This is a genomic window from Verrucomicrobiia bacterium, assembly GCA_035577545.1.
Lineage (GTDB): Bacteria > Verrucomicrobiota > Verrucomicrobiia > Palsa-1439 > Palsa-1439 > Palsa-1439.
In genome coordinates this window covers 115,343-173,013 of record DATLVI010000044.1, presented here as the reverse complement: position 1 = coordinate 173,013, position 57,671 = coordinate 115,343, and the positions used below count along the sequence as shown (strand labels likewise).

The 57,671-nt window shown below is 58.1% G+C and carries 52 protein-coding genes, 1 tRNA gene and 1 pseudogene (2 of these 54 running past the window's edge); 38 read left to right on the top strand and 16 right to left on the bottom strand.

Annotated elements, in window-relative coordinates; translation table 11 throughout:
- From VNL17_16620 to VNL17_16540, 17 genes are all read left to right on the top strand, one after another.
- Positions 1-755 carry the 3' portion of a PfkB family carbohydrate kinase gene (locus VNL17_16620; GenBank protein HXI85704.1) on the top strand. It extends 361 nt beyond the left edge of the window, so only the last 755 of its 1,116 coding nucleotides appear in the window; its start codon lies beyond the left edge, outside the window; the stop codon is at positions 753-755.
- Positions 756-758: 3 nt separating this feature from the next.
- Entirely contained in the window at positions 759-1,076 is a 318-nt protein-coding gene (locus VNL17_16615) for a hypothetical protein (GenBank protein ID HXI85703.1), read from the top strand.
- A gap of 60 nt (positions 1,077-1,136) precedes the next feature.
- Positions 1,137-2,462, top strand: coding sequence for a glutamate--tRNA ligase family protein (locus VNL17_16610; protein ID HXI85702.1), 1,326 nt, complete (start codon positions 1,137-1,139; stop codon positions 2,460-2,462).
- 108 nt (positions 2,463-2,570) lie between these two features.
- Positions 2,571-2,957, top strand: coding sequence for an endonuclease domain-containing protein (locus tag VNL17_16605; protein ID HXI85701.1), 387 nt, complete (start codon positions 2,571-2,573; stop codon positions 2,955-2,957).
- 1 nt (position 2,958) lies between these two features.
- Positions 2,959-3,555, top strand: a complete 597-nt coding sequence (gene pgsA / locus VNL17_16600) for a CDP-diacylglycerol--glycerol-3-phosphate 3-phosphatidyltransferase (protein ID HXI85700.1) — start codon at positions 2,959-2,961, stop codon at positions 3,553-3,555.
- 63 nt (positions 3,556-3,618) lie between these two features.
- Entirely contained in the window at positions 3,619-4,629 is a 1,011-nt protein-coding gene (locus VNL17_16595) for a BMP family ABC transporter substrate-binding protein (GenBank protein HXI85699.1), read from the top strand.
- 51 nt (positions 4,630-4,680) lie between these two features.
- Entirely contained in the window at positions 4,681-5,064 is a 384-nt protein-coding gene (locus tag VNL17_16590; GenBank protein HXI85698.1) for a hypothetical protein, read from the top strand.
- A 171-nt stretch (positions 5,065-5,235) separates the two neighbouring features.
- The gene (locus VNL17_16585; protein ID HXI85697.1) at positions 5,236-6,771 is read left to right on the top strand and encodes an ABC transporter ATP-binding protein; all 1,536 of its coding nucleotides are present in this window, start codon (positions 5,236-5,238) and stop codon (positions 6,769-6,771) included.
- Positions 6,768-7,793, top strand: a complete 1,026-nt coding sequence (locus tag VNL17_16580; protein ID HXI85696.1) for an ABC transporter permease — start codon at positions 6,768-6,770, stop codon at positions 7,791-7,793. The genes VNL17_16585 and VNL17_16580 overlap by 4 nt, the downstream gene beginning before the upstream one ends.
- Positions 7,790-8,662, top strand: a complete 873-nt coding sequence (locus tag VNL17_16575) for an ABC transporter permease (GenBank protein ID HXI85695.1) — start codon at positions 7,790-7,792, stop codon at positions 8,660-8,662. The genes VNL17_16580 and VNL17_16575 overlap by 4 nt, the downstream gene beginning before the upstream one ends.
- Positions 8,663-8,674: 12 nt before the next feature.
- Positions 8,675-9,667 carry an adenosine deaminase gene (gene add, locus VNL17_16570; protein ID HXI85694.1) on the top strand — a complete coding sequence of 331 codons (993 nt, stop codon included), beginning with the start codon at positions 8,675-8,677 and terminating at the stop codon, positions 9,665-9,667.
- A gap of 141 nt (positions 9,668-9,808) precedes the next feature.
- On the top strand, positions 9,809-11,254 hold the full coding sequence (locus VNL17_16565; protein HXI85693.1) for a porin: 1,446 nt from the start codon (positions 9,809-9,811) through the stop codon (positions 11,252-11,254).
- A 62-nt stretch (positions 11,255-11,316) separates the two neighbouring features.
- Positions 11,317-11,793, top strand: a complete 477-nt coding sequence (locus VNL17_16560; protein HXI85692.1) for an Rrf2 family transcriptional regulator — start codon at positions 11,317-11,319, stop codon at positions 11,791-11,793.
- Positions 11,790-12,824 (top strand): ABC transporter substrate-binding protein, encoded by a 1,035-nt coding sequence (locus VNL17_16555; protein ID HXI85691.1) that lies wholly within the window; start codon positions 11,790-11,792, stop codon positions 12,822-12,824. The genes VNL17_16560 and VNL17_16555 overlap by 4 nt, the downstream gene beginning before the upstream one ends.
- Positions 12,821-13,636: an ABC transporter ATP-binding protein gene (locus VNL17_16550; GenBank protein HXI85690.1), complete on the top strand. Its 816-nt coding sequence runs from the start codon at positions 12,821-12,823 to the stop codon at positions 13,634-13,636. The genes VNL17_16555 and VNL17_16550 overlap by 4 nt, the downstream gene beginning before the upstream one ends.
- A complete protein-coding gene (locus VNL17_16545) occupies positions 13,633-14,400 on the top strand; it encodes an ABC transporter permease (GenBank protein HXI85689.1) in 768 nt (255 codons plus the stop codon). The genes VNL17_16550 and VNL17_16545 overlap by 4 nt, the downstream gene beginning before the upstream one ends.
- Positions 14,401-14,548: 148 nt before the next feature.
- Positions 14,549-17,992 (top strand): hypothetical protein, encoded by a 3,444-nt coding sequence (locus VNL17_16540; protein HXI85688.1) that lies wholly within the window; start codon positions 14,549-14,551, stop codon positions 17,990-17,992.
- A gap of 38 nt (positions 17,993-18,030) precedes the next feature.
- Here the strand turns inward: VNL17_16540 and VNL17_16535 are convergent, their stop codons facing one another.
- Entirely contained in the window at positions 18,031-19,896 is a 1,866-nt protein-coding gene (locus VNL17_16535) for a PKD domain-containing protein (protein HXI85687.1), read from the bottom strand.
- Positions 19,897-20,135: 239 nt separating this feature from the next.
- Between VNL17_16535 and VNL17_16530 the strand changes: the two genes are divergently transcribed.
- Complete coding sequence (locus VNL17_16530; protein HXI85686.1) at positions 20,136-20,567, top strand: hypothetical protein; 432 nt, start codon at positions 20,136-20,138, stop codon at positions 20,565-20,567.
- Between the two features lie 161 nt (positions 20,568-20,728).
- Here the strand turns inward: VNL17_16530 and VNL17_16525 are convergent.
- The 3 genes from VNL17_16525 to eno all read right to left on the bottom strand — a co-directional run bounded on the left by VNL17_16525 (position 20,729) and on the right by eno (position 22,460).
- Positions 20,729-20,805: transfer RNA gene (locus tag VNL17_16525), tRNA-Met, on the bottom strand.
- A gap of 53 nt (positions 20,806-20,858) precedes the next feature.
- Entirely contained in the window at positions 20,859-21,182 is a 324-nt protein-coding gene (locus VNL17_16520; protein ID HXI85685.1) for a septum formation initiator family protein, read from the bottom strand.
- A 3-nt stretch (positions 21,183-21,185) separates the two neighbouring features.
- A complete protein-coding gene (gene eno / locus VNL17_16515) occupies positions 21,186-22,460 on the bottom strand; it encodes a phosphopyruvate hydratase (GenBank protein HXI85684.1) in 1,275 nt (424 codons plus the stop codon).
- Positions 22,461-22,591: 131 nt separating this feature from the next.
- Between eno and VNL17_16510 the strand changes: the two are divergent.
- Positions 22,592-22,687: pseudogene (locus VNL17_16510) on the top strand (zinc ribbon domain-containing protein).
- A 3-nt stretch (positions 22,688-22,690) separates the two neighbouring features.
- Positions 22,691-23,086, top strand: coding sequence for a PH domain-containing protein (locus VNL17_16505; protein ID HXI85683.1), 396 nt, complete (start codon positions 22,691-22,693; stop codon positions 23,084-23,086).
- 8 nt (positions 23,087-23,094) lie between these two features.
- Here the strand turns inward: VNL17_16505 and VNL17_16500 are convergent, their stop codons facing one another.
- On the bottom strand, positions 23,095-24,129 hold the full coding sequence (locus VNL17_16500) for a Gfo/Idh/MocA family oxidoreductase (protein HXI85682.1): 1,035 nt from the start codon (positions 24,127-24,129) through the stop codon (positions 23,095-23,097).
- Between the two features lie 84 nt (positions 24,130-24,213).
- Between VNL17_16500 and VNL17_16495 the strand changes: the two genes are divergently transcribed.
- The 5 genes from VNL17_16495 to VNL17_16475 all read left to right on the top strand — a co-directional run bounded on the left by VNL17_16495 (position 24,214) and on the right by VNL17_16475 (position 30,983).
- On the top strand, positions 24,214-24,699 hold the full coding sequence (locus VNL17_16495; GenBank protein HXI85681.1) for a DUF4149 domain-containing protein: 486 nt from the start codon (positions 24,214-24,216) through the stop codon (positions 24,697-24,699).
- 4 nt (positions 24,700-24,703) lie between these two features.
- A complete protein-coding gene (locus VNL17_16490) occupies positions 24,704-26,215 on the top strand; it encodes an FAD-binding oxidoreductase (GenBank protein HXI85680.1) in 1,512 nt (503 codons plus the stop codon).
- Between the two features lie 40 nt (positions 26,216-26,255).
- Positions 26,256-29,264 (top strand): type I pullulanase, encoded by a 3,009-nt coding sequence (pulA, locus tag VNL17_16485; protein ID HXI85679.1) that lies wholly within the window; start codon positions 26,256-26,258, stop codon positions 29,262-29,264.
- A 9-nt stretch (positions 29,265-29,273) separates the two neighbouring features.
- Entirely contained in the window at positions 29,274-30,341 is a 1,068-nt protein-coding gene (locus VNL17_16480) for an RNA polymerase subunit sigma-24 (protein ID HXI85678.1), read from the top strand.
- Between the two features lie 87 nt (positions 30,342-30,428).
- Positions 30,429-30,983: a hypothetical protein gene (locus VNL17_16475; protein HXI85677.1), complete on the top strand. Its 555-nt coding sequence runs from the start codon at positions 30,429-30,431 to the stop codon at positions 30,981-30,983.
- A 91-nt stretch (positions 30,984-31,074) separates the two neighbouring features.
- Here VNL17_16475 and rdgC read toward each other — a convergent pair whose 3' ends face one another.
- On the bottom strand, positions 31,075-32,178 hold the full coding sequence (gene rdgC / locus VNL17_16470; GenBank protein ID HXI85676.1) for a recombination-associated protein RdgC: 1,104 nt from the start codon (positions 32,176-32,178) through the stop codon (positions 31,075-31,077).
- Between the two features lie 151 nt (positions 32,179-32,329).
- On the opposite strand from rdgC, the gene VNL17_16465 reads away from it, so the two are divergent.
- Positions 32,330-33,952: a sigma-70 family RNA polymerase sigma factor gene (locus VNL17_16465; protein HXI85675.1), complete on the top strand. Its 1,623-nt coding sequence runs from the start codon at positions 32,330-32,332 to the stop codon at positions 33,950-33,952.
- A gap of 13 nt (positions 33,953-33,965) precedes the next feature.
- Here VNL17_16465 and VNL17_16460 read toward each other — a convergent pair whose 3' ends face one another.
- Positions 33,966-34,190, bottom strand: a complete 225-nt coding sequence (locus tag VNL17_16460; GenBank protein HXI85674.1) for a hypothetical protein — start codon at positions 34,188-34,190, stop codon at positions 33,966-33,968.
- A gap of 725 nt (positions 34,191-34,915) precedes the next feature.
- On the opposite strand from VNL17_16460, the gene VNL17_16455 reads away from it, so the two are divergent.
- Both VNL17_16455 and VNL17_16450 read left to right on the top strand, forming a co-directional pair.
- A complete protein-coding gene (locus VNL17_16455; protein HXI85673.1) occupies positions 34,916-37,036 on the top strand; it encodes a PDZ domain-containing protein in 2,121 nt (706 codons plus the stop codon).
- 1 nt (position 37,037) lies between these two features.
- Positions 37,038-37,940 (top strand): serine protease, encoded by a 903-nt coding sequence (locus VNL17_16450; GenBank protein ID HXI85672.1) that lies wholly within the window; start codon positions 37,038-37,040, stop codon positions 37,938-37,940.
- Here the strand turns inward: VNL17_16450 and VNL17_16445 are convergent, their stop codons facing one another.
- The 3 genes from VNL17_16445 to coaE are packed head-to-tail and all read right to left on the bottom strand — an operon-like array spanning position 37,941 to position 41,066.
- Positions 37,941-38,999 carry a DUF362 domain-containing protein gene (locus VNL17_16445; protein ID HXI85671.1) on the bottom strand — a complete coding sequence of 353 codons (1,059 nt, stop codon included), beginning with the start codon at positions 38,997-38,999 and terminating at the stop codon, positions 37,941-37,943.
- A gap of 20 nt (positions 39,000-39,019) precedes the next feature.
- Positions 39,020-40,459, bottom strand: coding sequence for a transcription termination factor Rho (gene rho, locus VNL17_16440; protein HXI85670.1), 1,440 nt, complete (start codon positions 40,457-40,459; stop codon positions 39,020-39,022).
- Positions 40,440-41,066 (bottom strand): dephospho-CoA kinase, encoded by a 627-nt coding sequence (gene coaE, locus VNL17_16435; protein HXI85669.1) that lies wholly within the window; start codon positions 41,064-41,066, stop codon positions 40,440-40,442. The genes rho and coaE overlap by 20 nt, the downstream gene beginning before the upstream one ends.
- Positions 41,067-41,352: 286 nt before the next feature.
- On the opposite strand from coaE, the gene hpt reads away from it, so the two are divergent.
- Both hpt and VNL17_16425 read left to right on the top strand, forming a co-directional pair.
- Positions 41,353-41,907 carry a hypoxanthine phosphoribosyltransferase gene (gene hpt, locus VNL17_16430; GenBank protein ID HXI85668.1) on the top strand — a complete coding sequence of 185 codons (555 nt, stop codon included), beginning with the start codon at positions 41,353-41,355 and terminating at the stop codon, positions 41,905-41,907.
- A complete protein-coding gene (locus VNL17_16425; GenBank protein HXI85667.1) occupies positions 41,904-42,542 on the top strand; it encodes a molybdenum cofactor biosynthesis protein MoaE in 639 nt (212 codons plus the stop codon). Before hpt ends, VNL17_16425 begins: the two co-directional genes overlap by 4 nt.
- Positions 42,543-42,563: 21 nt before the next feature.
- Here the strand turns inward: VNL17_16425 and VNL17_16420 are convergent, their stop codons facing one another.
- Genes VNL17_16420 through VNL17_16405 form a run of 4 tightly spaced genes read right to left on the bottom strand, consistent with a single transcriptional unit; the run spans position 42,564 to position 45,995 of the window.
- Positions 42,564-43,280 (bottom strand): FAD-binding oxidoreductase, encoded by a 717-nt coding sequence (locus tag VNL17_16420; GenBank protein ID HXI85666.1) that lies wholly within the window; start codon positions 43,278-43,280, stop codon positions 42,564-42,566.
- 5 nt (positions 43,281-43,285) lie between these two features.
- Positions 43,286-44,287: a hydroxyacid dehydrogenase gene (locus VNL17_16415; GenBank protein ID HXI85665.1), complete on the bottom strand. Its 1,002-nt coding sequence runs from the start codon at positions 44,285-44,287 to the stop codon at positions 43,286-43,288.
- Positions 44,288-44,291: 4 nt separating this feature from the next.
- Positions 44,292-45,410, bottom strand: a complete 1,119-nt coding sequence (locus VNL17_16410; protein ID HXI85664.1) for an Lrp/AsnC family transcriptional regulator — start codon at positions 45,408-45,410, stop codon at positions 44,292-44,294.
- A 15-nt stretch (positions 45,411-45,425) separates the two neighbouring features.
- Positions 45,426-45,995: a DUF4202 domain-containing protein gene (locus tag VNL17_16405; protein ID HXI85663.1), complete on the bottom strand. Its 570-nt coding sequence runs from the start codon at positions 45,993-45,995 to the stop codon at positions 45,426-45,428.
- A 39-nt stretch (positions 45,996-46,034) separates the two neighbouring features.
- Between VNL17_16405 and VNL17_16400 the strand changes: the two genes are divergently transcribed.
- The 7 genes from VNL17_16400 (at position 46,035) to VNL17_16370 (ending at position 54,794) form a co-directional block, all read left to right on the top strand.
- Positions 46,035-46,349, top strand: coding sequence for a Rieske 2Fe-2S domain-containing protein (locus VNL17_16400; GenBank protein HXI85662.1), 315 nt, complete (start codon positions 46,035-46,037; stop codon positions 46,347-46,349).
- Complete coding sequence (locus tag VNL17_16395; protein ID HXI85661.1) at positions 46,339-46,620, top strand: hypothetical protein; 282 nt, start codon at positions 46,339-46,341, stop codon at positions 46,618-46,620. Before VNL17_16400 ends, VNL17_16395 begins: the two co-directional genes overlap by 11 nt.
- Positions 46,617-47,276 carry a 7-cyano-7-deazaguanine synthase gene (locus VNL17_16390; GenBank protein HXI85660.1) on the top strand — a complete coding sequence of 220 codons (660 nt, stop codon included), beginning with the start codon at positions 46,617-46,619 and terminating at the stop codon, positions 47,274-47,276. The genes VNL17_16395 and VNL17_16390 overlap by 4 nt, the downstream gene beginning before the upstream one ends.
- Before the next feature lie 653 nt (positions 47,277-47,929).
- Positions 47,930-49,378 (top strand): menaquinone biosynthesis decarboxylase, encoded by a 1,449-nt coding sequence (locus VNL17_16385; GenBank protein HXI85659.1) that lies wholly within the window; start codon positions 47,930-47,932, stop codon positions 49,376-49,378.
- Positions 49,365-49,661, top strand: a complete 297-nt coding sequence (locus VNL17_16380; protein ID HXI85658.1) for a zinc-ribbon domain-containing protein — start codon at positions 49,365-49,367, stop codon at positions 49,659-49,661. The genes VNL17_16385 and VNL17_16380 overlap by 14 nt, the downstream gene beginning before the upstream one ends.
- Before the next feature lie 30 nt (positions 49,662-49,691).
- Positions 49,692-51,173: a glycosyltransferase family 39 protein gene (locus tag VNL17_16375; GenBank protein ID HXI85657.1), complete on the top strand. Its 1,482-nt coding sequence runs from the start codon at positions 49,692-49,694 to the stop codon at positions 51,171-51,173.
- Positions 51,174-51,251: 78 nt separating this feature from the next.
- A complete protein-coding gene (locus VNL17_16370) occupies positions 51,252-54,794 on the top strand; it encodes a DNA polymerase III subunit alpha (protein HXI85656.1) in 3,543 nt (1,180 codons plus the stop codon).
- Positions 54,795-54,855: 61 nt separating this feature from the next.
- Here VNL17_16370 and VNL17_16365 read toward each other — a convergent pair whose 3' ends face one another.
- Positions 54,856-55,392, bottom strand: coding sequence for a LysM peptidoglycan-binding domain-containing protein (locus VNL17_16365; protein HXI85655.1), 537 nt, complete (start codon positions 55,390-55,392; stop codon positions 54,856-54,858).
- Between the two features lie 128 nt (positions 55,393-55,520).
- Between VNL17_16365 and VNL17_16360 the strand changes: the two genes are divergently transcribed.
- Positions 55,521-56,909, top strand: coding sequence for an ATP-binding protein (locus VNL17_16360; protein HXI85654.1), 1,389 nt, complete (start codon positions 55,521-55,523; stop codon positions 56,907-56,909).
- Positions 56,910-57,433: 524 nt separating this feature from the next.
- Here VNL17_16360 and VNL17_16355 read toward each other — a convergent pair.
- On the bottom strand, positions 57,434-57,671 hold the 3' end of the coding sequence (locus tag VNL17_16355; protein ID HXI85653.1) for a hypothetical protein. Its footprint extends 752 nt past the window's final position; only the last 238 of its 990 coding nucleotides appear in the window; its start codon lies beyond the right edge, outside the window; it ends in the stop codon at positions 57,434-57,436.

Below are 57,671 nucleotides of genomic sequence, written 5' to 3'. Positions count from 1 at the left end.
ACGCCACCGTCCACAGCATCGCCGAGCCGGGTTTCACGGATGCGTTGGAGTTTGATGACGGGAAAATCATGATGGGCAAACATGCTTCGCTGGGCGAGGTGAACTGGGAAAACCTCGTCGAGCGCGTGGGTCGCAGCGAACTCGAACGATGCTTTGTCGGCGCGAACCTGGTTGGGCTCCAGAATTGGACGATGCTGCCGTACATGAGCGAGATCTGGGAGCGCGTACTTGCGGAAATCTGCCCCAAGATGCCGCCCCAGCCGCGCCACACATTTTTCTTCGACCTGGCCGACCCCGAAAAACGCGATCCCCGCGACATCCGTAGGGCCACGGAATTGATCGGCCGGTTCCAGGAATACTTCGAGGTTTATCTCGGGCTCAATGAGAAGGAATCGTTTCACGTTGGGGAAGTGCTGGGCTACAAGGGCGCGCAGGAAGGCGAAGAAGCGGTCCAGGATGTCGCGAAATTCATCCATGAGAAGATCCGAACTTCTGGAATTGTTGTCCATCCGCGGGCCTACGCGGTGGCCGCTTCCGCAGACGGTGTCGTCATGGTGACCGGCCCCTTTGTCGGTAAACCGCTCATCAGCACGGGCGCGGGCGACCACTTCAACGCCGGTTTTTGCCTCGGCAAGTTGCTCGGGGCGGACAATGAAATCGCGCTGCAACTGGGCGTGGGTACGTCCGGCTACTATGTACGGACTGCCAAGAGCCCGAACGCCGGCGAATTGGCAGACTTTTTGCAGTCACTGTAGCGTATGGCAACGTTCGTCACCCAGAACCGGGATCTTCTCGGTTTGATGATTCTGCTCGGAGTGTCATTGGCTGCGAACGTCTCGCTTCACTGGTTCGTCGTTTGCCGCCGGCTCTACCGTCATGGCGCGCGCTTCCCAACGGGACTGCTCTTCTGGAGGGTGTTCGCGGAATTGCGCAAGTACCGGGACCTCACTTGCGCGCGGGCGAGGCCGCTCACATTTTATTACACGGGCTTTATCCTCGCCTGGTTCACACTGTTGCTCGCCCTGGCGCTAGCAGTGCGCATCCTGTACCTTCAGACACACTCAGGCGCCTATTAAACCACGGGGAGGGATTGTGTCTTGCCGCACCTGCGCGCCGTCTGCTATTTTGCGCCGACCATGAGCTTCCGAGTCAGGTATGCGCCGAGTCCCACAGGTTCCCCCCATATCGGGGGCATGCGCACCGCGTTGTTCAACTGGCTCTACGCCCGTCACACAGGCGGCACATTTGTACTGCGTATCGAGGACACCGACGCGGCGCGCAACACGGAGCAATCGCTGCGCGCCAATCTGGACGGACTGCGTTGGCTGGGGCTGGATTGGGATGAGGGACCGGAGAAAGGCGGTCCCTACGGTCCGTATTTCCAATCCCAACGCGCGGAAATTTACCGGCGCCGTGTGAGCGAGTTGATGGATAAAGGACTCGCCTACGAGCGCGAAGGCGCCGTTTGGTTCAAGATGGCGCGCGAGCCGGTTGTAGTGGACGACCTCATCGCCGGCCGCGTGGTGCGTCAATTGAACGAAACGGAAGCGCTCAATCCGGATTTTGTCATCGTTCGTAGCGACGGCCATCCGGTGTTTCATTTCGTGAACGTCGTGGACGACATGGAAATGAAAATCACCCATGTGATCCGCGGGGAGGACCTTCTTTCGAACACGCCCAAGCACATCGCGCTATTCCGGGGATTCGGCGTTGAGCCGCCACAATACGCGCACCTTCCGATGATCCTGAATGCCAACGGCACGAAGATGAGCAAGAGCGATCCCGATCTCGCGAACGTGCGGCTGGCGTCGTTGCAGACGTACGTAGAAGACGGGTACGTTCCCGAAGCGGTGCGAAATTATCTGTGCCTGCTCGGTTGGTCCCCGAAGGATAATCGCGAAGTGATGCCGATTGAAGAGGTCGTCAAACTTTTCGATCTGCCGCAGATTCTGCGGAACAACGCGCGTTTCGATTCCACGAAATTGTTATGGATGAACGGCGAGTACATTCGCGCCCTGCCGCTTGACCGCTTCGCCGCCCTGGCGCGACCGTTCACGGGTGGCCGCGACGATCCAAAGGTGCTCGGCCTCGTCAAAGAGAAGATCAAACTCCTGAAGGAACTTCCGGACTGGATCAATTATTTCTTCACGGAGGACTACCCGTTCGACCCCGAAGCGGTAAAGAAATCCTGCAGCGCCCCACAGACCAGTGAGCGATTGTTGAAGCTGGCCGACAAGTTCTCCGCCATTTCCGTGTGGGACGCGGCCAGCCTCGAAATTGCATTGAAGGCGCTCGCGACGGAGATGGGTATCAAGACGGGCGAATTTATTCACCCATGCCGGGTCGCGGTCAGCGGCAAATCGGCCGGTCCATCGCTGTATCATATGTTGGAGGTGCTTGGTCGCGACCGCGTGCTCGCCCGTTTGCGTCGCGGCGCGGAGAAATTTCGCAGCGAAGTGTAAGAATTGAAAGACAAGCGGAATTAGAATGAATTGTGATTTCCTCTCCCCTTGGGGGAGAGGATTAAGGTGAGGGGTGTTGAGACGTTGAAAACGCAGAACAAATCGTTAATGAAAGCTCTCCGTCACAATCCGACAGAGGCTGAGAAGAAACTTTGGTCCCATCTGCGAAACCGCCAGGTTTTGGGAGCCAAGTTTCGTCGCCAACAGTCATTTGGTCCTTACATTCTGGATTTTTATTGCGCGGAATTAAAATTGGCCATTGAGTTGGATGGTGGACAGCACGGCGGGGCAAAAGGAATCATTCAAGACGAGCAACGGGATGAATATCTGAAACAGGAAGGCGTGACGGTTTTACGATTTTGGAATAATCAAGTGTTTGATGAATTTGAAGGTGTGCTCAATGTGATTTACGTGACGTTAGAAAACTGCACCCCTCACCCTAACCCTCTCCCTCAAGGGGAGAGGGGAAGACATTTGCTAAAGAATCCTTCCTGACATGACGCTGCCGAACAAAATCACGATTGCGCGCATTCTGTTGATCCCCATTTTCGTGTGGCTGGCGCTGGATTACATCCGTGACTACCAGAAGGACCAGGAACACGAATGGGAGCGGGTCCTGGCCTTTACGGTCTTCGCGGTGGCCGCGATCTCCGACGGCGTGGACGGCTATATCGCGCGCCGTTATCACCAGAAGAGCGAACTGGGCACGTTCCTTGATCCACTCGCGGACAAGATGCTGCTGATCTCCGCCCTGATTCTCCTGAGCATCCGATTCAAGGACGGCACGCCCTTCGACCAACTGCCGTTGTGGCTTCCGGTGCTCGTCGTTAGTCGTGACGTGATTCTGCTGGGCGGCACGGTGTTGATCCATATGCTGGCCGGCCACGTGACCGCGCGGCCGCGCATCGTCGGCAAGTGCGCCACGTTCTTCCAGATGATCACTCTCGGTTGGGTGCTGCTGCGGGTGGATCGTCCGTCCTTCGAATGGCCGCTGTACGCCGCCGGTTTCTTCACACTCGTCTCGGGCATCTGGTACATCTTCGACGGTGTCAAACAACTCGGTATGCACGAGCAGAAGACGCCGGCCGCGTGAGGCGTCGACGAGGGGCCATCTGTATCTTGACCCCACGGCCCTTTAAGCCTACAACAGGGAATCATGCGAACTTTCCCTGAGGCAGGTCTGAGGAAGTGCGGGCGCACAACGCTCCTGTGGATGGCGGTGCTCGGGTTTGCGTTACCATCAGCTTTTGCGGATTTCAAAGTCGGGCTGGTCCTCGATCGCGGCGGCAAGGATGACAAATCTTTCAACGCCTCGGCGTATGAGGGGGCGATGAGGGCGAAGAAGGAGCAGGGGATTACCCTCAAGTACGTCGAAGCCAGCGACGACAATGCCTTCGAACCGTTGCTGCGCGCTTTCGCGCAAAAGGATTATGACCTGATCATCGGCATCGGTTTCGCGCAGAAGGAAGCGATCAAGAAGATCGCGGCGCAGTTTCCCGAGAAACATTTTGCCATCGTGGACGCCGACGTGAACGCCCCCAACGTGCGCTCGCTTCTCTTTGAAGAGCACGAAGGCGCTTATATCGTTGGCGCCATCGCTGCCCTGACCAGCAAGACGGGAAAGGTCGGTTTCGTCGGCGGAATGGATGTACCCCTGATTCGCCGCTTCGAAATGGGTTATGAAGCGGGTGCGAAAAAGATCAACCCGCAGGCTACCGTGACGGCCAACTACTGCGGTGTGACCAGTGCGGCCTGGAATAATCCGCCGAAAGGCAAAGAACTGGCCATGGTGCAATACGACGGCGGCGTGGACGTCATCTTCGCCGCGGCGGGCGCCTCCGGCTTCGGGGTCTTCGATGCCGCCGAGGAAAAGAAGAAGCTCGCCATCGGCTGTGACTCAAACCAGGACTGGACCAAACCCGGCGTGATCCTGACCAGTATGCTCAAGCGGGTGGACCTGGCCGTCTTCACGACCATCGCCGAGGCCAAGGCCGGCAAGTTCACCGCCGGCGCCAAACGTTTCGGTCTGGCCGACAAGGGCGTCGATTATTCCATCGATCAATACAACGAGAAGATCCTCGCGGAATCCGTCCGCAAGCGCGCCGATGAATTGAAAGCCGAGATCATCGCCGGCAAGATCGTCGTTCCCGACTACTACAAGAAGTAGGTGAAATGTGCGATTGTATGGGAGTGACGCCTCCTGAGCCGAGGTCGCGCTATGTTTGGAGACAAAACAGATCCTCACGAACTGGCATTCTGGAAGAATCGTCTTGCTGACCGTAGCATTCTGAGCGCCCTTACAACGTATCCGGAGATTGCGAAGAGTATTTTCGGACCCGTGCCTGTCATGCGCGCCGACGTTCTCCAGTTGGGCATAATACTTGGAGCGAGGGAAATCTTGGCCCGACCGCCGGGCCACCTCGCGTTCGACATGAATGATATGATTGACGAAGAAATGCGCGCGGAGATCGATACTCAGCCTGCTGAAGTGCGAGCACTGTTTATAGATATGTTGAACCCCGAGAAGCAGGATAAATCAGCTAGGGAAACGGCAAGAAGGATTATTCAGGCGGCGACAGGCGAGATGCCATCTGGGTCGTAGCCGCAAGAGTCGTTAAGAAGAACCATTAGCTTTTTATGGAATAAAGTGATCAGTCCCGCATAATTGGTTGTTTGCAGTCATCCTCCAACTTCCCTGCAGCATAAGTCGTCGGCGAAAAGTACCGACAGCAGCATTGACTCTCTGGATTCAAATTCGGACACTGCGGCAGTAATGGCGACCAACACAACCGCCGCCGTGGAATTGCGCGGGCTGACCAAACATTTTGGCAGCGTGCAAGCCAACGCGGGGGTGAATCTGCGGGTTGAGCCGGGCACCATCCACGGCGTGATCGGCGAGAACGGGGCGGGCAAATCCACAGCCATGAAGATGCTCTACGGCATTTTTCCGCCGGATGCAGGAGAGATTTTCGTCAACGGAAAGCCGTGCGCTTGGAGTTCACCCGCGGATGCCATTTCCGCGGGGATCGGCATGGTGCATCAGCATTTCATGCTCGCGGGTCCGTACTCCGCGCTCGATAACATCCTGCTCGGCGCTGAGCCCCGGCGCTGGGGAGTCATGATCGACCGAAAGGCGGCGCATGCACAATTAGAGGCGCTGGCAGGCCGGTACGGTTTGGTGGTGCCGTGGGACGAGCCCATCGAGTTGCTTCCTGTAGGTGTCCAGCAACGGATCGAGATCCTGAAGTTGCTGTATCGCGACGCGCAGATTCTGATCTTGGATGAGCCTACGGCGGTGCTGACCCCACAGGAAACGAACGACCTCTTTCGTAACTTGAAGAAGCTGCGCGATGAGGGGAAGACGATTCTGCTCATCACGCACAAACTCAAGGAAGTGATGGCGTTCACGGACCGGGTAACGGTGTTTCGCGCCGGCAAAGTGACAGGGGAACTGTCGACCGTCCAGACCAACCCTCAAGAACTCGCGAATTTGATGGTCGGGCGAAAAGTAGTTCTGAACATCGATGTTCCTCCCGCGCACCCGCGTGAGGAGAAGGCGATTGAAGTGACGGGCTTGTGCCTGGCGGGTACCGTGGCGGGAAGTCGCCACAAGCTTGTGGACGTTGACTTTTTCGTGAAGCGCGGGGAAATCGTGGGGATCGCCGGGGTGGAAGGCAACGGCCAATCGGAATTGTTGCAGGCGATACTTCATCCACGCGACCCACGCTGCCGGACGTCCGGTTCGGTCAGATTTCTGGGTGAAGATGTGACGTCGTGTACCGCCATGCAAATTCGCGACCTGGGCGTGGCTGTCATTCCTGAGGATCGTCAGCAAGAGGGTCTTTTGTTGGAGAGGCCTGTGAGCGAGAATTTTCTGTTGGGCTTGCAGAGAAGTCCGGCTTTCAGTCGCGCGGGGTTCTTGAATTCAGCCAGCCTGCAGAAGGCAGCCGCGCAGGCCGTCGAGGAGTATGATGTCCGCCCGCGGGACCTAGCGCTGCCGGCGGGAAAACTTTCCGGCGGAAACCAGCAAAAGCTCATTGTGGCGCGGGAATTTCAACGAAAACCGCAGGTATTGATTGCGGCGCAGCCGACGCGCGGTGTGGATGTGGGCGCCATCGAGTTCATCCACAATCGAATTGTTCGCGCGCGCGACGAAGGGGCGGGTGTGCTGCTCGTGTCCTTTGAACTCGATGATATTCTCACCTTGTCCGATCGCATTTTGGTGATGTACGAAGGCCGGGTCGTTGCGGAGTTCAAGCGCGGTGAAGTTTCCGAACGCGAACTCGGGTTGAAGATGGCGGGATCATGAGAAAGATCCTTCAGCCTATTCTGGCCGTGGCCCTCGGACTCGCTTTGGGGTTGGGAGTCACTCGAATCGCCGGCGAGAGTCCGTGGCATATCCTGCAAATTCTTTGGAAGAGTGCGTTTGGGTCCAACTACGATTTTGGGATGACGTTGTTCTATTCCACGCCATTGATTCTTACCGGCCTGGCGGTCGCAGTGCCGTTCCAGGCCGGACTCTTCAACATCGGCGCTGAGGGACAGCTGACACTTGGGGCTCTTGCGGCGGCGGCCGTGGGCGCGCTGTGGCCGGCGTTGCCATGGCCCGTCGCCCCGGTGCTGGCTACTGTGGCGGCGATTCTTGCCGGGACGGTTTGGGGCGCGATTCCCGGTTGGCTTCGGGCTCGGCGCGGCAGCCATGAAGTCATCAATACCATCATGCTCAATTTCATCGCGGCCGGGATCGCGAGTTATGTGACACTTTATCTCCTCAAGAATCCCGACTCACAGAATCCAGAAACCCGGGCCATCGGCTCTGGATATTTGATTCAGCAGTTTGGCATTTTTGGCGGCGCGCCAGTGAGCATGGCGCTTCCGCTGGCGATCCTCGCGGCTGTTCTCGTGTGGATTTTGTTGTGGCGAACGGTACTGGGTTATGAAATGCGCGCGGTGGGACAAAGTGAGCCGGCGGCGCGCGCCGCCGGAATCAATCCGGGCAGGATCCGAATTATCGCCATGGCGGTGGCCGGTGGACTGGCCGGGCTGGTGGGCGTGGGCGAGGTGTTGGGGAATGCGGGAAAATTCCGACTCGGATTTTCACCGGAGTATGGATTCATCGGGATCGCCGTGGCACTGTTGGGGCGAAACCAGCCGGTGGGAGTGGTCGCCGCCGCATTACTCTTCGGCGCGCTGCACAAAGGAGCGGCAGATTTGGACCTCGAAACCGAGCACGTGACACGCGAATTGTCGCTCGTCCTGCAGGCTTTAATTATTTTATCGGTTTCCGCCGAAGGACTCTGGAGTTGGATGAAAAGGAGAGAGGAAGCATGACCGGGCAACTCGTCGCCTCAACTCTTCGCGTTTCGACACCGCTGATTTTCGCCGCACTCGGCGGCATGTTTTGCGAGCGTTCCGGCGTGATCAATATCGCGCTCGAAGGCATGCTATTGATCGGGGCCCTCGGCGCCGCCGTGGGGACGTTGGTCAGCCATTCCCCCTGGCTCGGGTCGGCCTGCGGAATGGCTGCGGGTGTTGTGCTCGCCGCGATCTATGGGCTTTTTGTGATTCGGCTGCGGGCCGACCAGATCGTGGCGGGGATGGCGATCAATATGCTGGCCATGGGGTTGACGCCGTTTTTTTGCAAGATCCTTTACGACGTGACCGGCTCGACGCCATCGATCCCGATTGCGGAACGTTTTCAATCCGCGCCGCTCTACCTGAGCTGGGCGCTTGTTGCAATCTGCTTTCTCTGGATGAAGTACACACCGACCGGGCTGTGGGTGAGTTTCGCCGGTGAACATCCCGAGGCGCTCGCGGCGGCGGGAATCCGCGTCAACCGCGTCCGCTGGGCGGCGGTATTGGTGAGCGGCGCGCTGGCAGGAATGGGCGGCGCTTCGCTTTCCATTTTCCTCTCCTCTTCTTTCTCGCGTGACATGACTGCCGGGCGCGGTTTCATGGCACTCGCGGCATTGATCTTTGGAAAATGGAAACCGTTGCCGACCGCGCTCGCATGTCTTCTCTTTGGTTTTGCCGACGCCGTGCAGATCCGGCTCCAGGGCGTGGCCCTCTGGGGCGACCGACCAATTCCCGTCCAGTTCATACAGATTCTTCCATACCTGGTGACGATCCTCGTGCTGGCTGGATTCGTGGGCCGCTCGCGCGCACCGAAGGCCCTCGGTACGGCGTTTCAAAAGGGGTAATGCCTGGGTTCAATGAACTTCAAACAATTACCCAAGATTGATCTTCATCTGCATCTCGACGGGGCGATCCGGGTGCCGACGATTGCGGAATTGGGGGATCAATTGGGGGTCAAGCTGCCGACCTACGATCCACAGGAACTGGCGAAGTTTGTACAGGTCGACCGCGATTGCCGCAGCCTGGCGGATTTCCTCAAACGCTTTGAAATCCTCTACCCAATTTTGCCCTACGCCGTTACGCAGGAGCGCATCACCTATGAATTGTGTGAAGATTGTGCGCGCGACAACGTGATCTACTTCGAGACGCGGTTTGCTCCCGCGCTGGCGTGCAATGAGAAATTCACCATGGAAGACGCGGTTGTCGCTGCGCTTGAGGGACTGCGGCGCGGCCAGCGCGACTTTGCCATTCGCTGTGGCTTGATTCTGTGCTGCTATCGGTCGGTTACACCGCGACAGAACGTTGATGTGGTGGAGCTGGCGCAGAAGTATCGTCATCAGGGTGTTATCGGCATCGATCTCGCAGGCGACGAACTTCATTATCCGGCTGCGCCACACGCGGAGGCGTTTGCGCTGGCGCGCAAACTGGAGATCCCAATTACCATCCACGCGGGGGAAGGGGGGAAGGCTGAAAACATTCGCGAAGCAGTCTTCGACCACGGTGCGACTCGCATCGGCCATGGCGTGGCGTTGGAGAGAGACTTGGAATTACTCAAGCAGGTACGCGACCACGGCACCGTGTTTGAGATTTGCCTGACAAGCAATCTGCAGACGTGCAGCGTTTTGTCGGCCGCGAAACACCCTTTCAAAAAATTCTTCGACGAGAAGTTGCGGGTGACGCTCAATACGGACGACCCGGCGATCAGCAACATCACGCTCACAGACGAATTTGAGTTGGCCGCACGCGAGTACAAGTTGACGCCCGCGCAGATCCGCGAGTTGCTTAACAATGCAGCCAACGCCGCGTTTGCGGAGCCCTCCGTAAAGCGGGAGCTGGCCACCGGTGTGTAGATCACATTGCGTACCAATAGGTTGGCGTGGTCGACGTTTCACGGAAAAAATCTTAAAAAAGTACTTGTAAAAGTCTATCATATCAGTAGACTTATATTGTCTACTAAATAGATAGGGTTTACATCGTAACAGAGAGGAGCCATGCATAATCGTCAACGAAGACTCAGTTTGATAGCAGCGGTCGCAATCGCTGCGGCGACCGGCACAGGCCTGTTCGCCGATGATACCAACACGGCGCCAGCCAGCACCATCGATCAGAGGATCGACGCGCTGGACCAGGAGATCCGTGAGCTCAAGCGCCAGCGCGAACTCGATCAGGAGCAGGCGCAGCAGAAAGCCGATCAAACGGCGCAGAAGGCCAAGGACTCACCCATCGTTTCCGCCGGGCCGGACGGTTTCGCGTTGAAGTCAGCAGATGGCAATTTTGTATTGCGTCTTCGCGGCTACGCGCAGGCTGACGGCCGGTTTTACCTCGCGGACCAGGCCCACAACGGCGTCGACACGTTTCTATTGCGACGGGTTCGGCCCATTTTGGAAGGCACGGTATACCGGGATTTTGACTTCCGCATCATGCCGGACTTTGGAAACGGGGCCTCCTCGTCGAGCATTCTTCAAGACGCCTATGTGGAATGGCGCTATTGGCCGTGGCTGAAGCTTCGCGTCGGCAAATACAAGGTGCCGGTCGGCCTGGAATGGTTGCAGCAGGATCCATGGACATCGTTTACGGAGCGAGGTTTGCCAACGGACCTGGTGCCGCAACGTGACGTTGGGGCGCAATTGTCCGGCGATTTGTTTGGCGGAGCCGTGACCTACGCTGCGGGCGTCTTCAATGGAGTGCCCGATGGAACCAGCGGGGATTTGGACTCCTTTGACTCGAAAGATGGCGCGGCACGCATTTTTATCCAGCCGTTCAAGACCACGGATATTGACCTGCTGAAAGGCCTTGGCTTCGGTGCCGGCGGTTCGATTGGGAACCAGCAATTTACCAGCACGACCACGAACCTGGCCGTGTACAAAACTACCGGGCAAAACACATTCTTCTCGTTCGTCAAAGGAACGGCTCCTGACGGGTTGGAGTATCGCCTGTCGCCCCAGGGCTATTACTACTGGGGGCCGGTCGGGTTCCTCGGCGAATACGTGATCGCTGAACAGAAACTTCGCAATGGAGCGGATCTCAGATATATGCGCAACAGCGCATGGCAGGTGGAGGGATCGTTCGTGCTTACTGGCGAAGACGCAACTTACAATGGTGTCACTCCACGCCATGTGTTCGATCTGAAGAACGGTGGGTGGGGCGCTTTCGAGTTGGTTGCGCGCTACGGCGATTTGCACCTTGATCCGTCTGCTTTCAATAGAGACCCGACAGCAGGCGGACTGCGGTTTGCCAGCCCGATCACGTCAGCGCAAGAAGCGCGCGAATGGGGCGTCGGCCTCAATTGGTACCTGAACAGGGACCTCAAGTTCGTTCTCGATTATGAGCAAACAGCCTTCGATGGCGGGGCAGGGACGGCGACGGTAAGCGCTTACAGCGTTAAGAACCGCGAGACGGAGCGAACCATTTTCTCACGCATCCAGTTCGCATTCTAACCGTGGAGGCTACCGGAAAAGAAGGTTGCAATTCTCTAGTAAACGAATAGAGTTTGATCGTCATGCGAGTTTCCAAACGAGGCGAGTATGCCCTGCGGTCGCTGATCAATCTCGGTATTGCCCGGGAATTGGGACGGCCAATGCTGCAAATCCGCCAACTCGCGGAGAAAGAGAATATCCCGGTCAAATTCCTCGAAGCCATCTTGCTCGAGTTGAATCGTGCCGGTTATTTGGAAAGCAAACGCGGCAAAGGCGGAGGGTATTTCCTCAAGAAGCCGATGAACAAGATCACAATTGGTGAGATTGTGCGCCTGATCGACGGGCCGCTGGCGCCAATTTCCTGCGCGAGCGTGACGGCCTATCATCCGTGTTCCTGTCCTGATGAGGCCCATTGCGGACTGCGCTTGTTGATGGTGGATGTGCGCAACGCGATTGCCGACATCCTGGATCGGTATACGTTGGCCGACACCGTTGATGTGACCCTGCGCAAGATGCGGCGAGACAAAGTACCTTTGCCATTTTTGGAGACGAAGAAGTGAAATCTTTGAAATCCCTACTGTTTCTTCTACTGGCGTTTGGCACGGGCAACGCGTGTCGCGCGGAGAAAATCGTCCTGCGCGTCGGTCATTTCCCGAACGTGACACACGCGCAGGCCATGATCGCGCATGGGTTGAGCCGTGCGGGAAAGGGATGGTTTGAGGAGCGGCTCGGGCCGGGCGTGGAATTGCAGTGGTTCGTCTACAACGCCGGGCCGAGCGCGATGGAGGCGATTTTTGCGCGCTCCATTGATCTCACGTACGTCGGCCCCAATCCCGCTGTCAACGCCCACCTGAAATCACAGGGCGAAGAAATCCGCATTGTCGCGGGCGCCTGCAGTGGTGGCGCGGCGCTCGTCGTGCAGCCGGATGGCCGCATCAAAACGGACGCGGATTTCAAAGGCAAGAAGGTCGCCACCCCGCAATTTGGCAACACCCAGGACGTGGCGGCCCGCGCGTGGCTGCAGTCAAAAGGATTACGGATCACGATGACCGGCGGAGACGCCTTTGTTGTCCCGACCGCGAATCCCGACCAGCTTTCACTTTTTCAGAAAGGGGAGATGGACGCCGTGTGGACCGTTGAGCCGTGGGTGAGCCGGTTGGAATTGGAGGCCAAAGGAAAAGTTTATCTGGAGGAGAGTTCGTTGTGGAAGGACACGGGTGGGAAATACGTCACGACGCACCTCGTAAGCAGCGTGAAGTTCCTCAAGGAACGCCCCGACCTGCTGAAGAAATGGATTGCCGCGCATGTCGAGTTGACGAAATGGATCAACGATCATCCTGACGAAGCCAAACGAATTCTCAACGAGGAAATAAAGGCGGAGACGACGAAGGCACTGCCGCAGGCAACGTTGGACGGCGCGTGGAAACGGTTGGAGATTACTCATGACCCGGTCAGCGCCTCGTTGTTGAAATCCGCCGAAGACGCGCACCGCATCGGATTTCTGAAGGAGCATCCGGATTTGTCGCGGATCTATGATCTCAAGCTGCTCAATGAAGTCTTGCGTGAAAAGGGGCAGGCCGAAGTCAAATGATGGTGATCCAGGAAGAGTTGGAGAACGCTCCGCCCGAAAAGCTGGTGGTGGAAGGCGTGTCGAAATGGTTTCGGACGCGCCGCGCCGAGGTGCACGCGCTCGACAATGTTTCGCTGACCGTCCGCGAAGGCGAGTTCATCTGCCTGGTGGGTCCCTCGGGTTGCGGCAAATCGACGCTCCTCAATATCATCGCGGGCCTGGAAATTCCCGACAGCGGACAGGTGCTGGCTGACGGCAAACCCATTCCGGGGCCGGGCCGCGAGCGCATGATGATGTTCCAGGAGTCGGCGCTCTTCCCGTGGCTGGACGTCATGGATAACGTGCTATTCGGCCTGAAACTGAAGCCGAATTTGAAGAGGAAAGAGCGCCGTGAAGTCGCGAAGTATTATCTCCATCTTGTGGGCCTGGAGAAGTTCATGACGGCCAGCATCCACGAACTGTCTGGCGGCATGAAGCAGCGCGTCGCGCTGGCGCGGGCGCTGGCGCCGAACCCGCGTGTGCTGCTCATGGACGAACCGTTCGCGGCCCTGGACGCGCTCACACGCGAGCAACTGTACGGGGACATCCAGCGCATCTGGCAGGAACGCAAGAAGACCATCATGTTCGTCACGCATAACGTCCGTGAAGCCGCCTGCCTCGGGGACCGCGTCGTGTTGTTCTCCCCGCATCCCGGGCGCATTCAAGAGCAGTTCGAGATCGATTTGCCGCGTCCGCGTGACATCAACAGCGTCGATCTCGCGAAACACTCAACGGAGATCCGGAGTGCCCTCAAGCGCCACATGAATTCGGAGCTGGCCGAGGTGGGGGGATGAGGCGGACATTCGTGGTCATCGCTTTCTTCGTACTGTTGCTTGGGGTGTGGGAGGCGCTTGTACGGATGAAGTACTGGTCACCAGTGTTGGTGCCATCACCTCTCAGCGTGGCGAGCTATCTCGTAGGTGCCTTCCAGGATGGCACACTCCTTGGCGCCACAGTAGTGACCATTCGCCGGTTGCTCATCGGCTACGCACTCGGGCTGCTGTTTGGGTTGCCGCTGGGTTTGTTGACAGCACGGTTCAAATTTTGCGAAGACACCCTCGGCGTCATCGCGTTGGCATTCCAAACACTCCCAAGTGTATGTTGGGTACCGTTGGCATTGCTATGGTTCGGACAGACGGAAGCAGCGATGCTGTTCGTCGTCATCATGGGGACGTTGTGGTCTGTGGTGATCGCTACGGACAACGGTGTCCGCACGGTACCTCCGATTTACGCGCGCGCGGCACGCACGATGGGCTCGAAGCGGTTGCATACGTGGATCAAGGTGATCGTGCCCGCTTCGCTGCCGTTCATCGTCAGCGGCATGAAACAGGGCTGGGCGTTTGCCTGGCGCTCCCTGATGGCGGCAGAGATTTATGTGACGATTCTGAGTGGATTCGGACTGGGCTATCTTTTACAAGCCGGACGCGAACTACAGGCCATGGATCAGGTCATCGGCATCATGTTGGTCATCATCGTCATCGGTGTGCTCGCCGACAAGATTCTCTTCTCGCCCTGGGAACGGTTTCTCTACCGGCGCTGGGGAACGGCGAAGGACTGAACGGAAAAAAGCAGAATCCGTTTTGGTCGGCTGGTGTGTTTTGAACAGGGCGGAAAAATCCGGCCAGTAGTCGCGGGCCCCTCTTCGGATGTTCCACAGTGAATGTTGCTTCGGCCGATAACCTGCTATTATTAACCGCGGGTGAATCATGCGAGCGAAAAATAATATCGGACTGGGGACGGCATCGGAACTCAGCGATCCGAAGACGATCCGGTACATCAACCTGAAGCTGGCGTTGCTGGGGTTTCCGACGGCGGCGGCAGGTTCCGACCCGGAATTCGAAGAGATGAGGGCAGCACTGCTGCAACACCAGCGTGAGACGGATCGGTTGCTGGCCGACTATCTTTGCCCAGCCGACCAGCGGATCCAGAGCTTTCTCAACGAATACCTCAAGGAAACCGGCACGACCATCCGGTTGCCGGGACGGACGTTTGTCCTGGATCGCCACGGCCTGGCCCGGGTGCTTTCCCTGGCGCCGGATCGCGACGAGTTCATCTCGGAACACGTGCGGTCGTATCGCGTCAAGCAGGGTGTGCTGCATAATCCAACCGCAGACCGCCGCACGACGCAGGGGATTTTTCACATCGCGGAAGGTGGATTGGGTATTCCAGACGATAAACGCAGCGTGCCGAAAGCCGTATTTGGCCGGATGCTGCAACTGGCGCTGACACCACCACCGGAATTGTTGCGGCTGCCATTCCGGTCGTCGTCGGAAGCCGCGGAGTGTTTCGTGTCGCTGCTGCTACGACCGTTGGTTGTCCCCGAGGTATCCGGGTACATCGCGGAAAAAACGATGGAGGTCCGTTTCTTCGCGCCGGGGAACCTGGTGAGCAACCTCGACTTCGTGGAGAGCATCTTTGGCAACGGAGGCGACCCCTTCCTACCGGAGAACGACGCGGGCCTGGACGTGGAGCACTGGACCGGCCATACCGGTTGCGTGATTCTTGCGCCGCACCTGGTCAGAATCACCAAGAAAGAAGTGGGCCTGCCGCACTGGGAGGCGGCCACCGAACGACAGCGGCGCGACGGCATGTGCTGGCGCACCGAGACGGAGTGTTATAACGACGGCCTGGCGTTCAAGCTCACCTGCCGCAACGCGCAGGGGGTGATGGTCACGATCATTGCCGACAATTATTTTGGGTACTGCAAGAAGGAGGTCAAAACCCAGATCAGTTATTCGGCCAATCTGTTTGGTCTTTGCGAGGAGGAACACGCGGGCGGCGCGCTGGTTTATCCCTGCTACGATTTGGGCGAAGAATTCAGCGGTGATCTCCACGCGCCACGGCTTGACTATAAATTTGAGGAAATGGTCACTCTCATTGGCGAATTGCTGGACGTGAAACCCGAAGGTTATGCGGTCGATAAAAAGTTCCCCGACATCCTCTATGTGCCGGAGGATGTGCGTTTCGACCTGTTGCGCCAGACAGTGAGTTGGCCTTGCAACGACGGGGCGCAGAAAATCAAACTCCTTCAGGGAAGGACGTACGTTCGTCCGTCGGGTTACAAAGTTCATATGGAGAAGCCACCGGGTGGCCGCTCGTGGCGGCTCGTGGGAACGGCAGCCGAGCCGACGTTTTGCCACAAGCCTTGCACGGTTTCCGGCGGTGGGAAGTCCGAAATTTCCAAACCCATTTCCGACGCGATTATCCAGGGCCCCATATTCATCGCCGACTTCAATCGTGAGTTCGATTTCGCCAACAAGCTGGTCAAACGCGATTATTCCGATCGTTTTCGGGGCAAGACCAGGCCGAAGAAGGACAGCCGTCCCATTCTCAGTCCCGAACGCTCGCTCGGGTCCGTCATAAAACTGCTCACGCCCGCGGACGAGTATACCGCCGAATATAATGAGTGGCTGGCCTCCGTGCCGCAATACATCAAGGAATTGGTCTTCGTCGTGAAGCGCTACTACAAGCCGGAGATGGGGGACAGCTGGCGCGAGCACTTCAGCGTGGACATCATTGATGGCCGGCCGGCCAACGAATTAAAATTCGACAATCGCAAACTGGTGGCCAATTACCTGCGCGTTGGGTTTGACCACGACGGTTCGTGGCGCACGTTTGGTTTGCGGAAGGATTTTCATCCCGCAGTCAAGTTGCAGGCGGAGGACGATATCACCGCCTCGGTCGTGGTACCGACACGGTGTTTGTCGGGCCTGGATCCGCAGTATCACCAGCCGTCGGTGAAGTTCGCCAGGAATTGCGAGTACCGGCTGTTCCAGAGGCCCGATGACGCCAAGCATCGCGGTTACGACAAACAAACCGAAGCGGATTTCTCCAAGCCGGGAAACTTTTTTTCCAACTACCAACCCATCACTGTCGCGCAGGGACGTGAATTGATCGAGGACGCGATCGGCTTCGACAAATTCACCGGACCGATGCAACGAGTGATCCGCGATTTCGTGGAGAGCGGCAAACCGTCGTACGTTGTCTCGTCGGCGCATCCGCGACTGGTGGACGGCAAGCCCTCGAAAAATCCGCGTTACTTGCAAACCCGTCCTGACCTGTTGGATGCCCGCGGTGTTTATCTTGCCGAGATGGGCGCCCGGCTGCGTCGCCGTATTCCTCCCGATCGACCGCTTTTCACACCCGTAAACGCCGTCCTGCCCGGTCGCCGCAACAATCCGCCGGATTCCAGTTCACAGATTCGTTCGCTGGCAGTGTTCAACCCGATTCATTACCTGGAACTGCCCGAGTTGTTCATGGGATTCATCTGCAGCATGACCGGCAAATCGCCATCCACCACGGGTGCCGGCTCGGAAGGAGCGCTGACGAAGGGACCCTTCAACGCGCTCCCACCGATCATCGACCTGAACAACGCGCTGGTCTCGCTGCTGCTTACGGGGGACCACGTTTTTATCACGGCCGCCGGGTATGTTGGCCCGCACGTCCGTGTCGATCACGATATTAGCCTGCTCGTCCCGGAAGTTTGGAGCCGCATGAGCGTGGAAGAGCGCGACCCGAGGTTTTTGATTGAGCATGGTTACCTGGAGAAATGCCGGGACTTCGAGCACAGCGGCCAGCAAGTGCTCGCCAGCCGCCTCGGTTATCGCATCACGATGCGGTTCGTCCTCAGTTTCTTCGGACGCGTGTTCCATCATCCGCACGTGGTCTTTACCGACAAGATGCTTCGTCCCGAGATGCAGGATTACGACATTTTTGCGGATGGTATGGAGAACATGGTTGAGGCCCATGAGCGTATCGCCCGGAGTTATTTCGACGATGGCAGCATTCAGGAGGCTTGTCCACCATTGCGTGCCCTCCTCCATGTCATGGTCCACGGCCATCACGAGGGAAAGGACCTCAACCACCCGGAGTTCCGCGCCCTGTTTACTCGGGAGAACATGCTGGCTGGTGATTGGTACGGCGAACGTCTCGCCGCCAAACAGGCTTTCGACATCCGTTTGTGGAAGCAAAATGTTCGCCGCCTGGAAGAGTTGCTGGAAAAGTCCAGTTACGCCGTTGAAGCGAAGCGGCTGGGCGTCCGTGAGCGTTTGGAGATGGCCCACAGCCAGCTACAGCGAGTGCAAGCGCGGGAGTATCTGGACTTTCTGCATGGATCGAGCGGCGCTCACCCGATGAAGCCCGTCATCTAAAGACGAAAAGTGCCGGACGAGCGGTTCCTGGCAGAAGGTTACGGTACCAGGCGCACGCGGTAATAATGCGACGGGACGTTTGTCGCTCCGCCGGCGTCCAAATAGTTGGTGGTCACGTCTCCGCTGCCCGGGATGATGATGAACGGACTCAGGTCGATGAAGTTGGTGGTGTACGAGCCGCCCACATCCCCACCATTTACTTGCACAACGTTGGTCTTTCCGCCGGCGGTGGCCCATGTGACCAAGATATCGCCGCCCTGTGGTGTCACGGCGATGATATGAAAGACGGAGGCGCTGTTGGTCGGGTCGGTGCCTGTGAGGAACTCGGCCAGATTATTCTGGCCGTCACCGTCAGGATCCGCACCTGCAGTCGCGGCTGGGTTGGTGGTGCTGCCAAAGTACTGAACCTGCCAGCCCTGGAATGCCGTGAGGGCTGTGATGTAATTGAGCTGCGAGTTGGTGCTGACGCCGCCGGGACCGGCGACGACCAACGTGACGCCATACGTGCCCGCGGCATAGGTATGCGACACGCTATTGGTTATGACGTTGGTTGTGATGGTGTCGCCGAAATCCCAGGATCGACCGGTGATGGTGCCCGTCGAGGTGTCGGTGAAGGTCACTGACAATGGTTCTATCCCAGTGGTCGGACTGCCGGTGAAACTGGCGGACGGGGGCGGTGGTCCTGCGCTGGTGACGACAATGTAGCCGGTCTGGGTATTAGTGGCGGGAGCGCCAAGACCCGTGACGATCAACTGCACCGTATTGGTGCCAATGGAGTTGTAGATGTGTTGCACGCTCGTCGCCTGGATGTTTGTCTGGGCCCCGTCGCCAAAGGTCCAGAAGCGGTTGGTAATGGATCCTGTGGAGGTGTCGGTAAACGTAACGGTCAACGGCACAGGGCCGTTGGTCGGGCTGCCGGTGAAAACGACTACCGGTGGCGGGACCGGCCCCATGTTGGTGAGGCCGAGGGTAATCCAATCGATGGGCTGCACGAAGCTCGTGCTCTGGTTGGCGCTGAGGGATGCCACAATGTTGGAGATGCCCAACATGTCGACACGATTCAATATGTTCACGGTCACCGTCTGATTGCTAATCAAACCTACCGCCACACGGGCGGCAACGGTATTGGTAACGATGCGACACCGCATCGCGCGTCCGCCCGTGATCGTAAAGGGTGAGGCCGGGCAGTTGGTGGGACGAAACGTAATATAGGGGCTAACAAGATCGTTGGTAAGCGTCTGGACCACCTGGCCGTCGTATTGCATGTAATTGACGAGATCGACTCCCGCGCCAGTGGGGTAGGTTATGATCACGTGGTTGTTGTCGGCCATCACCTGGGCCGTGACGGTCTGATTGTTGCCCAGCGCCATATCGTTGTACGTACTGTAGGCCTTGGTGGTCGCATCCGCCACGGGCTTGAAGCTCGGACGGCAATCTTTCAACAAGACAAAGGCGCTGCCACTCCAACTGAAGATCTCCGTCATCGGATGGATCTCGTATTTCAGTTCACCGGCATGCTCATGGTAGTAGCGGAAGATGCCACGGGTCTTGGCGTGTTGGTTCCCGGAGGAAACCAAGCCCACGGTTGACGACACATTGATAATTTCGGCGACAATCGGCGATTCGCCAGCGTTGCCGCCCGTGGCGCCAGTGCCCGAGGCGTTTTGCGCCATATTGAAATGCTCGTCGCCGTCAGTCGCCGTCGAGCCGCTCGGCTGCATAAACTCCCACGTGTTGGTAAACTGAGGATAGAGCGAATTGGCCAAGGGCGAGATTTGGACGCTATCGACTTCCCAGTAACCGGCCATTTGAGCAATTTCAGGCCGGGTGTTGGTGATAACGGTCGCGCGGGCGACTTGTGAACAGCAGAGCAGGACGATAATGACGTAAATGCGTCTTGGCATTATTAAACTGGCTCCCGTAGACCATCACCCCTTCAATTGTCAAATAATACTTTGGAAATTAGCATTTGCCAAGCCAAATGCGGAACTGGTAATGGCTTCTCAGCCAAGGCCCTATATTCCTTGTCCGGACTGCCTTCGTTTGATAGGGTACGCAGTCATGGCGTGCGACTTTTTTGTCAGCGCGGCGGAACTTATCAGCACATTCAAACCCAACCGAGCGGAAGGTTAGGAAGGCGCACATGCAATCAAGTAAGATACAGAGAGTAACAATCCTGTCGGTCATGCTATTTGCCAGCGTAATTTTGGTGCATGCGGCCCTGGAGGACGGCTCGAAATTGCTGGATGGGACGAAGTGGAAGATCAAGGCGATCCCCGACAAGGCGACCGCTGACAAAGGCGGGAAAGAAATTGAGGATGAATGGGTTTTCGCCGACGGCAAGTTCACCTCGACGACCATGGCGCGGGAAGGATTCAAGCCGGCTACTTATCGATTGGAGACGGAGCCGGGCGAGATCGAGTTTGAGATCGAGCAAAACAAGGCGATTGCGGTGACCAATGACGTTGTCATTTGGACCGCCACCATCAAGGGCACAAACGCGACCGGTGGGCTGCAGTGGAAGAAAAAGGTGAACGGTGACTTCATCTACGATGTCATCGGCACCAGGAAATAGTTGTACGCCATCTTGTTGGTGCAGGAAAAACAAAGGCTCGGACGCATGTCCGAGCCTTCATAATTGGTAGCGGGGGTGGGATTGCCACTACACGACAAGTGGCTTCCCACTTGATGATGAAAACGAAAAAAGGCCCAGCGCGTTAGCGCCGGGCCTTTAATTGGTAGCGGGGGTGGGATTTGAACCCACGACCTTCAGGTTATGAGCCTGACGAGCTACCGGGCTGCTCCACCCCGCAGTCAAAGTCTGCTGCACCTTAGTGGCGCATCACGGGTTCGTCAAGCACGCGTTTCAGCGGCGCTGGGCCACCGTTGTCGGCGGTGCTTCAAAGCGGAAAATAACTTCGTTGGGGCGCGCCAGGTTCAACTTGTTGCGGGCGGTCCGTTCAATGTAACTGGAATCGTTTTTCAGCGCTTCGATCTCGGTTTTTTGCTTTTTCTCGAGCGTTTCCTGCTGTTCGATCTCGCGGTCGAGCCGCGCGATGTCCTGTTGCATTTCGCGCCGTTGGTGCAGCAGGGGGACGAAGAGAAGGGCGATCCCGCAGCCGACGATTGCCACAAAGACAAAGAACCCGAGTGACTGCAGTTTGCCCCAGAGAGCGGATGTCCAACTCATCGTTTAGAGTTTTCCTCCATAGACGGCATCCTTGCCGAGGATTTCTTCGATGCGCAGCAACTGGTTGTACTTGCAGACACGGTCCGTGCGGCAAAGCGAACCCGTCTTGATCTGGCCCGCGTTGGTCGCCACCGCGATATCGGCAATCGTCGTGTCCTCCGTCTCGCCCGAACGATGGCTGATGACCGCGGTGTAACCCGCTTCCTTCGCCATCTCAATGGCGTCGAGTGTTTCGGTAAGCGTGCCGATCTGGTTGACCTTCACCAGAATCGAGTTCGCCGTGCCGGTGTCGATGCCGCGCTTGAGGAACTTCGTGTTGGTAACGAACAAATCATCGCCGACGAGCTGCAGTTTGTCGCCGAGCTTATCAGTCATCAATTTCCAGCCGTCCCAGTCGCCTTCCGCCAGGCCGTCTTCGATGGAGACGATCGGGTATTTCTTGCACAGGTCGCTGTAGAATTCGATCATTTGCGCGGCGGTGTGCTTCGAGCCATCCGACTTTTTGAAGACGTACTTCTTCGAGGCGGCATCATAAAACTCGCTCGACGCAGGATCGAGCGCGATGAAAATGTCCTTGCCGGGTTTGTACCCCGCCTGCTTGATCGCCGCGAGAATCACTTCGAGAGGGTGCTCGTTGTTCTTGAGAACAGGCGCGAATCCGCCTTCGTCGCCCACCGCCGTGCTGAGCTTGTTTGCTTTCAGCACGCTCTTCAGCGCGTGAAAAACTTCCGTGCCCATTCGCAATGCTTCGCGGAAACTCGCAGCGCCCTTGGGCATGATCATGTATTCCTGCAGGTCGATCGGCGCATCACTATGCGCGCCGCCGTTGAGGATGTTCATCATCGGCACGGGCAATACTTTTGCGTTTGGCCCGCCGAGGTATTTGAAAAGTTCGAGGCCGAGTTGCGCCGCTGCGGCGTGCGCGGTCGCAAGCGAGACGCCGAGAATGGCATTGGCGCCGAGCTTGCCCTTGTTCGGAGTGCCGTCGAGATCGATCATCGTGTGGTCGATACCGACCTGATCGAGCGCGTCGTGGCCAACCAGTTCGTTGGCGATCTTGGTGTTGACGTTGGCGACGGCCTTCTGCACGCCTTTGCCACCGAAGCGCGCTTTGTCGCCATCGCGCAATTCCCACGCTTCATGTTCACCGGTGCTGGCGCCACTGGGCACGGCCGCGCGGCCGACTGCGCCACCGGAAAGTTCCACGTCCACTTCAATGGTTGGGTTCCCGCGGGAATCGAGAATTTCGCGGGCTTGAATTCGAGCAATGTTCGTCACAGAAATCAACTTCCTCCTTGGGGCGCATTCTAGTGCGAACGCTCTGCGAATCAAGTAATTAAACGCAGGACACGCCAAGATTCTGCAGGGGGAGAGGCCGACCTTGACAGGCTTTCATCTCGCGACCTAGGATGCGGTGTGGGGAAAATGTCATGGCGTTAGTCCAATGTCCCGAATGTGGAAACCAGGTTTCGGCGGAAGCGCCGACGTGCCCGTCTTGTGGATTTCCCGTGGCAGCAAAGATCGCGGCCCAGTCGCAGCCGGCACCCGACACATTGCTGGCCGAAGTGCGGCCATCATGGTGGAAGTTCTTCTGGTATCTGGTCTTCTGCTGGTTGGTGATTCCGTTGATCGTGGCCTGGGCGCGACGGGCTTCGGTTGTCCTGCGCATCTATCCGGGTCGAGTTACGCTCGAGCGGGGTCTTTTCTCCAAGTCCTACCGGGAATTCGATGCACGTGATGTCCGCTCGATCGAGATTGATCAGGGTATCCTGGCCAGGATGGTTGGTATTGGCGACCTGACCATTTCCACGGCGGCCACGGTTGACCCGGACGAGGTGATCGAGGGCATCCCCAATCCGAAAGCCGTGCGCGAGCTAATCCTGGCGCAACGGCAGGGCCCGTAGCGCGCCGTTCAATTCTCCACGTCAACGGTGCGATGTTCGCGCGCCGACTCCAACAGGGCCTCGATCGCACGCATGTTACCGCGCGAATCGCGCTCGGCGTCTATGGCCGGTGGAAACTGCGGAGCATGATTCTCGCGCACGCACTGGCAGAAGTGTTTTAGCTCCAGCGCGAATGGCGCGAGGACATGCTGCGGGACAGCGGGTGTTTCGATGCGGATGGTTTCCGTCCTGCCCTGTCGCGTGAGATGTAATTCGGCGGGCCAGAACGGCGGTGACCACGGGTGGGGAATCAGCAACCGGCCTTCGGTTCCGATGATTTCCGCGGCGTAGGAAGGTTCGGATTCCATGCTGCACAAAAAGTGGGCCGAGAGACCCCCAACAAACTGGAGGCTTCCGCTCAGCGTCAGATCCACGCCGGTTTGCTTATCGAAATGGGCATAGGCCTCAACGCGTTGCGGTTCGGCATCGGTGAAGAAGCGAGAGAAGTTCACGCAGTAGCAGCCGATATCCATCAACGCGCCACCGCCAGCATCGCGCCAGAAGCGCGGATTATTAGGCTCCCGTCCCTGGGCGGATCGGTTGGAGCGGATGTGCAAGACGCGCCCAATTTCGCCGGCGGCGACGCGGCGTTTGGCTTCCACCATCTGCGGGTGAAACCGATACATGAATCCTTCCATCAACCATCGTTGATTCGCGTGCGCGGCGGTGAACATCTTCTCAACCTCCGCGCTGGAGCAGGCGAGGGGTTTCTCGCAAAGAACATGCTTGCCCGCTTCGAGCGCGCGTACCGACCATTCACAGTGCAACCCGTTGTGGAGGGCGTTGATAATGACATCGATCTCGGGATCTTGGACGAGGGATTCGTAATTCGGATGGGCGCGCGGGACATTGCGCTTGTTGGCGGCGGCGCGGGCGCGTTCCGGGTCGCGACTGGCGACGGCCATGAGCGCTGCTTCGTCGATCAATTGGAAGGCATCGGCGAATTTGCCGAACATCCAGCCGGTGCCGAGAATGCCGCAGCGGATTTTATCCGTCTCACGCATGGACGGAAGCGTAACGACGGGCGTTGGCTTGTAAAGGAGATTGTTTTGACTTCGACGGCGAGGCGTTGTTACGCTGCCGCACCGATGACACAGGGAGTGAAATGGTTTTATCTGGTAACACTGGCGGTGTGGATCGGCAGCATCGTCTTTTTCAGTTTCGTGGCAGCGCCGACAGTATTCAAGACGCTGAAACCGGAAGATGCGGGGCTGCTGATTCGACGGATTTTTTCGAAGTATTACCTGCTCGGAATCATCTGCGCGGCCGTGAGCATTGTTTGTCTCGGGCTGTTGCTGGCGGATCGGGCGTACAGCCGGTGGCCGGCGATCTTGAGCTTACTGCTGGTGGCGGGCATGGGCGGGACGGATCTATGGCTGCGTCAGGGGGTCATGCCGCATATGAATGCGTTGCGCGACCGCCGGGCCATGTTTGAATCTTCTGGAAAACCGCCGGACGAAGCGCTGGATCTGGAATGGAAAGCGCTCCACCGACTCAGCGTGCAGATGAATGGCGTGGTGCTGTTGTGCGGGTTGGTCTTGGTATTTCTGGTAGTGTACGCCCGGGTGGTCTGATCCCATGCGCCTTTCACGGCGTCAATTCCTGAAACTTGGCGTGCGCGCGGGTGCGGCGTTGGCCTTCGCGCCAATCGGCTGTTCCTGGGTGCGCTCGAAGTCTTCCCCTGCGACGGGCGTCTGGGTCAATGATGTCCATTCACAGCTGAATCCCACGCGCGTGCAACGTGTCGTCCGTCCCGCATCCATCGGGGAGATCGTTGACACGGTGCGGTTCGCGGCAAAAGAGGGTGGTGTGGTTAGCGTCGCCGGTGGTCGGCATGCGGCGGGAGGCCAGCAGTTCGCCACCGATGGTGTGTTGGTCGATATGCGCGGGATGAATCGGGTCATCGCGCTGGACGCGGACGCCGGGATCGTGGAAGCGGAAGGGGGCATCCTTTGGCCGGAATTGATGGATGAGTTGGCGCGCCGGCAATCGGGAACGGAGCCGGCTTGGGGCATCGTGCAGAAGCAGGGTGTCGATCGGATGTCGCTGGGAGGTTCGCTGGGCGCGAATATCCATGGCAACGGGCTAACGCTTCCGCCGTTTGTCGGGCAGGTCGAGTCATTCAAGCTTGTGGACGCAGCAGGCCGGGTGCGGACATGTTCGCGCAACGAGAATGCGGAATTATTTTCTCTCGCGGCCGGCGGCTACGGACTGCTCGGGATTGTCACTTCGATGCGGTTGCGGCTCATGCGCCGGCGCAAGCTCCGGGTCACGACACAGTTGCTCGAAGCTGGGGACGTGGTCACGACCTTGGCGCGGCGCAAGGAGGAGGGTTGCCTGTATGGGGACTGGCATTATTCGCCCGATCCGTCCTCGAACGATTTCCTGCGGCGCGGTGTCCTCGCGACGTATCAGCCTCTGCGCGAAGACGAAGACGTGCCCGTGAATGAAGGTCCGCTGCCCACGAGTGATGACTGGCTGCGGTTGGTCACTCTCGCCCATGTCAATCGCGGGGCAGCTTTCGCGCGGTACGTCGAGAGCGCGCTGGGCCAGAGCGGGGATGTCGTCTGGTCGGACACGTTCCAGCTCGATCGCGCCTATGTGGACAATTACCACGCGGTGGTCGATCGGGAGTTGAAGGCGCGTGTGCCCGCGAGTGAGTCGCTCGTCGAATTTTTTGTCCCGCGCACTTCGCTGGTGGTGTTCCTCGATGAAGTGCGCGCCGACTTTCTGCGCCATGAGGTGGCCATGCTCTACGGCACGGTGCGGCTCGCGGAACACGATACGGAAAGCGTTCTCGCCTGGGCGCGTCAGCCGTGCGCTGGCGTGGTATTCAACTTTCATGTGGTTCATGATGACCCGGGGAGGCGCGCGCTGGCGGACACGTTCCGTCGGGTGGTGGACATCGCGGCGCGGCATGATGGGACGTTTTACCTGACCTACCACCGGTTCGCCACGCGCGCGCAGACCGAGCTTTGTCATCCGCGCCTACCGGAATTCCTGCGCGCGAAGCGGCGGTATGATCCGGCGGAGGTATTCCAGAGCGATTGGTATCGACATTACAGCCGAATGTTTGCGAATCTGGCTTGATTCGGCGAGAACCAGCGGTTTATTCGGATGATGGAATCCCATGTTCAGAAACCATCCAGTACTGAGGTACGGTTGTAGTAAAGCGATTTTTGTAGCGCTGGTGTTTGGGAATGTATTCGCATTCGGTGCGCGCCTTTGCGCAGAGAATGCGGCGAAGTATTTGCCGCCGCCGCAGCCGCAGGGCGGGGTGGTGACGACCGTCGTAGTCACGCCGCCGCCGCCGGGTAATGTGGGGCGGAAGATATTCGCGGGGCTGAAGCGTGACGGGCGGATTGTGGCGCGCGGTCAGGCGGTGGTGCCGGCAAGTGGATATGCGATGGTAAACATCGAGGCCATGGAAGCGACGCAGACCCTGCGGGATGGTGAGTACGAACTCTGGCTGACGATCAACCGGGACGAGTTGGAGTCCTGCTACCCGAGCTACGGCGATTTGTTCGTGAGCGAGAAGTGGAACATGCGGGAGGCGTTGGGCGATCCCTCGGTGTGGAAGGAACGCAAAGTTATTTATCTTGGTGATTCGGTGGCGCTTTGGTTGTCCGACCCGTCGGTGTGGAAGGAACGGAAACTTTCGAAACGCGAGAACCTCATCACGGTCCATTATCATCGGTACGACGAAGATTATGACAACGTGGGCGTCTGGACGTGGGACGCGCACGATAAGCGGACGCCCGACCAGAACGAGATTTTCGAAGTGGGTCGCGACGATTATGGGCCGGTCCTGCAATTCGACCGCGGCGATTACGGCGAGAAAGGCGACTCAGATAAAATCGGCGTGCTTGCGCGCATGGCCGGTGATTGGAACCGCAAGGATGGCGACGACAAATTCTGGAATCCGGGGATGGGCGGGGACATTTACCTCGTCGGCGGCGAGAACCGCGCGTGGGCACAGCGGCCGGATATCAGTCCACGGCTGGTCAGCGCATCGATCGACGCGCCAGATCGGATCGTCATAGGGATGTCACGGCGGGTGAGCCAGAGCGACGTGACGCCGGACAAGATCACCATCACCGACGATCAGAAGGAAAAACAAGCTTCCGCAGCGACGCGCCTACTTTCTCACGACGGGAAGCCGACGGCGAACGACGTCGAGTTGACCATCAGCGCGCCGCTGGATGTTGTGCGACGCGCTTACGAGGTGAAGGTGGAGGGTTTCGGCGGGAGCGTTCGCGCGCTGCCGCGAGCCATTCTGGCGGACACAAATCTGTTTTATGACGGCGCGGCCGTGCTCGGGGCGACGTACACACATGAGGCCACGACGTTTCGCGTTTTTGCGCCGACAGCGCGCGCGATGCAGGTGGTGATTTACGATCAGGCGACGGGCGACAAGGGCCGCGCGTCCCACGTGATGCACGCGATGGGCAAAGGCATCTGGGAGGGGAAGGTGGCGGGCGATCTTGAGGGGAAGTTCTATCTCTACAACCCCGAGGGCGACGGTTTTACGCCGGGTCGGGAGGTGCTCGACATTTATGCGATCAATGCCGTCAACAGCAGCCAGCGCGCGCGGATCACGGATCTGTCGAAGACGAATCCGCCGGGGTGGGAGAAAGCGAAAGCGGGACCGGCGTTCGATTCGCCGGTGGACATGGTGGTGTATGAGATGCACGTGCGCGATTTCACCATCGCAGAGACTTCGGGCGTGAAACACAAGGGGAAGTATCTCGGTTTCACTGAGGCGGGCACGCATCTGCCGGGGGACGCGGCGATCAAGACGGGGTTGGACAGTCTCACGGAATTGGGAGTGACGCACGTACAGCTGCTGCCGGTGCAGGATTTCGAGAACGACGAGGCGGGCACGAACTATAATTGGGGCTATGTGACCAGCGCCTACAACACGCCGGAAGGCTGGTACGCGACTGGCATCAACGACGACAGCCGTATCCGCGAATTGAAACGACTCATTGCGGCGCTGCACGGGCGTGGCATCGGCGTGATTTTGGACGTGGTCTACAACCACACGGCGAACTCGACGTCGTTCAATGCGCTCGTTCCGCGCTATTACTACCGCTACATGGCCGACGGCCGGCTCTATAACAGTTCGGGTTGCGGCAACGATTTTCGCAGCGAAGCACCGATGGCCCGCAAATACATCCTCGACACGCTGAAGTACTGGACGCGGGAATATGGTGTTGATGGGTACCGATTCGACATCATGTCGTTGATCGACCTCGACACAATGAAGGAGGTTGAACGGGAACTCCGCGCGATCAACCCGCGCATCGTCCTCTACGGCGAAGCGTGGGGAGGCCAGAACCTGCCGCCCGGGCTGAAATCGACGGACAAAGAGAACGTGCGCGGTACACACCTCGGCGGGTTCAATGACAACGTCCGCGATGCGTTCATTGGTTCTCAATTCGACAAGAACAAGCGCGCTTTCGTCGAGGATGGTTCTGGGATTGAGATGGTGAAGCACGGGATCGAGGGGAACTGGCGCGACTGGGCGCCCACGCCCGCGCAGGCCATCAATTTTCTCAGTTGCCACGACAACCTGGTCATCTGGGACAAGCTCAAGATCTCAAAGCCTGCCGCTACCGAGGCCGAGATGAAGGAGATGATGAAGTTGGGTTATTTGATGCTGCTCACGTCGCAGGGAGTGCCGTTTCTACACGGCGGTGAGGAATTTGCCCGCACGAAATTTGGCAACGACAACAGTTACAACGCGTCCGATAGCATCAATGAGGTGGATTGGTCGCTGAAGAAAAAGAACTACGATCTGTTCACCTACACGCGCGACTTGATTGCGTTGCGCAAGGCGCATCCGGTTTTTCGGCTCCGCGCCAAGGAACAGATCGCGGCGTGGCTGAGGTTCCATGATACGAATGTTCCCGGGACGGTGATGTTCACTCTTGATCCGGGTAGCGTGCCGGGCGAGACGTGGAAACACGTCTGTGTGATTGCGAATAGCGCCGACGCGACCAGCTCTGATTTTACGCTCCCCGCTGGTCAGTGGCACGTGGCCCTCGACGCCAGTGGCGCGGTCAAGGATGAGCGTGTTGTGGAAGGCACCGTTAATGTGCGGTACAAGTCGGGGATGATTTTGTATCAGCGGTAATGCTTGAGAATGAAGATCATTCGCTCCATCGGCTGGTTTCTTCTGGTTGCGCTCGCCACAATTGTTCTATCCCCGAAAAGCGCAATGGCGGCAGACCACTCGAATGCAGACCGAGATGTCATGGAGGGTGCGAAGCTCTCGGCAGACGAGGCGCAGCAACTCGAAGAGACGCTCAAGCACAAGCCCGAGGATCTTTCCATTCGCGCGAAGCTACTTGGGTATTATTCCAACCGACCGCAACACTCCGCGTGGTTTGACGGCATTCGCAAACGAGAAGTGCTTTGGATTATCGAACACCACCCGGAAGCACGAATTGCCGGGATGCCATATGTGCAGTTCGACGCCAACTCCAATCCGCCGGCCTATCAAGAAGGCGCCGCGCTTTGGAAGCAGCAAGTTTCCAAACGCAGCAATGACCCGCACGTCTTGCGCAATGCGGCCAACTACTTCCTGTTGCATGATCCCGTAGTTGCCGAAGACCTACTGAAACAAGGCGCGACCCTCGAACCCCAGAACCCCGAATGGCCCAGTGCGCTGGGTCACCTCTATCTCCTCCGAGTTAGAAGCAAGACCCCGGAGGAGGCGAAGCGTGCCATTGCTGCCGCGTTCAATCAATACGAACGCGCCTACGCCCTAACTCCGGAAGCTTACAAATCCTATCTACTCAAAGACCTGGCCAAGACTGCCTTCGATGTCGGTGAAACCAATAAAGCGAGGGTATATGCCGAAAAGATGCTGCAGGAGGCGAATCTGCAGAAGAAGGACTGGAACCGCGGTAACGACATCTTTTTTGGCAACCTCATTCTTGGCCGCCTAGCGCTGAAGGCGGGAGATATCGAGCGGGCCAAACATTTCCTGATCGAGGCCGGCAAAACGCCCGGCTCGCCGCAACTCGATTCCTTCGGGCCGAACATGACGCTGGCCAAGGAATTGCTCGAGAAAGGCCAAACGGAAGTTGTGTTGGAATTCTTCGGCCTCTGCGCGAAGTTCTGGCGCTACCAACCGCGGCTGAGCGAGTGGACTGCCGCCGTCAAACAAGGCGCCATCCCCGATTTCGGCGCGAATCTCGATTACTGAGTAGGCGCCGAGGCTACCATGCCGGGCTTGACTTGCATGGCGGGTAAACGTAGACAGGGACTGATAACTATGATGAGGGCTCCGAAAATGAAGCGAACCGATTTTGTCCTGGTCATAATTACCGCCATGGCCCTGCTGGCGACGAGTCAAGTGTGGGCGGCGGTCAAGGTGGAGCCGGCGGAGCCAGTGGAGCCAGTTGAAACCAAGGTCGAGCCCGCGGGGCCGGGCGAAAGGTTGGTCGCGTTTCGGACGATCGCCAACAACTTCATCACGGCGGACCCGAGCAATGCCCTCGATTTGGCCGGGGTCAAGATCGGTTCCAAACAAACCTTTACGCTTGTCGACATCACGGGAGGCGAACTGGCGGACGGACACGAGGTGAAGATCCGCTACACGCCGCACACCGGGAAGCCCAGCTATTGGCTGGAGACCAAAGGAGTGATTCGCCGGGGCCACGACGGCGATGTTTTCAAGATCAAACGCGTGGACACAAAGATCGCGCTGGTGGCACCGAGCGGGAGATTCGTGGCGCCCCCGACTGTTGCGAATGCGCTCGGGTTATCGGACAAACTGGAGGGCGCCCTGCTCGTCGAGATCCTTGATCCTGCGAGAAAAGTTTCCATTTTGAAAGCGACCGACTAACCTGCGCCGGCTTCGTCAGAGACTCCGCCACCCGCATCGACTCGGCCATCTGCGCCGGAAAAATCCGAAGCCGCGCCGTAAAGCGCGGCGACTACCGTCGCATGGCGCGGTCGGCGCTCCACTGGTGGATTTCTTTCTTCGTGGATGACCACTTTTTGACATCGCTATGATCGTCGAGGAAGAGGTCGAAGAGTTCGAAGAAGAGATCGCGGAAGTCAGCTATTTTTTGGACGCGTTCTTGGAAACGGGAGGCCGGGTCCAGCATCTCCTTGGGTTCCGGTAACTTCAACCCACGAAACACGAACGTCTCGGCGTCGAAGGAACAGGACCAGTTTTCGTCGGCGCGGGCGAGGAGGAGTTTGGCGCGGCGCAGTTTCTTGCCGCTGAGCAGGGCGGTCTTGGCCTCGGCGCTGACGGTGGGCAGGCCTTTGCGCAGGGAGATCTCGTGGGCACCGTCGCCGGCGCGGGTGAAGAGGAGGGGGCCTTCGATGGCGATGCCGAATTCCCCGGCTTGCTTGGTGTTGAACACACCGCCCCGCGCTTCCGAAGCGAACCAGAGCCACGTCAGGAAATCGAGACCGGGCGTATCTTCCATTTCGGCGTCGGGCACTTCGGGCGAGAAACTGGTTTTGCTCCAGTCAGCGACATTGATACTGCGGCGTTTCGCGGCCGCGGTGCCGGCGGCGATGGGAATGAGGTCGACGCCGACGGTGGCCTTGAAATGGATGAGGAAGACGTCGAGTTGGCTTTCCGAGAGCGCACCGGCGTAGAGGATGCGGTCGCGGTCGTCATAGATGAACGGGATGCCTTTCAGCGTCGGCGGCATCGTGGGCAGGAGACGGCTCATGACCTGTTTGCGGATGTCGCTGCGGGCTTTGCGGTCGACGAACGGTTTGCCCTCCTCCTGCATGTAGGCGACTTCCTCCAGCATGCACTCCGCGCGAAGCAGGGAAGTGGGGACTTTACGCTCGGCTTTCACGAGGGCGAGGCGGAGGTAACCGCCGTAGTAGGCATTTTCGTCGGTGATCGGCGTATCAAGGAGATGGCGACCACCGACCCAGCCCTGCTGCGACTGCGAACCAAGGCTTTTCAAGGACGGCGCGACGTGGTTGTTGAAACGCGTGACCGCGTCTTTCGGCAACCCTTTGACGACATAAAACAGGCGAGTAGCAACGGAACCACTTTCAAATGACATGTATTTTCTCCCAAGGGAGCGTTGCTTATAGCACGCATGCTGGAGGGGGAGAAGAGAAACCGTGCCGCATGGCCGGTTTGTCTGGCAGCGTGAGCGCTGTGCCCGGTTATTTGTCGGATTTCGGCTGCCGGTGGCGATATATATATGGAAGATGAGAACGGATGATCGGAGTTTGTTGTCCCAGTACGCCCAGCGGCGCTCCGACGAGGCGTTTGCGACGCTGGTCAATCGTCATCTGAATTTGGTGTATTCGGTGGCCCTGCGGCAGGTGCGTTCGCCACAGCTCGCGCAGGAAGTGGCGCAATCCGTTTTCACCGACCTGGCGCGGAACGCCGGCGCTCTGAAGCCTGACACGGTCCTGACGGCCTGGTTGTATCGCGTGGCATACCGGACGGCGATCGATATCGTGCGCCACGAATCCCGTCGCCACGCTCGGGAACAAATCGCGATGGATATGGCTGCCATGAGTACCGCTTCTTCGGAATGGACGCGCATCGAACCTTTGCTGGACGAGGCGATGGAGGCCCTCGATGAATCCGATCGAACGGCCATACTGCTGCGTTACTTCGACAACAAGAGCCTGCGTGAAATCGGAGACACGCTGGGGATTTCCGAAGATGCCGCGCAAAAACGTGTGGGTCGGGCGCTCGACCGACTGCGCGAATTATTCTCCAAACGCGGCGCCGTGGTCGGGGCAGCCGGACTAGGGGTTGTCATCTCGGCCCATGCCGTCCAGGCCGCGCCGGTCGGATTGGCGGCGACGATTTCAGCGGCGGCCACAGTAGCTGGAACCACCGCAGTCGCCATCACAACCACAACTATTACCAAGGCCATCACCATGACGCTCCTGCAAAAAACCATCGTTGCCGCCGCCATTGCCGCCGGCGTTGGCTCCGGAATCTATGAAGCACACCGGGCCTCCGCGTTGGGCGACCAGGTGCAGACGCTCCAGGAACAGCAAGCGCTACTGACCGGGCAGATTCAACAGTTGCAGAGCGAGCGGGAGGACGCGTCGAATCGGGTGGCCCGTCTGACCGGCGAGAATGCGACGTTGAAGAATGATTCCGCCGAACTAGCCAAACTGCGCGAGGACCTGGCGCAGAAGGAGGCCGCCAGCGCTGCGAACACGAATAAGGGAACAATGCAAGTGACGGCACAGGCCTGGCTGGACCGTGTTGCCTGGCTCAAGGAGCGGATGGAGAAAACGCCGGACGCAAAGATTCCCGAGCTTCAGCTCGTGACCGAACAGGATTGGCTAAACGCCGCCAAGGGAGAACTCAATACGGACGTAGACTATCGCCGCGCATTGAGCGCGATCCGCGCCGCTGGTGAGGGGAAGGTTGCGACGATGTTGCGGAAGGCGCTTACCGGGTACATGCAAGCGAACAACAAGCAAGTCCCGACGGACCTCGGTCAATTGCAATCTTACTTTGAAACGCCGGTGGATGATGCCATCTTGCAACGATGGGAAATCGCCCCGGCAAAGACAGTACCCAATCTAATCATGGGGGGAGATACGATCATCACGCAGAAGGCGCCGGTCGATGATGTATTCGACACGCGTTTCGGGATCGGACCGGACGGCGGTATCGGCAGCACGGAATTCCTCTATTCGGAGATCAAAGAAACCATGATGCCAGTGTGGGAAGCGTATCGGGCTGCCCATAACGGAGAATGGTCAAGAGATACGTCCCAGTTGGAGCCCTACCTCACCACGCCCGAACAACGGGCCGCGTTCGACAAGCTGATGCTTCGCAATTCCACTTCGAAGTGATCGGCGCTGATCTTTAGTTGCCGCGGGTGAAGGCCGCAGCCGGGGCGTATTCGAACTCGGCGGAGTAGTCGTCTTTGGATGCGATTTCCTGGATTTGCTTTTCTGGTTCAGTTTTGGCTTCGGCGAGCAGGGAGGAGGCCAGGACCTTTTGGCAGGCGAGGAGGCTGGCTGGCGCGAGATCGAGGGCGCGCGCGAGTTCATTGCCAAGAAAGTTGCGCCCCGGTTTGGGGTGAATCATCAAGTGATCGGCACCCGTTTCGACCGGGAAGGGATTTGGCCCGCAGAGTAGTTTCTACCTGTATATCGTAAATTGATAATTTTACTGGACGGGGTGCTTTGGAGGCGGTATGATCGGGGCATGCAAAAAGGTGTCCACCTTCGCGAAGGGCTTCCGCCGACGGTAAACCTATGGCGGACAAGACGGCGGACGAGGGGGCGTGGTACTCGCTGTGCTCGGTTGGCTCCGCTCAGTCCCCTGAGCTGCACCCTTCCGGGCGTCGGCACGACGCGACGCCATTTGCCGCGGGACTACTGCGTGCGGCGTCTCGTCAGACTCGGCTTGGGCTGCCCGCGCACCTCGATTCTGCGAAACGAACCCAATTTAAAAGCGTGTATATTTTCGTGTATATATCTGAATTAGAGTTAGTTATGGAGTTTGCAGAGGCATTTGCAATTGGGTTCGTTCTGGAAAACGAACCCAATTTTAGGGGTGTTTTAAGGGGGGCTGTTGGGGAAAATGAAGGCAAAACGAAGAGACTTTGAGGTCTGCGATGAGCGTACCGAGACGGATTCGTGGTTTTGTGTGGTCTCTGTGGTTCGCGGGGAGACCCTTCGACAAGCTCAGGGTGACATGCCTGCGCTTAGCAAGCGCGGTTACAGCGGGACAGGAATGTGGATATTGCTTTGGACAAGTCTGCGCTTTACAGAAGCGCAGCTACAACCGAAGAGGACTTCGGTCAGAATATGAAGCGGCTTACCTTTCTTTACGCCTTGAAACACTTCTGGCATAGTGGGCGGATGATTTTTCAACTCCGGCGGTCCTTCGTAGTTGTCGCAGTCGTTTCGCTCTTCACCATCTATGCAGCCAGAACATTTGCGGCGGATGCGGCGGATCCGCAGCGGCGGGCGATTGATGAGGCGGTGGCGCGGGTGAAGCCGTCGCTGGTGCGGATCCAGGTGGTGGCGACGCAGTATTACCAGGGGCGGGAGTTGAAGTATGAAGCGAGCGGGAGCGGGGTGATCATCACGAAGGAAGGCCATGTGATTACGAACCATCACGTGGCGGGGCATGCGACGCGGATCGTGGTGATCCTGCCGAGCAACGAGGAAGTGCCGGCGGAGTTGGTGGGGACGGACGCGCTGGCGGACATTTCAGTGGTGAAACTGAAGCCGGACGACAATCGGGAATTCACGCCGGTGGAGTTTGGGAATTCGGATTTGCTGCAGGTGGGCGAGTCGGTGCTGGCGATGGGCAGTCCGCTGGCGATGTCGCAGTCGGTGACGCTGGGGATCGTGAGCAACGTGAAGATGGTGATGCCGCAGGCGTTTGCTTCATCGCGATTTACGCTGGACGGGGAGGATGTGGGTTCGCTGGTGCGCTGGATCGGGCATGACGCGGACATTTATCCCGGCAACTCGGGCGGGCCGCTGGTGAACCTGAAAGGGCAGGTGGTCGGGATCAATGAAATCAGTTTCGGGTTGAGCGGGGCAATCCCCGGCAAGCTGGCGCAGTCGGTTGCGCGGCAGTTGATGGAGAAAGGGCACGTGAGCCGCAGTTGGCTGGGCGTGGAAATCCAGCCGTTGCTGAAAGAGGACAAGGATGATCGGGGCGTGTTGATCGGCAGCGTGGTGGTGGATTCGCCGGCGGCGAAAGCGGGCTTCGAGTCGGGTGATGTGCTGGTGCGGTTGGCGGGGAAGGATGTGCTGGTGCGGTACGCGGAGGAGGTGCCGCTATTGAACCAGATGGTGGCGGATTTGCCGATTGGGCAGGAGATCGAGGCGGTGGTGATGCGCGACGGCAAGGAGAAGACATTGAAGGCGCGGACGACGGAGCGCGAGCCGAGTCAGCCGAAGACTTTTGAATTGAAGCAGTGGGGCATCACCGTGCGGGATATTTCGGCGTTGGCGGCACGCGAGATGAAGCTGAAGAGCCGTGACGGGGTGATCGTGACGTCGGTGCGCCCCGGCGGTGCGTGCAATGATGCGAAGCCGCAGATCAACGGAAGCGATGTGCTGGTGGAGATCAACGGCGCGCCCGTGCACAACGTGGCGGAGATGATGGAAATGACCGAGAAGATCACCGCGGGCAAGACCAAGCCGGTGCCGACGCGTCTGGGGTTTTTGCGCGGGCCGGAGCAGTTGTTGACGGTGCCGAAGGTTGGCCTGAAAGAGATTGAAGATCCCGGGCTCGAGGCGCAGAAGGCCTGGCTGCCGGTCGCGGCGCAGGCGATCACGCGGGATTTGGCGGAGCAACTGGGCAGTCCGGGGTTGAACGGCGTGCGGGTGACGCAGGTTTACACGAACAGCGCGGCGGAGAAGGCGGGATTGAAGGTTGGCGATTTGATCCTGGCGCTCGACGGCGAAACCATTGCCGCTTCGCAACCCGGCGACGAAGAGATCCTGAACACGATGGTGCGGCAGTACAAGATCGGCACAACGGCGACGTTGACGGTGATGCGCGACGCGGACAAGCTGAGCGTGCCGGTGGAGTTGGTGCACTCGCCGAAACTCGAGCGCGAGATGAAGAAGTATCGCGATGAGGATTTTGAGTTTACGGTGCGGGACATGACATTTTTCGACAAGGTGCATGAGGATTGGGCGGAAGGACGGCCGGGCGCGATGGTCACGGAGGTCAAGGACGGGGGTTGGGCGGCGATTGGCCGGCTGAACAACGGGGACATCATCACGGCGGTCGATGGCGAGACGGTGACGGACGTGACGTCATTGAAGGGGAAAATGAAACGCGTGGCGGCGGAGAAGCCGAAGAGCATCGTGCTGCGGGTCGAGCGCGGGATTCACACGGTTTTTTTGGAATTGGAACCAAACTGGGACGGACACAAAGAGATCGCGAAAGGAAATCACTAGGATGAAGAAATATTTCACGTTGGTTTTGTCCATGGCGCTCGCGGTGTTTGGCGGATTGACGGCGCTTCCCGCGCGGGCGGACGACGCCGCGAAATCCGGTCGTGAGATCCTGGCGAAATACCAGCAGGCCGTGGTCACTGTGAAATTGGCGATCAAACAGAGCATCTCGATGGGCGGTCGCGATCAGAAGTCGGACTCAAAAACCGAGACCACCGGCACGGTGATTGATCCTTCGGGTTTGACGGTCGTCTCGCTGGCGACCACCGATCCGAGCAGCGCCATGAAAGACACGTACACCCGGGCGATGGCCGCGCGCGGGGCCGATATGTCCCAGTTCAAGTTTGAAAGCGAGTTGAGCGATGTGAAGATTGTGCTCACGGACGGCACGGAAATTCCGGCGGAGGTCGTCTTGCGTGACAAGGACCTCGATTTGGCGTACCTGCGTCCGTCCGACAAGCCGGCGAAACCGCTGCCGTTTGTTGACCTCAGTCATGACGCGAAGGCGCAAATCCTGGACGAAGTGATCACCGTGAATCGCCTGAACCAGGTGGCGAACCGCGTACCCGCGATTTCGATCGGGCGCATTGAGGCCATCGTCGACAAGCCCCGAACTTTCTATGTGCTGGGTCAATCCATGTGGGGTTACGCGCTCGGCTCGCCGGTGTTCTCACTCGATGGCAGACTCGTTGGCATTCTATTTTTGCGCAGCGCCAAAACGCAGACCGACCAATCGAGTGGCTTCATGTTTAGCAACCTGAACGTATTTGGGATGATGCCAATTATTCTGCCGGCTTCCGACATCGTGGATGGCGCCAAGCAGGCGTTGGAGGCCAAGAGCCCGGCGCCCGAGGAAAAGCCGGCGACGGAAGAAAAGGCGCCGCCTCCATCAATCAAGTCAAAGTAGTCAGGGCTTCACTTCGGACAGATCGATCCTTGCTGGATCGGATTGCCCAAGGCCGAGGCGGGTGGCTGTGGCGATGTGAGTGGCGAGCGGGCGGATCGGCGGAACCTTGGCTTCACGGCATTTGGCTTCGAGGACATCGGTGCAGAGAGAATCGATCGCGACCGGGTCGACGCTGAAATAGAGGCCGCCATAATGCCACGAATACCGCGGCTTGAATCCCAGGCCGCCGGCGTAACCGGCGATCAATCCATCCACGACATTCAGGACAAGTTTCTCGCGCAAAGGGGGCATGTTGCAGATCTCCGCGATCATTGGGTCGCCGTGTTGGCCCACCGTTTCGAAGCGGCGGGTGTTGTCCACCATGCCGAGGGAGAGATTGTAGAGACAGCCGGCCAGGCCGCACACGTCGTGGTTTTGAAGCACGGGGACGTTGATGAGCCTGGTGATCGTCTCAGTCACGAGCTTCGGCAGGTGCGAGCGCTTGCTGAGGTCCTGCTCACTATCCTTGCCGAAAAGCAGGTCACCCCAGATAAGTTTGCCGGCAAGATTGTCCTGGAAATAGGCAATCGGCTCCCAACCGGTGCCATCGATGATGGACACCTCCTGCATTTTGTTGGTCGTGCCTGTTCTCAAGTAACCCGCCGCGCGCATTCGGTTCGGGTCGCGATCAAACACATAAATGTTGGTGGCGGCCACACCCGCAGCGCGTAGCCCTTGGGCGATCGCTTCGACGACAGCACGCCGTGTCGATTGCAACGGGCCCGGCTCGGTATTAATCTTGATGCCGACGACATCGTTACCGGAAGCGAAATGCCGCCATGCTGCCGCCTCGTTCTTTTCGCCCGTAAGCGTAACGATGCCTGCGGCGACCATTGCGCGGACCTTGGCCGCGTCCGCGGTGAAGCTATCCATTGCGCTCGGATCGCGCACGAGTACGACACGGCTCTTGGCGGCGACGGAGGGGGGCGTCGAATTGGTTCCTTCCGCGTGGACGCGACCGAAAAGGAGACAACTTAACATCGGCGCTACCAGATGACGGATGAGAGGTCGGTGGCGCATGGGCAGATGCCGCCGCGCACTCAAAACTTCATCGCGAGCAGGAACTCGGCGTTGGAACGCGTCTTCTTGAGCTTCTCGGTGACCAGTTCCATCGCCTCGATGGGCGGTACTCCCGCGAGCGCTTTACGCAGGATGTAAATACGATCCAGTTCGTCGGGATGATAGAGCAACTCTTCCTTGCGCGTGCCGCTTCGCTCGACGTTGATCGCGGGGAAGATGCGCTTTTCGACAAGATGACGGTCGAGACACAATTCCATGTTGCCCGTGCCCTTGAACTCTTCAAAGATGACTTCATCCATGCGCGAGCCGGTTTCCACCAGCGCAGTGGCGATGATCGTGAGCGAGCCGCCTTCCTCGACGTTGCGGGCCGCGCCGAAGAAACGCTTCGGCTTGTGCAGCGCGTTGGCGTCCACACCGCCCGAGAGAATTTTTCCCGAGTGTGGTTGCAACGTATTGTAGGCGCGCGCAAGACGCGTGATCGAGTCGAGCAGGATGACGACATCCTTCTTGTGTTCGACCAGACGTTTGGCTTTTTCGAGCACCATCTCAGCGACCTGTGCGTGGCGTTCCGGCGCCTCGTCGAATGTCGAACTGATGATCTCTGCGTTGACGGTGCGTTTGAAGTCGGTCACTTCCTCAGGGCGTTCATCGATCAGTAGCACGATGAGGATGGCTTCGGGGTTGTTGGTGATGATGGAATTGGCGATTTTCTGCAAGAGAATCGTCTTACCCGTGCGCGGCGGCGCGACAATGAGGCCGCGCTGGCCTTTGCCAATCGGCGTGAAAAGATCCATGACGCGAGAGTTGATCTCCTCGGACTTGGTTTCGAGGATGAACCGGCTGGTGGGGAAGTAGGGCGTGAGATTATCGAACATAATCTTCTCTTTGGCCTTGTCGGGATTGTCCCGATTGACCGCCTCAACTTTCAACAACGCAAAGAAACGCTCCTTGTCCTTCGGGGGACGCACCTGGCCCGCGACGAGGTCGCCTGTCTGCAGTTCGAAACGCCGAATCTGCGAAGGCGAAACGTAGATGTCTTCGGGACAGGGGAGGTAGTTGTATGCCGGTGAGCGAAGGAAGCCGAAACCGTCGGGCAGAATCTCCAGGACGCCCTCGCCGAACATCGCCCCATTGCGCTCGGCATTCTTCTTGAGGATCTCGAAAATAATCTCGTACTTCTTGAGGACGGCGACCGTCTCCACACCGCCATCGCGCGCCATTTTTTGCAGGCGCGGCATACTCATGGCCTGAAGGTCGGCGAGATTCAGAGTCTCGCCGGGTGGCAACTCATTGCGCGTGGGGGTCACCTCTTCCTTCTCGGCTGTGGCCAGCGCGACACCCCCGCTCTTCTGGGCGTCATCGAGCTTCGCTTCCGTCTCGATTGCGGTGCCGGTCGTCACTTTTGGTTCGTCACTCTTGCTTGCCCCGATTTTTTCGGGGCTAGTTTTTGCTCGGGGCATGGTAAGTCTCCTTGATATTGGCCCAAATCGTGTCAGCCTGTTGGTACAACACCACCAACCGGCCGTCGTTCCAGATTACAAAATCAGCCCGATCCATTTTCATTTGCAACGGCCACTGCGCGCGAATGCGCGCGCGAGCCTCTGCTTTGCCTAAACCCTTTCGTGCCAGGCGCGCAAGTTGTGTCGGCTCGCTGCACCCGACCGCGACGACGCAGTCAAATTGTGCTTCCGCCGCGACTTCGTACAGCAACGGAATCGCAACAACAGCAATTCCGCCCGTACCCTCGCGCTCCAGCTTCTCGACGTTCTTCGTCCACATTTTTTCCACCGCCGGGTGGATGATGCGGTTCAGCGCGTCGCGCTTCCGTTCGTCAGCAAACACAATCTTGCCCAGTTTTGGACGATTGACTGTGCTATTCTTGTTCAAAATCTTCAGTCCAAATGTACGCACGACTTTTTCCCACGTTGGCGTCCTGGGCATCAAGGCCTGATGCGCCAACGCGTCGGCGTCGATGCCCACCGCCCCCGCCTGTTGCCAGTAATGGAGGGTCATCGATTTTCCCGTGGCGATACCACCCGTAAGCCCGACCTTGATCAGTTGTTTCATAACCAGGTTTTTGCTGCCGAATTCATGGAGATGGTGAACCGATTGAGTGCCAGTGATTCGGGGTAGTTACACTACAAGGAGCCTGGGCAACTTTATGCCGACGCGTTGAAAATAACCCCATCGATGGGCTGCGTCAAGTGCGCAGATACACTTTTTCGCAGATAATTCCGGCCGCGGTCGAGGCAGTTGGATGTGCGGGGAAGGTGATCGGCATCTTTGGTAACCGCGATTCCGAGGCGTGCTTTTTCTTTCCCATCGCAGTCAGTTGCGATAGATTATCCAGCACATGCACCCAATGCGCCAGGATTTGGAGGAGATTCTCCTGACAGAAGAGCAGATTCAACATCGGCTCGATAACCTGGCGATGGAAATTCAGCGGGATTATACGGAGAAAGACCTCACGTTGGTGGCAATCCTTACGGGCAGCGTGATGTTTATCGCCGACCTGCTTCGCCGGCTCCCCATGCAATTGCGGCTCGATTACATTGGCGTATCCAGTTACCATGGCGAGACGCGGTCGACGGGCGAGTTGATTCTGACCAAAGCATTGAAGCTTGATGTACGTGACCGTGACGTGCTCGTGGTGGATGACATCCTCGACACGGGCCTCACTCTCGTGAATATCCGCGCGATGCTCCAAAAGCTGCAGCCTCGGAGCGTGAAGTTCTGCACCTTCCTCGAGAAGGACATTCTGCACCGAGAGAACTTCCAAGCCGACTACGTCGGTTTTCACATCCCCAACAAGTTTGTCGTCGGCTATGGTCTTGATTACCGTGAGCGTTACCGGAACTTGCCATATGTTGGCACATTGCGTCCCGAGGCTATTGCGGCGAAGCTGTGAAGATCACCGTTCAGTTTTTCAGTTTCCTCCGCCAATTGACCGGTCAAAGTGAGTTGACCCTCAATTTGCCCGACGGTTCCACAGTGGCTGACGCCCTGGCGCAACTTCATGGAAAGTTCCCTGAGCTCAAAGAAGCGGAAAAGACAATGCTCATCGCCGTAGGCGTGGAATTCGCCATGCGACCAAACCAGCTCCACGATGGTGATGTATTGTCCTTGATGCCGCCATTACAAGGGGGAGGTGAGCCGCCTGCGGACGAACTGCTTCTCACCAACGAATCGATCAGCGAGGGGGAGGCGGAGCTGGGTTCGTTCGGCGGCGAGGTGGGTGGAGTAGTGACGTTCTGGGGAGTCGTGCGCCATATCGAGGACAGGAAACCGATTCGCGCGCTGGAGTACACTGCCTACCGCGAGATGGCCGAGCACCAGTTCCGCGAATTGCTCGCACGGACCCACCAAAAGTGGAAACTGAAACGAATCCGGGTGATCCATCGTCTCGGGATCATCGCTGTTGGCGAGCCGTCGCTGCTGGTCCGGGTAGAGGCGGCACATCGAGGCGAGGCGTTTGCTGCGGCACAGTTCATCATCGATGAGTTAAAGCAGAAAGTGCCGATCTGGAAAAAGGCCGTGCTGTAGCGGCCATTCTCCAGTCACTGCTCAGCCCCAATCTTCGAAAATGACGCGCTCCTTTGGCAGACCCATGTCGTAGAGCAACTTTGTTGTGCCGGCAATGAAATCGTGCGAGCCACAGGAATAGTAAACCGTCCGGTCGGCATCAGGAGAGAATTTCTGGATCATCTCCGGGTTCACGCGGCCGCGCAGCCCGGTCCACGATGTGTCCTCGGGTGGCACGCGTGTGCAAGTGACGAGGAATTGGAAATTCGGGTTGACGCGGCAAAGCGCTTCGAATTCATCCCTGAAAATGATGTCAGCGGGGATGCGTACGCTGTAGAGATTCATGACATGCGTTGGCAGTTTCCGCTGGATCAGGTAACGCATCATGCTCCGATAGGGTGTGACGCCGCTGCCGCCTGAAATCAGCATCGCCGGAATTTCCGGGTTTGCCGGCAGCACGAACTTTCCCCGCGGGGCGATCACTTGCAACACCGTGCCTTCCTTCGCCACCTCATAGACGTGCGCGCCGAAGCCGCCCATGTGTTTGATCGTGATCTCCAAAAATGGACCGTCGAGGGGGGAACTCGAGAGGGAATAAGCGCGCCGCGTTTTGGGATCATCCGGCAAATTGACGGTGATGAACTGGCCGGGTTTCCACTCGGGATCAAAACTCGGTGGAGGTTCCAGCCGGAAAGTCCGCGTGTCCGGTGTTTCCTGAACGACTTTTGTGACAGGCATGTCGATCAACTGGATCGCCATGGCCGTTACCGTACGACATTCTTCGGTGCTCCCGCAACAAACGCGGCAATGTTCTCGGCCGTCGTGTCGAGAATCCGCTCCAACGCTTCCTGGCTGTTGAACGCGTTGTGCGGCGTGAAAACCACATTTGGTTTTTTCAGGACCACATGGTTTTGGATCGCACTGCGCAACTTTTCGGGATTTACGGCGTCGCCCAGCAGTGCGCTCTCTTCATAGATCGACTCTTCGCCCTCCAGCACATCCAGGCCCGCGCCGGCGAGGATGCCTTCGTCGAGCGCCTGCAACAGCGCGTCTGTATTCACCAACCCGCCACGGGCCGTATTGATCAGGATGGCGCCCCGTTTGATCTGGTGGATGTTATCGCGGTTGATCAGATGGTGCGTGTGACGGTTGTATGGCGCGTGCAGGGTGATGATGTCGGAATGGGCCAGCACTTCGTTCAACTCGGCGTACTCAAACCCCAGTACTTCGGCCCAAAAACTGTCCCGCTTCACATCGAAGGCCAGTACTTTCATCCCAAACCCGCGCGCGATGCGAATCACATGCAACCCAATGCGTCCTGCGCCGACAACGCCGATGGTTTTTCCCTTGAGATCGAACCCGCGCAGTCCATCCAGTGAAAAGTTCCCCGCACGCACCCTGACAAAGGCCTCATGGACCTTCCTGGAAAGCGCCAGGATCAGGGCGAACGTGTGCTCGGCCACCGTGTTCTCGCCGTAAAACGGTACATTGCACAAGGTGATTCCGCGCTTGGCGCACTCCGCCACGTCGATATGATCGAATCCGGTGGATCGCGTGGCGACCATCTTCAACTTTGACAATTTCGCCAGGCGCTCCGCCGTCAGCTTCGAATAAATGAACGGCGAGATGATCTCCGCATCGGCGATAGACGCAAGCTGTTTATCCTCCAGCACCTCGCGGAACGCCACCAGGTCGTGCGCGTGATCCACGCGCTTGCGTAGATAGTTCTCTTCCCAATCATGAAGTTCGAGAAGCGCGATTTTCATTCTATCATCCGAGATCAAGCCCAGATCTCCGGCACCATTCGCGATATGCGAACGGGGAAATCTCGCTCGGTTTGATTTCGCTGCGGCCGCCCCAGAAGACATTGGTGTACGAGACCGGAATGCCCGCCTCCTTGAGGTGTTCGTCAATGGCGGTTTTGTGGGCGAGGAGCACTGTCTTGTCCGTGCCATGAGCGACGCCCATGACGTTGACGTGGTGAAACTCGGAGCCCCCTTCGCGCCAGTAGGCGTGGGTCATGATGTGGTGCCGGCCCACTTCACGGCCCGCCTCGATTTCACGACCGGGCGGCACGGCCCAGTGAAACAGGGCGTTGTATCGTGTCACCGCCTCGCCGTTTGCGATCGGCTTTACGTGTTCCAAAAATGTCGAGAAGCGACCGATGATCTTCCGTCGATTCAGGTTTTCCGCGACTTCCAAAAATGTGTCCAGTGGCACCGTTGCCTCCCTGGCTCGGGCCGCCCAGATGTCGGAGACCAGTTCTTCCGGCGTGAATTCACGTTTCAGCGCCATGAGGACCCGCCACTCTTGGTCGTCGAGCGTCGCGACCGACACGTCCGTGACCTCCGCGGGCACTTCGGCGCGGCTGCCGGGCTCAAGTCCACGACGCCGCACGTGACCGACGCCCAGCGCAAAGAGTTTTTTCGCTGGCAACAACAGAAACTTCTCGGCGCCCGTCTGTTGGCGCAAGAACTCGCAGTGTTTCGTCATCGAAAATCCTTGCGGCACCTTCACCGTGGTCCAAAGCCGGTATTTTGATCCGGCAGTGACCGTGTCAGTCGTGCGGATAACGACGTGCCCGCTGAACGGGTCGTGCTGGAACATGTACTCGAAGGCCGTCTCGAGTTTATCGACCGGCACTTGCCACGCCACGAGCGCACCTTGGGCAAGATTCGTCGCCAGCAAGGTTTGCCGCACCCGCCGAATCGTACCCGCGCGCAACATCGCTTGGACGCGCTCAATGACCACGGACAGTGTGACGCCGGATTGGCGGGCGATTTCGCCCAGCGGATCGCGCTGGAAGCCTTGCAGCCGATCCTCGGAAACTACGAGAATTTTGGCATTGATCGGATCGTTGGTGCTGACGGAAACGGAAGCTGCAACCATATGCTTCATTTTACTCTAACTGGTGAACCCTGCCAGCGCTTTCTCGACGAGCGCGCGCTGCCCGGTGTTCATCGGGAGGGTCAGCGCGATCTCACGTGCTTGCGGTGTCATTTTTCGCCACGTCTTTTGCAGGATGCCGACCATCTTCTCGTCACCAGTTTTGGCCGTGGTGTCGGCGAACTGCGTCTCCAAAAACACCAGGCACAATGCGTCTTCGAGCACCCGGCCTTCCGGGTCGCGCGGGAAGTTGCGTTTGCGAATCAGGTCCTGGACGCGCGCCACGGCCGCTTCCTCATAGCCGAGTTGACGCAGAATCTCACTGGCTTTTTTGGCGTGGAATTGTTTCAGATCCTCCCGCCACTTCAAGTACCCGATGCGCCCTGTCGGATACGATTCGCGCGGAGTCATCCAACGGCAGATATGTTGCGCGCGCGCTGCCAGGCGGAGTTCCTCGGAAGCGTTGGGCGCGAGGCGCTCGACCCAGGCGCTGAGGCGCTGGGCGTAGGGGAGTTCGATGCCGCGCGGATCCTGGGCGTTGGCGGCATCGATGCGGGTAATCGCGTCTTGAAAGCGACCCGGATTCATGCAACAAGAATAGAAGGTTCAGGAGGGGAAAACAAACAAATGAGTGATTTGATCAAAGTGGCCGAGGTCGGTGACCTGCAGCCGGGCGAATGCAAGACCGTGGCGGCGGGCGAGCGCGAACTGGCTCTTTACAATGTGGGCGGGAAATTCTGTGCGACCGACAACGTCTGTCCGCACCGCGGCGGACCCTTGGGCGAGGGGACGCTGGACGGTTCGGTCGTGACCTGTCCATGGCACGGGTGGCGGTTTGACGTGTGCACCGGGCAATCGCCGGTTATCCCAACAGCGAAGGTGGAAAAGTTTGACTGTGTGATCGAAGGTAACGATGTGAAGGTGAAGCTCGATGGCAATTAAATCGGCATACGAACTGGCGATGGAGCGGATGGGGGGGGCGCCCGGCAAGAAACTCACGCAGCAGCAGAAGGCCAAACTCGCGGAACTAGATCGGGTCTATTCCGCGAAGATCGCCGAGGAAGAGCTTTCGCTGAACCCGAAGATCGCTGCGGCGCGCGCGGCGGGCGACCTGGAAGGCGCGCAGAAACTCGAAGAAACCTTGCGCGCGCAAGTCCAGAAGTTGCGCCGCAAACTTGACGCCGAAAAGGAAGCGGCCCGGCAGGGGAAGTGAAACCGGCCGTCTGCGTCCTCGTCAGCGGTGGCCTCGACAGTTGTGTGATGCTCGCTGAGTTGTCGCAACGATACCGCAAAGTTTATCCCGTCTTCATTCGTTATGGACTCGTGTGGGAGACGGCGGAGTTGCAGCACCTGAGGAAGTTTCTTCGTAGCGCCAAAATCCCGCGCGTTCAATCCTTGACGGTTCTCGACTTGCCTGTCCGTGACCTCTACGGCGCGCACTGGAGCACAACCGGTCGCAGGGTGCCCAATGCCCGCACACCGGACGAGGCCGTGTATCTGCCCGGGCGCAACTTATTACTGCTGTCCAAAGCCGCTGTCTTCTGCGCACTCAACAAGATCGATTCGATTGCCGTCGGCTCCCTCGGCCACAACCCATTTCCGGATGCCACGCCAAGGTTTTTCCGTGAATTCGCAACTGTTGCCAGTAAGGCACTCAATTCTCGTGTCAAAATCATCGCCCCGTTTCGCGCGCTCCCCAAAGAACAGGTCGTCCGCCGTGGCAAATCGCTTCCACTCAACCTGAGTTTTTCCTGCATCGCCCCGCGTCGCGGAATGCACTGTGGTCGCTGCAACAAGTGCGCGGAGCGGCAACACGCATTTTGCAAAGCTGGCGTGGAGGATTTGACGCGGTATGCAACAGCTTATTGAAGGTGTGCAGAAGTTTCGACGGGAAGAGTTCGGACGGCACCACGAGCTCTGCGCAAGTAGCCGATCGTACGGAGTTCGTCTACTTAGTAGTGTTCAAGGGAGGTTCTCGGAGGATTTGCGAGTCGCCCCGACAGGGCCTGGCTATGACACCTGGGAGCGGACCCCGGTTGTATATCGTTAAACGATAATTTTACTGGACACGGTGCGGCGGAAAGGGTAGAAGTAAAAAAGATGAGGGATGAGGATAGAATTCGGAATCCAGAAGTCGGGAGCCAGAAGGGGCATGAGCCCATTTTGACGGACCTGACGTGGACGAGGGAAAGCACAAAAAACATGCAAATTACGAAACGAACCCCCCTGCTAACATGCGGCTTTACAAGGGGTTATCGCGGCGGGCATCAAAAACCGGCCGGGGTTGATACGGTGCCGGAGTTGATGATGACACATCCAACGAACGCGCGGCAGCGCGTCCCTACGGCGGGATCAGGATACGGCGCGTGATCGACGACATCCGATCCCGTGTGCGCCGACCTTCGGGTTGCGACCTAGGCACTACATGGTCGCGTCTCGTCGGACTCGGCTTCGAAACGACGGAGTTCGTTTGCCGATTTCAGGTTTCCGTTGTTTACGTACTCGTGCTATCAATCTAGGGCATGGCCTACGACTCTTTGCATGATTTCGTTCAGAAGTTGGCTGCGGCTGGGGAACTGAAGCGGCTTTCTGTCGAAGTCGATCCAGTGCTGGAAATCACCGAGATCGCCGACCGCGAGATGAAGTTGCCCCAGGGCGGGAAGGCGCTTCTTTTCGAGAAGTGTAAGGGCGCGCAGTTTCCGCTGTTGATCAATGCGTACGGTTCGACGAAACGTATGGCGCTAGCGCTGGGAGTCGAAAGGGTCGACGACATCGCGCAGGAACTGGGGGGATTGCTCAAGGCGAAGCCACCGACTTCATTCAAGGAGGCCATTGCGCTCCTCGGCACCGCTTTTGAGCTGCGTCATGCGAAACCGAAAAGCGTAAAGTCGGGGCCGTGTCAGGAAGTTGTCCAGTCAGAGCCTGACCTCGCTGCGTTGCCGATTCAGAAGTGTTGGCCACAGGATGCGGGGCGATTCATCTGTCTGCCGCTGGTCGTCACGCGCGATCCGGACACGGGGGCGCGCAATGTGGGTTGCTATCGGATGCAGGTGATTGATGGGCGCACGACCTTCATGCACTGGCAACTGCACAAGACCGGTGCGCGTCATTGGCGGCGCTACAAGGAATTGAAGAAACGCATGCGAGTGGCTGTGGCGCTCGGTGGCGATCCGGTATATGCCTTTGCGGCGACGGCGCCACTGCCGGATGGCATCGATGAGATGATGTTGGCGGGGTATCTGCGCAAAAAATCGGTGGAGATGGTCAAGTGCGGGACGAACGATCTGGAAGTGCCCGCGGACTGCGATGTTGTGCTGGAAGGATACGTGGATCCCGAAGAGAAACTAGATCTCGAAGGTCCGTTCGGTGATCACACGGGCTATTACACGCTGCCCGAGCCCTACCCAAAGTTTCACATCGAACGCATCACTCATCGGCGCGACGCGGTTTATCCGAGCACGATTGTCGGTGTGCCGCCAATGGAAGATTTCTACATGGGCACGGCGAGCGTCCGTATCTTCCTGCCGATATTCCAGATGACCTTTAACGAGATAGTGGACATGGCGCTACCCGCCGAAGGCGTGTTCCATAATCTCGTCGTGGTCTCGATCAAGAAGCAATTCCCATATCACGCCATGAAGGTGATGCACGGGCTGTGGGGCATGGGGCAAATGATGTTCACCAAGATGGTCGTGGTCGTGGACGAAGATGTGGACGTCCACAACACCAGTGAAGTGCTCTTCCGACTCACCGCCAACATTGATCCCGATCGCGACATCATCCTCACCAAAGGTCCGGCCGACGTGCTCGATCATGCCACGCCGATCATGGGATTCGGCAGCAAAATCGGCATTGATGCCACACACAAGATCAAAGGCGAGGCCAACACGCGTCCGTGGCCGCCCCTCATCAAAATGGATGAGGCGGTGAAGAAGCGCGTCGATGAGCTGCTGCGCCATGCCACGCGATGACTTCATCTGCCCGGTTTGCGGCGCCGACGTCCCTGGTAACGCTTTAGCTTGTCCCGAATGCGGGGCGGATGAGAAAACGGGCTGGTCCCATAATACGATCTATGATGGGACCGACATCGACGATCCGGACGAATTCGACTACGGCGATTGGAAGCGCCATGAGGTGGATGGGAGTGCGCCACGTCGGACGAAGAGGCCGTGGTTTTGGTGGGCAGTCGGGCTGCTGATTCTGGGAGCGTTACTATGGCTGTTTGTAGTGCGACGATGGTGTGCGGTCCCGTAGGCCCCATTGCACAGGGAGTTTCACCAAAATTTGAATATCGATGGTAAACGAGCTGGCGTCTTGCTGATCCTCGTGCTGGCAGCTGCGTTGGGGCTTCGCCTGTTTCATCTCGGGCAGCGCGTGGTGTGGTTCGATGAAGCCAACTCGCTGCTCGTCGCCCAGGCGGCGCCAGCGAAGATCATCGCTGCGGCGCGCGACGATGTGCATAGCGCACTGTATTATCTGACCCTGCACGTCTGGCAATTCGTCGTCACGGGTGAGACAGGAGCACGAATGTTGTCGGTGCTCGCAGCGGTGGCGACGGTGGCCGTGGTGTATTTCCTGGGTGGCTGGCTGGCGGGACGAGGCGCGGGGCTGCTGAGTGCCGGTCTTTTAGGTCTATCGCCGTTGCACGTCTGGTACTCACAGGAGATACGGATGTACAGTGTGCAAACCCTGTTGATCTGTCTTTCGTTTCTCTTCTTGCTCAAAGCGCTACGAGAGGGGCGTGGAATTTCATGGGTGGCATTTGTTCTCTGCACGGCACTGGCTCTCTACGTGCAATACACATCGATATTTGCAGTTTTAGCGCAGGGCGTGTTCGTCGCCGTCTATTATCGAAAGGACCGCAAAACGCTTTGGCGCTGGTTGCTGTCGCAATCTGGCGTGGTGCTGCTTTTCGCTCCTTGCCTGCCGCTGTTATTCTGGCAGACGACCAGGGTCACGGGACGTTCGTGGATTCAACCGTTGGAATTGCGCCAGGTTTTGGGCTTCATTTCACTTTTCAGCGGAGCATATTTGGGAGATGTACGGTCTCGTGCATTTTCTGTTCTTGTGACGATTGCGGTATTGGGCACGGTCGTCGTGATACTCTGCCGGCGGCGCGAAAATCGTGAAACAGGTTGTCTTCTGACACTGTGGTTCGCCCTGCCGATTATTTTGTTGCTGGGGTTGTCGCTGCGACAGAATCTCTTTCTGCCGCGAACATTGGTTTACACGACGCCCGCCCTGGCTTTGCTGGTAGGATGCTCCCTCGCACGTACCGGAAACAGAATCGAGCACCTGACAGGGGCGCTCGTAGCAGTGGCGCTGGTTTCAGCAAATCTTTTCGCGTTGAAGAACTACTATTTTTCGGATAATCCGTGGGTAAAATCCGATCTTCGCGAAGGCACGCATGAAATTGCAAGGAACTTGCGCGCTGGCGACGTCATCGTCCATTCCTCGCAATTCAGCTATCGGCCGTTCCAATATTACCTGGCCAATCAAACCATCCAAGGTGTGGTGAGACAGCCTGAAAAGCTGTCGCATCTATTTGCAGTGATTGGGGATGGACAATTGCCGCAAAACCGCCCGGATCTTCGACGAATCTGGCTCGTTCTTTACCCGGATTTCAAGAATCAGGGCTTCGACGAAAAAGTCCGCGATTGGATGGATGTCCACCACCATTTTGTGCAGGTGCTTCATAATTCACCGACCCTCTTCATTGGCCTATATGAACGACAAGGATCCGAACTGGCGCCTGTAATCGAATAAATGCGCTGCACCCGTCAGAAGTCTTGCTTGCGGTAGGCGACCTGCCTAGAGTGAGAGGAGTAGAGTCTGGGAGTTTTGATGAAGCACTCTGATTTTGTCCATCTTCACTTGCACACCGAGTACAGCCTGCTCGACGGAGCGTGCCGTATTTCCGACGTTGTCGACAAAGCGCACGAATACAAAATGCCAGCTGTGGCGATGACTGATCACGGCAACATGTATGGCGCTATCGAGTTCTACAAGACCGCGCAGGAGAAGGGGCTGAAGCCGATCATCGGGTGCGAGACATATATCGCCCCGGGCAGCCGCCGCGAAAAAAAATCCACGAACGCTCGCGATGCCGCGTATCATTTGGTTCTGCTGGCAAAGGACGAAGTTGGTTACAAGAACCTCGTCCAGCTTGTCTCCAAGGCCCACCTCGAAGGTTTCTACTACAAGCCGCGCATCGACAAGGAAATCCTCGCGCAACATTCGAAGGGACTGATTGGGCTCACCTCGTGCCTCAAGGGTGAAGTGCCGTTCCAAATCAAGGAAGGCCAACTCGACCAGGCCAAGGCCTCGCTGGACGACTATCGGCAGATCTTTGAGCCGGGCGATTTCTATGTGGAACTACAGAACCACGGCATCGAGGAGCAACGCACGGTCAATCGCACGCTTATTCCGTGGGCGAAGGAATTCAATCTCCCGCTGGTCGCGACCAACGACGTGCATTACGTCGAGCGCCAGCACTGGGAGGCGCATGATTGCCTGATCTGCTTGCAAACGCAATCGTTGCTCGCCGACGAGAAACGCATGCGCTATGTGTCCGAGCAGTTTTATCTGCGGACGCCCGAGGAGATGCATGAGTTGTTCGCCGAAGTTCCCGAGGCGCTGAAAAACACCGTGGCCGTCGCGGAGAAGTGCAATCTTTTGCTCGAATTTGGCAAGCTGCGATTTCCCGTTTATCAACCGCCCGACGGTTTTACGCGCGAGCATTATCTGCGGCATTTGTGTGTCCAGGGTCTGCACGACCGGTATGGCATTGAGTGGAAGAAACCGAAGGACGAACAGGAGAAGTCGATTGTCGAGCGCGTGGAGTTCGAACTGAAGATCATGGAGAAGACGGGATTCGTCAGTTACTTCCTGATTGTCTGGGACTTCGTGCACTTTGCGAGGACCAATGGGATACCCGTCGGTCCCGGCCGCGGCAGCGCGGCCGGCAGCGTGGTGGCGTATCTGCTGAAGATCACGGACATCGATCCACTTCGCTATAATTTGCTTTTCGAGCGTTTTCTGAATCCCGAGCGCATTTCGCCGCCCGATATCGACATGGATTTCTGCTACAACCGCCGCCCGGAAGTCATCGATTACGTGCGCAAAAAGTACGGTGACGATCGCGTCGCGCAAATCATTACGTTCGGCACGCTCGGCGCGAAAATGGTGGTGCGCGACGTGGGCCGCGTTATGGGCCTGAGCTACAGCGAGTGCGACCGCATTGCGAAGATGATCCCGCCTGACATTGGGATGACGCTGAAGAAGGCCATGGACATCAATCCCGAGTTGAAGACAGCCTACCAGAATGAGCCGAACGTTAAACGCGTGATCGATTACGGGTACACGCTTGAAGGGATTTCCCGTAACGCTTCGACGCACGCGGCCGGCGTGGTGATCGGCGCGGAGCCGCTCACGAATATCGTCCCGCTTACCACCGGCACAAACTCGAACGAAATCGTTACCCAGTACTCGATGAATCCGTTGGGCGACCTCGGTTTGTTGAAGATGGACTTTCTCGGGTTGAAGACGTTGACGGTTATCAAGGACGCGCTCGATATCATTGAGGAGACCACCGGACAGCGCCTCGACATCGACAAAATTCCGCTTGAGGACAAGAAGACATTCGAGCTGCTGGCGAAGGCCAATACCATCGGTGTGTTCCAGTTGGAATCGCAGGGGATGCGCGACTTGTGTCGCCGCATAGGTGTGGACTCCATCGACGTCATCATCGCGCTCATCGCGTTGTTCCGACCCGGGCCGATGAACATGCTCGACGACTACGTCAACCGCAAACATGGCAAGGTCAAGGTCGCCTATGACCACCCATTGCTCGATTCGATTCTCAAGGAAACGTTTGGCGTCTTTGTGTACCAGGAGCAGGTGATGCAGGCCGCGAACATGCTCGCGGGCTATTCGCTCGGCGGCGCCGACGTGCTGCGCCGCGCAATGGGCAAGAAGAAGCCTGAGGAAATGGAGAAGCAACGCGAGATCTTCATTAAGGGGTGCCACGATAAGAACAAGATTCCCCGTCCCAAAGCCAACCAGATTTTCGACACACTGGCGAAGTTTGCCGGGTACGGCTTCAACAAGTCCCACAGCGCAGCGTATGCCATCGTCGCGTACCAGACGGCCTGGCTGAAGGCCAACTACCCGGTCGAGTTCATGGCCGCGCTCCTGTCCAACGAACTGGCCAATACTGACAAGATCCAGCTTTTCATCAACGAGTGCAAACGTATGGGCATCGAGGTGCAGGCGCCCGACGTCAATGAGAGCGGCGTTCGGTTCACTGTGGGCGATGGCAAGATTCGGTTTGGCCTCGCGGCGATCAAGAACGTCGGTGAAGTCGCCGTGCAAAACGTCATCCAGGTGCGCAATGCGAGTGGACGATTCACGTCTTTTGAGGATTTCTGCACGCGTGTCGATCTCCGGATCGTCAACCGCAAGGTGCTGGAATGTCTCGCGAAGTGCGGCGCGTTTGATTCGTTGGACGAGCCGCGAGCGCAGGTTTTTGCGGCCGTCGAATACCAGATGAGCCGGGCGGCAACAGTACAACGCGATCGCGAGCGCGGTCAGGCGGCGCTGTTCGACGTGGAGCCGGTGAACGCGCGAAAAAAAGTTACCGGCCAACTGCCGTCGGTCGAGTGGACACAGGGCGAAATGCTGGCGTTCGAGAAAGAATTGCTGGGCTTCTACGTGACGGGCCACCCCTTGAGCGAGTATGCCGAAATCCTGAAGCGCTACGAAATGGCCTCTTCGGGAAAGCTCGGGCAACTTCAGGACGGGCAGGTGGCGCGCATCGGCGGGATCATCAGCAAACTGGTGCCCAAGACGACGAAGCAGGGGAAGCCGATGGCAATCATGACGCTCGAAGATCTCGATGGGGCGGTCGAGGTTCTGGTCTTTCCCGAGTCGTATGCCCGGTTCGCCTCCAACTTGAAAGCGGACGCCGCAATATTCCTGAGCGGGATGATCAACCTGCGCGAGGACAAGCCGAAGATCGTCGCTGACCAGATCATTCCTCTGGGCGATGTGCCCAAGAAATTCACGAAAGCCGCGCACATTCGCATCTCCGCGGGCACCACGGAGGATTCGACCCTTGCGCGCGTTCAGGAGGTTCTGCGAAAGCACAAAGGCGAGGTGCCGGTCATGTTTTGCTTTATGTACCCCGACGGTAAACTGGTCTTCCTCGAAGCGCATGAACATTTCTCGGTGGCTCCCACGCAGCAATTCGTGCGCGACGTGGAAGGAATCCTCGGTGAAGAAAGCGTCTGGCTCAAAGTCGACACCGAGAAGCTGGCCGCGACCAATGAAGTCCGCCGCAGTCGCCCGTGGGAACAGCGAGGCGTGCCGGCGGCGGCGGCTTCCTAGGCCAACCTCACCAGGAAACCCGGCCCCCCGAGATTTCCGGGACAAACTCCGGGTGAAGCTTTCATTTCGGAATAACAAGCTTCTGGCCGACTTTCAGGGAATCACTCGTCAGGTTATTGGCTTTTCTCAAATCAGCGATAGTGACCCCGCTGCTTTTCGCAATCGACGTCAACGTTTCGCCTGCGGCCACGATGTGCTCGTTGCCGGTCGTTGCCGGGGTGGTCGCCGCCTTGCTACCGTGCGACCCGCTCATCGCCGCCAGTTCCTTCGCGAGCTGATCGATGATGACCTTTTTATCCGTCTCGCGCGCGGCATCCAAAGCCTTTACGCGCGCCTCGAGCGCCGCCAGATCATTCGCCGAGGCGCCGGGACCCGTGCGACGGACCTCGTCCATTTGACCCTGGACCAGTTTGATGTCCTGCTGGATTTGCTGCTGGTTGAACTGCAGCGCATCGACATCCGCCCGCAGCTTGCTAAGGCGTTCATCGAGGATGGATAACTGCTGGGCGACGGTTTGTTCCTGGGCACGCGCTGGCAGGGCGGTTACCACGCAAGTGACCAAAATCATGGCAAATTTGAGAAGTTTCCTGTGTTTCATGGTCGCAGTCTAGAAACGGCATGGAATCGTTGCAAGTCCCGAATATATTGCCCCACAATAAGTTTCATTTTTCCAACCCAACAAGTAATGGCCTGAATCATGCTTTCCAGTCTCCCGAGCCAGAATTTATGGGCACAGTTGATGTTCAGCATACTGAGGAATTGACGGTCGGATTGGAGTCGGACGACGCGCTCGCACCCGCAACCCCTCCCGATTCCATCGCCCCGCTTTTCACCAATCCCGCCGACTGGTTTGTTCCCCCCTTTCCGGAAAAACTCGAGGACCTGGATGTCAATCCTGGCTTCCTCGCGGATCTGGCGTTGAAGACAGTCCCCCTCGACGTCGATTGCACCACGTTCAGCATCGCCACCCGCATGCGTCTGGGCATGATGATCACTGAGGCCCTCCTCCAGCGACTGTGCCAGGAGAAATTCATCGAGGCCAAAGGCGTTGTCGGCTTGCACAATCATCGCTATGCGATGCTCGACCACGGCTGGGAAGCGCTGCGCCGTCTCACCAATTTCTGCAGTTACGCCGGGCCCGCTCCCGTCTCGCTGAAAGCCTACACCGAGATGATCACCCAGCAGGTCCGCAACCGTCCGCCCTCCTCGCGCCAGTCGCTCGACCAGGCCATGTCCACTCTCATCCTCTCGGACTACGCCAAGGAGATCCTCGGATTGGTCATTGGCTCGGGCCGCAGCTTGTTTTTGACGGGGCCCTCGGGTAACGGCAAGACCGCCACTGCCCGCGCGCTTGTCGACGCGATTCCGGGTGAAGTGTGGATCCCTTACGCCATTGAAGTCGATGGACAGGTCATCCGCATTTTCGACACCCATAACCACGTGCCGGTCAAGCACCCCAATGACGGCTACGACCGACGCTGGATACGGATCAGTCCGCCCCTCGTGGTGGCCGGCGGCGAGCTGACGTTGCAAAGCCTTGATCTCTCCTTCACCGAAACGCAACGCTTTTACGAAGCGCCCCTGCACATCAAATCCAACGGTGGCGTGCTCGTGGTCGATGACCTCGGCCGTCAACGCTGTTCGGCGACCGAACTGCTGAATCGCTGGATTGTCCCGCTGGAATATCGCATCGATTATCTCACGCTCAGCACCGGCAAGAAAATCCAGGTGCCCTTCGAGCAGATTGTCGTCTTCGCCACCAACCTTACCGAATCCGACCTGGAAGATGAGGCGTTCATGCGCCGCATGGGCTACCGCCTCCACGCCGAGGCTCCCAGCCCCGAGACGTTCACGGAAATCTTCTTGCGCTACGCCCGCGCGCGCGGTCTGGCCCCGGATGTGAGCATGGTCGCGCACCTGCTCCAGAAGTATCAAGAGGAAGGCCGCATCGCGAAATCGTGCGACCCGCGCGACCTGATTGATCGTGTGATCGATCGCTGTCGTCTTCACAAGACGCCCCCCAAGTTGACCCTCGAAGGCCTCGATGTTGTTTGGAACGGGTACTTCGGCAAGCGCACCACCGACCCCAAACAGCCCACCAAAGCCCGGGCTTGACCTCCTCTTTGTAGGGCGGGTGCACCGCTTGCCTTCGCTCCCGGTCCGGATTCGCCCCACCCAATTCGTCGTTTTCACCGCCTTTTTCTTCGCCAAACAGCGGGGCAACCGCTCAAAACACCCCCGAAATTGGGTTCGTTTTCCAAAACGAACCCAATTGTCTTTTAGATGGATTTTATATCCAAATATTTTATGTGCAAATAGTTGTGTCGTAAATTTTCGTAAAAAAAATTGGGTTCGTTTGGTAGAATTACACATTTCTTGCGCAACCCCCCCTTGTCGCATCGTAGCCGAAGGCGGATTCCCCCTGGGCGACGCGGGCACCTTGTCTTTCCTCATGCTCTCAAAGCACATACCACGGACGATACAACTATCGGAATCCGATGTCCAGAAGGAAGCGGAGTGCAGCACTGACTGCGCGACGCGCCGCGATGTCGTTTTTGCGGCAACAGGGCCCAAGGGGACACGCCGCGATGTCGTTGTCTCGGCAACCGAGTACCGGCAAACTCAGGACTCGACATTCATCAGTGTTCGCCTTCGTTGATGACAGTCGTCCCCTCCGGCAGGCTTACCGTGAGATTCGTCTCAGCCTCTCGGCCCTCCAGGATTGTAACGTTGCTCAACACAACTTCCATTCTGCGCGACACGTAACGATTGCGTTCCTGGAGGTCATCTCTTTGCGGAAACTGTAGATGCATCGCCGGTGCGTACTCTTTGGAATATCTCTCGGTTGAAGTGTAGTGGACCGGATACCAGACGCCA

Bases quoted from the DNA above. Each gene is read 5' to 3' on its own strand.
- VNL17_16615 (HXI85703.1), top strand. From the start codon at position 759: ATGGCAACGTTCGTCACCCAGAACCGGGATCTTCTCGGTTTGATGATT.
- VNL17_16610 (HXI85702.1), top strand. From the start codon at position 1,137: ATGAGCTTCCGAGTCAGGTATGCGCCGAGTCCCACAGGTTCCCCCCAT.
- VNL17_16605 (HXI85701.1), top strand. From the start codon at position 2,571: ATGAAAGCTCTCCGTCACAATCCGACAGAGGCTGAGAAGAAACTTTGG.
- pgsA (HXI85700.1), top strand. From the start codon at position 2,959: ATGACGCTGCCGAACAAAATCACGATTGCGCGCATTCTGTTGATCCCC.
- VNL17_16595 (HXI85699.1), top strand. From the start codon at position 3,619: ATGCGAACTTTCCCTGAGGCAGGTCTGAGGAAGTGCGGGCGCACAACG.
- VNL17_16590 (HXI85698.1), top strand. From the start codon at position 4,681: ATGTTTGGAGACAAAACAGATCCTCACGAACTGGCATTCTGGAAGAAT.
- VNL17_16585 (HXI85697.1), top strand. From the start codon at position 5,236: ATGGCGACCAACACAACCGCCGCCGTGGAATTGCGCGGGCTGACCAAA.
- VNL17_16580 (HXI85696.1), top strand. From the start codon at position 6,768: ATGAGAAAGATCCTTCAGCCTATTCTGGCCGTGGCCCTCGGACTCGCT.
- VNL17_16575 (HXI85695.1), top strand. From the start codon at position 7,790: ATGACCGGGCAACTCGTCGCCTCAACTCTTCGCGTTTCGACACCGCTG.
- add (HXI85694.1), top strand. From the start codon at position 8,675: ATGAACTTCAAACAATTACCCAAGATTGATCTTCATCTGCATCTCGAC.
- VNL17_16565 (HXI85693.1), top strand. From the start codon at position 9,809: ATGCATAATCGTCAACGAAGACTCAGTTTGATAGCAGCGGTCGCAATC.
- VNL17_16560 (HXI85692.1), top strand. From the start codon at position 11,317: ATGCGAGTTTCCAAACGAGGCGAGTATGCCCTGCGGTCGCTGATCAAT.
- VNL17_16550 (HXI85690.1), top strand. From the start codon at position 12,821: ATGATGGTGATCCAGGAAGAGTTGGAGAACGCTCCGCCCGAAAAGCTG.
- VNL17_16545 (HXI85689.1), top strand. From the start codon at position 13,633: ATGAGGCGGACATTCGTGGTCATCGCTTTCTTCGTACTGTTGCTTGGG.
- VNL17_16540 (HXI85688.1), top strand. From the start codon at position 14,549: ATGCGAGCGAAAAATAATATCGGACTGGGGACGGCATCGGAACTCAGC.
- VNL17_16535 (HXI85687.1), bottom strand. From the start codon at position 19,896: ATGCCAAGACGCATTTACGTCATTATCGTCCTGCTCTGCTGTTCACAA.
- VNL17_16530 (HXI85686.1), top strand. From the start codon at position 20,136: ATGCAATCAAGTAAGATACAGAGAGTAACAATCCTGTCGGTCATGCTA.
- VNL17_16520 (HXI85685.1), bottom strand. From the start codon at position 21,182: ATGAGTTGGACATCCGCTCTCTGGGGCAAACTGCAGTCACTCGGGTTC.
- VNL17_16500 (HXI85682.1), bottom strand. From the start codon at position 24,129: ATGCGTGAGACGGATAAAATCCGCTGCGGCATTCTCGGCACCGGCTGG.
- VNL17_16495 (HXI85681.1), top strand. From the start codon at position 24,214: ATGACACAGGGAGTGAAATGGTTTTATCTGGTAACACTGGCGGTGTGG.
- VNL17_16490 (HXI85680.1), top strand. From the start codon at position 24,704: ATGCGCCTTTCACGGCGTCAATTCCTGAAACTTGGCGTGCGCGCGGGT.
- pulA (HXI85679.1), top strand. From the start codon at position 26,256: ATGTTCAGAAACCATCCAGTACTGAGGTACGGTTGTAGTAAAGCGATT.
- VNL17_16480 (HXI85678.1), top strand. From the start codon at position 29,274: ATGAAGATCATTCGCTCCATCGGCTGGTTTCTTCTGGTTGCGCTCGCC.
- VNL17_16475 (HXI85677.1), top strand. From the start codon at position 30,429: ATGAAGCGAACCGATTTTGTCCTGGTCATAATTACCGCCATGGCCCTG.
- rdgC (HXI85676.1), bottom strand. From the start codon at position 32,178: ATGTCATTTGAAAGTGGTTCCGTTGCTACTCGCCTGTTTTATGTCGTC.
- VNL17_16465 (HXI85675.1), top strand. From the start codon at position 32,330: ATGAGAACGGATGATCGGAGTTTGTTGTCCCAGTACGCCCAGCGGCGC.
- VNL17_16460 (HXI85674.1), bottom strand. From the start codon at position 34,190: ATGATTCACCCCAAACCGGGGCGCAACTTTCTTGGCAATGAACTCGCG.
- VNL17_16455 (HXI85673.1), top strand. From the start codon at position 34,916: ATGAAGCGGCTTACCTTTCTTTACGCCTTGAAACACTTCTGGCATAGT.
- VNL17_16450 (HXI85672.1), top strand. From the start codon at position 37,038: ATGAAGAAATATTTCACGTTGGTTTTGTCCATGGCGCTCGCGGTGTTT.
- VNL17_16445 (HXI85671.1), bottom strand. From the start codon at position 38,999: ATGCGCCACCGACCTCTCATCCGTCATCTGGTAGCGCCGATGTTAAGT.
- rho (HXI85670.1), bottom strand. From the start codon at position 40,459: ATGCCCCGAGCAAAAACTAGCCCCGAAAAAATCGGGGCAAGCAAGAGT.
- coaE (HXI85669.1), bottom strand. From the start codon at position 41,066: ATGAAACAACTGATCAAGGTCGGGCTTACGGGTGGTATCGCCACGGGA.
- hpt (HXI85668.1), top strand. From the start codon at position 41,353: ATGCACCCAATGCGCCAGGATTTGGAGGAGATTCTCCTGACAGAAGAG.
- VNL17_16420 (HXI85666.1), bottom strand. From the start codon at position 43,280: ATGGCGATCCAGTTGATCGACATGCCTGTCACAAAAGTCGTTCAGGAA.
- VNL17_16415 (HXI85665.1), bottom strand. From the start codon at position 44,287: ATGAAAATCGCGCTTCTCGAACTTCATGATTGGGAAGAGAACTATCTA.
- VNL17_16410 (HXI85664.1), bottom strand. From the start codon at position 45,410: ATGGTTGCAGCTTCCGTTTCCGTCAGCACCAACGATCCGATCAATGCC.
- VNL17_16405 (HXI85663.1), bottom strand. From the start codon at position 45,995: ATGAATCCGGGTCGCTTTCAAGACGCGATTACCCGCATCGATGCCGCC.
- VNL17_16400 (HXI85662.1), top strand. From the start codon at position 46,035: ATGAGTGATTTGATCAAAGTGGCCGAGGTCGGTGACCTGCAGCCGGGC.
- VNL17_16395 (HXI85661.1), top strand. From the start codon at position 46,339: ATGGCAATTAAATCGGCATACGAACTGGCGATGGAGCGGATGGGGGGG.
- VNL17_16385 (HXI85659.1), top strand. From the start codon at position 47,930: ATGGCCTACGACTCTTTGCATGATTTCGTTCAGAAGTTGGCTGCGGCT.
- VNL17_16380 (HXI85658.1), top strand. From the start codon at position 49,365: ATGCCACGCGATGACTTCATCTGCCCGGTTTGCGGCGCCGACGTCCCT.
- VNL17_16370 (HXI85656.1), top strand. From the start codon at position 51,252: ATGAAGCACTCTGATTTTGTCCATCTTCACTTGCACACCGAGTACAGC.
- VNL17_16365 (HXI85655.1), bottom strand. From the start codon at position 55,392: ATGAAACACAGGAAACTTCTCAAATTTGCCATGATTTTGGTCACTTGC.
- VNL17_16360 (HXI85654.1), top strand. From the start codon at position 55,521: ATGGGCACAGTTGATGTTCAGCATACTGAGGAATTGACGGTCGGATTG.